Annotated in this window: 50 protein-coding genes (2 of these 50 running past the window's edge); 12 read left to right on the top strand and 38 right to left on the bottom strand. The window is 70.1% G+C overall.

Annotated features, from left to right (window positions below; genetic code table 11):
- Window positions 1–151, top strand: the end of a protein-coding gene (hflX, locus tag ACQY4O_RS05350; protein WP_428375176.1) for a GTPase HflX. The gene continues 1,205 nt to the left of window position 1, outside the view; only the last 151 of its 1,356 coding nucleotides appear in the window; its start codon lies off the left edge, out of view; its stop codon occupies window positions 149–151.
- 90 nt (window positions 152–241) lie between these two features.
- Here the strand turns inward: hflX (ACQY4O_RS05350) and ACQY4O_RS05345 are convergent, their stop codons facing one another.
- The 8 genes from ACQY4O_RS05345 to dusB all read right to left on the bottom strand — a co-directional run bounded on the left by ACQY4O_RS05345 (window position 242) and on the right by dusB (window position 10,894).
- Window positions 242–1,066, bottom strand: a complete 825-nt coding sequence (locus tag ACQY4O_RS05345; protein WP_428375175.1) for an inositol monophosphatase family protein — start codon at window positions 1,064–1,066, stop codon at window positions 242–244.
- A gap of 102 nt (window positions 1,067–1,168) precedes the next feature.
- Window positions 1,169–2,536 (bottom strand): GTPase HflX, encoded by a 1,368-nt coding sequence (gene hflX / locus ACQY4O_RS05340; protein ID WP_428375174.1) that lies wholly within the window; start codon window positions 2,534–2,536, stop codon window positions 1,169–1,171.
- Window positions 2,523–2,822, bottom strand: coding sequence for an RNA chaperone Hfq (gene hfq, locus ACQY4O_RS05335; RefSeq protein ID WP_428375173.1), 300 nt, complete (start codon window positions 2,820–2,822; stop codon window positions 2,523–2,525). The genes hflX (ACQY4O_RS05340) and hfq overlap by 14 nt, the downstream gene beginning before the upstream one ends.
- Window positions 2,823–3,065: 243 nt before the next feature.
- Window positions 3,066–4,490, bottom strand: a complete 1,425-nt coding sequence (locus ACQY4O_RS05330) for a sigma-54-dependent transcriptional regulator (protein ID WP_428375172.1) — start codon at window positions 4,488–4,490, stop codon at window positions 3,066–3,068.
- Window positions 4,480–6,699, bottom strand: a complete 2,220-nt coding sequence (locus ACQY4O_RS05325) for an ATP-binding protein (RefSeq protein ID WP_428378115.1) — start codon at window positions 6,697–6,699, stop codon at window positions 4,480–4,482. Before ACQY4O_RS05325 ends, ACQY4O_RS05330 begins: the two co-directional genes overlap by 11 nt.
- A 342-nt stretch (window positions 6,700–7,041) precedes the next feature.
- Window positions 7,042–8,490 (bottom strand): nitrogen regulation protein NR(I), encoded by a 1,449-nt coding sequence (ntrC, locus tag ACQY4O_RS05320; protein ID WP_428375171.1) that lies wholly within the window; start codon window positions 8,488–8,490, stop codon window positions 7,042–7,044.
- Window positions 8,491–8,600: 110 nt separating this feature from the next.
- Complete coding sequence (locus tag ACQY4O_RS05315) at window positions 8,601–9,683, bottom strand: two-component system sensor histidine kinase NtrB (RefSeq protein ID WP_428378114.1); 1,083 nt, start codon at window positions 9,681–9,683, stop codon at window positions 8,601–8,603.
- 122 nt (window positions 9,684–9,805) lie between these two features.
- The gene (gene dusB / locus ACQY4O_RS05310) at window positions 9,806–10,894 is read right to left on the bottom strand and encodes a tRNA dihydrouridine synthase DusB (RefSeq protein ID WP_428375170.1); all 1,089 of its coding nucleotides are present in this window, start codon (window positions 10,892–10,894) and stop codon (window positions 9,806–9,808) included.
- Between the two features lie 261 nt (window positions 10,895–11,155).
- On the opposite strand from dusB, the gene ispF reads away from it, so the two are divergent.
- A complete protein-coding gene (gene ispF, locus ACQY4O_RS05305; protein WP_428375169.1) occupies window positions 11,156–12,316 on the top strand; it encodes a 2-C-methyl-D-erythritol 2,4-cyclodiphosphate synthase in 1,161 nt (386 codons plus the stop codon).
- Window positions 12,317–12,330: 14 nt separating this feature from the next.
- On the opposite strand, the gene ACQY4O_RS05300 is transcribed toward ispF, so the two are convergent.
- From ACQY4O_RS05300 to ACQY4O_RS05265, 8 genes are all read right to left on the bottom strand, one after another.
- Window positions 12,331–14,535: a DPP IV N-terminal domain-containing protein gene (locus ACQY4O_RS05300; protein WP_428375168.1), complete on the bottom strand. Its 2,205-nt coding sequence runs from the start codon at window positions 14,533–14,535 to the stop codon at window positions 12,331–12,333.
- The gene (locus tag ACQY4O_RS05295; RefSeq protein ID WP_428375167.1) at window positions 14,532–16,142 is read right to left on the bottom strand and encodes an OPT/YSL family transporter; all 1,611 of its coding nucleotides are present in this window, start codon (window positions 16,140–16,142) and stop codon (window positions 14,532–14,534) included. The genes ACQY4O_RS05300 and ACQY4O_RS05295 overlap by 4 nt, the downstream gene beginning before the upstream one ends.
- Window positions 16,139–16,729, bottom strand: coding sequence for a nitroreductase family protein (locus tag ACQY4O_RS05290; protein ID WP_428375166.1), 591 nt, complete (start codon window positions 16,727–16,729; stop codon window positions 16,139–16,141). The genes ACQY4O_RS05295 and ACQY4O_RS05290 overlap by 4 nt, the downstream gene beginning before the upstream one ends.
- Window positions 16,730–16,817: 88 nt before the next feature.
- On the bottom strand, window positions 16,818–16,958 hold the full coding sequence (locus tag ACQY4O_RS05285) for a hypothetical protein (RefSeq protein WP_428375165.1): 141 nt from the start codon (window positions 16,956–16,958) through the stop codon (window positions 16,818–16,820).
- 79 nt (window positions 16,959–17,037) lie between these two features.
- Window positions 17,038–17,322, bottom strand: coding sequence for an acylphosphatase (locus ACQY4O_RS05280; protein WP_428375164.1), 285 nt, complete (start codon window positions 17,320–17,322; stop codon window positions 17,038–17,040).
- A gap of 48 nt (window positions 17,323–17,370) precedes the next feature.
- Entirely contained in the window at window positions 17,371–19,830 is a 2,460-nt protein-coding gene (locus ACQY4O_RS05275; protein WP_428375163.1) for an AsmA family protein, read from the bottom strand.
- A 17-nt stretch (window positions 19,831–19,847) separates the two neighbouring features.
- Window positions 19,848–20,819, bottom strand: coding sequence for an RluA family pseudouridine synthase (locus ACQY4O_RS05270; RefSeq protein WP_428375162.1), 972 nt, complete (start codon window positions 20,817–20,819; stop codon window positions 19,848–19,850).
- Window positions 20,816–22,228 carry a replication-associated recombination protein A gene (locus ACQY4O_RS05265; protein ID WP_428375161.1) on the bottom strand — a complete coding sequence of 471 codons (1,413 nt, stop codon included), beginning with the start codon at window positions 22,226–22,228 and terminating at the stop codon, window positions 20,816–20,818. Before ACQY4O_RS05265 ends, ACQY4O_RS05270 begins: the two co-directional genes overlap by 4 nt.
- A gap of 123 nt (window positions 22,229–22,351) precedes the next feature.
- Between ACQY4O_RS05265 and ACQY4O_RS05260 the strand changes: the two genes are divergently transcribed.
- Window positions 22,352–22,507, top strand: coding sequence for a YqaE/Pmp3 family membrane protein (locus tag ACQY4O_RS05260; RefSeq protein ID WP_428378113.1), 156 nt, complete (start codon window positions 22,352–22,354; stop codon window positions 22,505–22,507).
- A 14-nt stretch (window positions 22,508–22,521) separates the two neighbouring features.
- On the opposite strand, the gene ACQY4O_RS05255 is transcribed toward ACQY4O_RS05260, so the two are convergent.
- The 4 genes from ACQY4O_RS05255 to uxaC form a co-directional block, all read right to left on the bottom strand.
- Window positions 22,522–23,691 (bottom strand): diguanylate cyclase domain-containing protein, encoded by a 1,170-nt coding sequence (locus tag ACQY4O_RS05255; protein WP_428375160.1) that lies wholly within the window; start codon window positions 23,689–23,691, stop codon window positions 22,522–22,524.
- 132 nt (window positions 23,692–23,823) lie between these two features.
- Window positions 23,824–24,846 carry an SPFH domain-containing protein gene (locus tag ACQY4O_RS05250; RefSeq protein WP_428375159.1) on the bottom strand — a complete coding sequence of 341 codons (1,023 nt, stop codon included), beginning with the start codon at window positions 24,844–24,846 and terminating at the stop codon, window positions 23,824–23,826.
- 32 nt (window positions 24,847–24,878) lie between these two features.
- A complete protein-coding gene (locus ACQY4O_RS05245) occupies window positions 24,879–26,159 on the bottom strand; it encodes an MFS transporter (RefSeq protein ID WP_428375158.1) in 1,281 nt (426 codons plus the stop codon).
- Between the two features lie 89 nt (window positions 26,160–26,248).
- The gene (uxaC, locus tag ACQY4O_RS05240) at window positions 26,249–27,646 is read right to left on the bottom strand and encodes a glucuronate isomerase (RefSeq protein ID WP_428375157.1); all 1,398 of its coding nucleotides are present in this window, start codon (window positions 27,644–27,646) and stop codon (window positions 26,249–26,251) included.
- An 84-nt stretch (window positions 27,647–27,730) separates the two neighbouring features.
- Between uxaC and ACQY4O_RS05235 the strand changes: the two genes are divergently transcribed.
- Window positions 27,731–28,396, top strand: a complete 666-nt coding sequence (locus ACQY4O_RS05235; protein WP_428375156.1) for a GntR family transcriptional regulator — start codon at window positions 27,731–27,733, stop codon at window positions 28,394–28,396.
- Between the two features lie 4 nt (window positions 28,397–28,400).
- Here ACQY4O_RS05235 and ACQY4O_RS05230 read toward each other — a convergent pair whose 3' ends face one another.
- Window positions 28,401–28,634, bottom strand: coding sequence for a hypothetical protein (locus ACQY4O_RS05230; protein ID WP_428375155.1), 234 nt, complete (start codon window positions 28,632–28,634; stop codon window positions 28,401–28,403).
- 137 nt (window positions 28,635–28,771) lie between these two features.
- Here ACQY4O_RS05230 and ACQY4O_RS05225 point away from each other — a divergent pair, with 137 nt between their 5' ends.
- Window positions 28,772–30,253, top strand: a complete 1,482-nt coding sequence (locus ACQY4O_RS05225) for a glycosyltransferase family 39 protein (protein WP_428375154.1) — start codon at window positions 28,772–28,774, stop codon at window positions 30,251–30,253.
- 15 nt (window positions 30,254–30,268) lie between these two features.
- Here ACQY4O_RS05225 and ACQY4O_RS05220 read toward each other — a convergent pair whose 3' ends face one another.
- The 11 genes from ACQY4O_RS05220 to ACQY4O_RS05170 all read right to left on the bottom strand — a co-directional run bounded on the left by ACQY4O_RS05220 (window position 30,269) and on the right by ACQY4O_RS05170 (window position 41,154).
- Window positions 30,269–30,850, bottom strand: coding sequence for an NADPH-dependent FMN reductase (locus ACQY4O_RS05220; protein ID WP_428375153.1), 582 nt, complete (start codon window positions 30,848–30,850; stop codon window positions 30,269–30,271).
- A 25-nt stretch (window positions 30,851–30,875) separates the two neighbouring features.
- Window positions 30,876–31,931 carry an aldo/keto reductase gene (locus ACQY4O_RS05215; RefSeq protein ID WP_428375152.1) on the bottom strand — a complete coding sequence of 352 codons (1,056 nt, stop codon included), beginning with the start codon at window positions 31,929–31,931 and terminating at the stop codon, window positions 30,876–30,878.
- Between the two features lie 117 nt (window positions 31,932–32,048).
- Window positions 32,049–33,050, bottom strand: a complete 1,002-nt coding sequence (locus ACQY4O_RS05210; RefSeq protein ID WP_428375151.1) for an SMP-30/gluconolactonase/LRE family protein — start codon at window positions 33,048–33,050, stop codon at window positions 32,049–32,051.
- An 11-nt stretch (window positions 33,051–33,061) separates the two neighbouring features.
- Window positions 33,062–33,835 (bottom strand): SDR family NAD(P)-dependent oxidoreductase, encoded by a 774-nt coding sequence (locus ACQY4O_RS05205; protein WP_428375150.1) that lies wholly within the window; start codon window positions 33,833–33,835, stop codon window positions 33,062–33,064.
- 14 nt (window positions 33,836–33,849) lie between these two features.
- Complete coding sequence (locus ACQY4O_RS05200; RefSeq protein WP_428375149.1) at window positions 33,850–34,416, bottom strand: SIS domain-containing protein; 567 nt, start codon at window positions 34,414–34,416, stop codon at window positions 33,850–33,852.
- Complete coding sequence (locus ACQY4O_RS05195; RefSeq protein ID WP_428375148.1) at window positions 34,416–35,450, bottom strand: ABC transporter permease; 1,035 nt, start codon at window positions 35,448–35,450, stop codon at window positions 34,416–34,418. The genes ACQY4O_RS05200 and ACQY4O_RS05195 overlap by 1 nt, the downstream gene beginning before the upstream one ends.
- Complete coding sequence (locus tag ACQY4O_RS05190; protein ID WP_428375147.1) at window positions 35,447–36,463, bottom strand: ABC transporter permease; 1,017 nt, start codon at window positions 36,461–36,463, stop codon at window positions 35,447–35,449. The genes ACQY4O_RS05195 and ACQY4O_RS05190 overlap by 4 nt, the downstream gene beginning before the upstream one ends.
- Window positions 36,456–37,937 carry a sugar ABC transporter ATP-binding protein gene (locus ACQY4O_RS05185; RefSeq protein WP_428375146.1) on the bottom strand — a complete coding sequence of 494 codons (1,482 nt, stop codon included), beginning with the start codon at window positions 37,935–37,937 and terminating at the stop codon, window positions 36,456–36,458. Before ACQY4O_RS05185 ends, ACQY4O_RS05190 begins: the two co-directional genes overlap by 8 nt.
- Window positions 37,938–37,976: 39 nt before the next feature.
- A complete protein-coding gene (locus ACQY4O_RS05180; protein WP_428375145.1) occupies window positions 37,977–38,975 on the bottom strand; it encodes a substrate-binding domain-containing protein in 999 nt (332 codons plus the stop codon).
- Window positions 38,976–39,080: 105 nt separating this feature from the next.
- Window positions 39,081–40,484 (bottom strand): ATP-binding protein, encoded by a 1,404-nt coding sequence (locus ACQY4O_RS05175; protein ID WP_428375144.1) that lies wholly within the window; start codon window positions 40,482–40,484, stop codon window positions 39,081–39,083.
- Window positions 40,477–41,154, bottom strand: coding sequence for a winged helix-turn-helix domain-containing protein (locus ACQY4O_RS05170; RefSeq protein WP_428375143.1), 678 nt, complete (start codon window positions 41,152–41,154; stop codon window positions 40,477–40,479). The genes ACQY4O_RS05175 and ACQY4O_RS05170 overlap by 8 nt, the downstream gene beginning before the upstream one ends.
- Window positions 41,155–41,282: 128 nt before the next feature.
- Here ACQY4O_RS05170 and ACQY4O_RS05165 point away from each other — a divergent pair, with 128 nt between their 5' ends.
- From ACQY4O_RS05165 to ACQY4O_RS05150, 4 genes are read left to right on the top strand one after another with little or no spacing between them, the layout of a single operon-like run.
- Window positions 41,283–42,317, top strand: coding sequence for a YncE family protein (locus ACQY4O_RS05165; RefSeq protein ID WP_428375142.1), 1,035 nt, complete (start codon window positions 41,283–41,285; stop codon window positions 42,315–42,317).
- Window positions 42,318–42,322: 5 nt separating this feature from the next.
- Entirely contained in the window at window positions 42,323–43,666 is a 1,344-nt protein-coding gene (locus tag ACQY4O_RS05160) for a TolC family protein (RefSeq protein ID WP_428375141.1), read from the top strand.
- Window positions 43,663–44,715, top strand: coding sequence for an efflux RND transporter periplasmic adaptor subunit (locus ACQY4O_RS05155; RefSeq protein WP_428375140.1), 1,053 nt, complete (start codon window positions 43,663–43,665; stop codon window positions 44,713–44,715). Before ACQY4O_RS05160 ends, ACQY4O_RS05155 begins: the two co-directional genes overlap by 4 nt.
- A complete protein-coding gene (locus tag ACQY4O_RS05150) occupies window positions 44,712–47,762 on the top strand; it encodes an efflux RND transporter permease subunit (protein WP_428375139.1) in 3,051 nt (1,016 codons plus the stop codon). Before ACQY4O_RS05155 ends, ACQY4O_RS05150 begins: the two co-directional genes overlap by 4 nt.
- Window positions 47,763–47,792: 30 nt before the next feature.
- On the opposite strand, the gene ACQY4O_RS05145 is transcribed toward ACQY4O_RS05150, so the two are convergent.
- Window positions 47,793–48,944 carry an MFS transporter gene (locus ACQY4O_RS05145; protein ID WP_428375138.1) on the bottom strand — a complete coding sequence of 384 codons (1,152 nt, stop codon included), beginning with the start codon at window positions 48,942–48,944 and terminating at the stop codon, window positions 47,793–47,795.
- 105 nt (window positions 48,945–49,049) lie between these two features.
- Between ACQY4O_RS05145 and ACQY4O_RS05140 the strand changes: the two genes are divergently transcribed.
- Together ACQY4O_RS05140 and ACQY4O_RS05135 are read left to right on the top strand one after the other, a co-directional pair.
- On the top strand, window positions 49,050–50,546 hold the full coding sequence (locus ACQY4O_RS05140) for a hypothetical protein (RefSeq protein ID WP_428375137.1): 1,497 nt from the start codon (window positions 49,050–49,052) through the stop codon (window positions 50,544–50,546).
- An 11-nt stretch (window positions 50,547–50,557) separates the two neighbouring features.
- Window positions 50,558–50,992, top strand: a complete 435-nt coding sequence (locus tag ACQY4O_RS05135; protein ID WP_428375136.1) for a hypothetical protein — start codon at window positions 50,558–50,560, stop codon at window positions 50,990–50,992.
- On the opposite strand, the gene ACQY4O_RS05130 is transcribed toward ACQY4O_RS05135, so the two are convergent.
- From ACQY4O_RS05130 to ACQY4O_RS05115, 4 genes are read right to left on the bottom strand one after another with little or no spacing between them, the layout of a single operon-like run.
- On the bottom strand, window positions 50,970–51,968 hold the full coding sequence (locus tag ACQY4O_RS05130) for an NAD-dependent epimerase/dehydratase family protein (RefSeq protein WP_428375135.1): 999 nt from the start codon (window positions 51,966–51,968) through the stop codon (window positions 50,970–50,972). The genes ACQY4O_RS05135 and ACQY4O_RS05130 overlap by 23 nt on opposite strands.
- Before the next feature lie 32 nt (window positions 51,969–52,000).
- The gene (locus tag ACQY4O_RS05125) at window positions 52,001–53,773 is read right to left on the bottom strand and encodes a fatty acyl-AMP ligase (protein ID WP_428375134.1); all 1,773 of its coding nucleotides are present in this window, start codon (window positions 53,771–53,773) and stop codon (window positions 52,001–52,003) included.
- On the bottom strand, window positions 53,770–54,930 hold the full coding sequence (locus ACQY4O_RS05120) for a dATP pyrophosphohydrolase (RefSeq protein ID WP_428375133.1): 1,161 nt from the start codon (window positions 54,928–54,930) through the stop codon (window positions 53,770–53,772). The genes ACQY4O_RS05125 and ACQY4O_RS05120 overlap by 4 nt, the downstream gene beginning before the upstream one ends.
- Window positions 54,927–55,640 carry a sterol desaturase family protein gene (locus tag ACQY4O_RS05115; RefSeq protein WP_428375132.1) on the bottom strand — a complete coding sequence of 238 codons (714 nt, stop codon included), beginning with the start codon at window positions 55,638–55,640 and terminating at the stop codon, window positions 54,927–54,929. The genes ACQY4O_RS05120 and ACQY4O_RS05115 overlap by 4 nt, the downstream gene beginning before the upstream one ends.
- Window positions 55,641–55,983: 343 nt before the next feature.
- On the opposite strand from ACQY4O_RS05115, the gene ACQY4O_RS05110 reads away from it, so the two are divergent.
- Window positions 55,984–56,352: a DUF2141 domain-containing protein gene (locus tag ACQY4O_RS05110; protein ID WP_428375131.1), complete on the top strand. Its 369-nt coding sequence runs from the start codon at window positions 55,984–55,986 to the stop codon at window positions 56,350–56,352.
- A 31-nt stretch (window positions 56,353–56,383) separates the two neighbouring features.
- Here the strand turns inward: ACQY4O_RS05110 and spt are convergent, their stop codons facing one another.
- Window positions 56,384–56,915, bottom strand: partial view of a serine palmitoyltransferase gene (gene spt / locus ACQY4O_RS05105; protein WP_428375130.1) — the final stretch only. 689 nt of this gene lie beyond the right edge of the window; only the last 532 of its 1,221 coding nucleotides appear in the window; the start codon falls outside the window, past its right edge; the stop codon is at window positions 56,384–56,386.

Here is a 56,915-nt window from a genome sequence, read left to right as displayed (position 1 = left end):
GCCCTATGCCCGGCAGGGGCTCATCGGCGAGGTGTATGACAGTGCGCAGGTTCTGTCCGAGGAGCACGACGAGACCGGCCGGGTGCTGAAGGTACGCGGCCTGCCCGGCGCGATCATGCGTCTGCGTCGAACCCTTGCGGCCCCGGCTTAGCAGGCAGTGGGGGCCGCAGACCCCGATTCTAGTGCAGCAACCCAAACAGACCAAACTAGTCTGTTTGGGTTGCTGCACTATATCAATGTCCTAGGCTGCGAACAGGGTGTCGTGCAGCGCGTGCCAGCTCTCCCGATCGGGGGCATAGAGCAGGCCGCCATCCAGATCGGTCGGACAATACGGCGTGCCGTCGAAATGGGCGCTGTAGCCACCGGCCTCGTGGTGCAGCAGCCAGCCCGCCAGATGGTCCCAGGGCATCAGCCGGTTGAAGATCAGGAAATGACAGTGGCCGGACGCCAGCACGCGATACTCATGCGCGGCGCAGCGATAGTCCCAGCTTGCGGCAACCTTCGCGAGGTTGCGCGCAACCCGGTCGCGTATCGCCACCGGCAGGTAGCGCCAGGACGCGTTGCCCGTCATGCGCGCCGGGTCCACCGCCTCGGCGACCCTGAGGCCGTGGCGCACGCCGTCGGCGTCCTCGCTCCAGGCGCCTTCGCCACGCACGGCGACCGAACTATGGTCGGTGATCGGATCATGGATCACCGACGCCACCACCTCGCCGCGGCTGATCACCGCCGCCATCACCCCGAACAGCGGCACCCCGGCGGCATAGTTCGAGGTTCCGTCGATCGGATCGACAACGATCGCGAGGTCCGCCTGCTCCAGCCGCGCGAGCACGGTCGCGTCCTTGGCACAGGCCTCCTCGCCGATGATGACGGCGCCGGGGAACAGCCGCCCCAGTCCCTCCGCGATCAGCGCCTCGGCCGCTTCGTCGGCCACCGTGACCAGGTCGAGCGGTCCCGACTTGGTGCGAATCGCACCCTCCTCGAGCTTGCGGAAGCGCGGCAGGATCTCGACCCGGGCTGCCGCACGCAGCACCTGCGTCAGTTCCGCCGTCTCCTTGACTGAAAACATACCCACCGCCTGCCTCTCGAGCCAGCCCGTCGCAGCCTTGAACGCACCAGTCCGGGTTCAGGTGCCGCTTCTGCGGGTACCAGTCCCTCAGTTGCCATTGCTTCAGTCGCCACTCGTGCCGCTGCCCGCTGCCGGACGCGCGGCTGCGCCATCGTGCCGCTTCGCCGAGCCGTGCTGGCTTTCGAACCGCGCGACGTCGGCCGGCAGCATGCGCACGTCGATTGCCACACGCTCCTCGCCATCGTCGCGCGAGACCACCTCGCCATGCGCATACAGCCAGGCGAGCGCCGCCCCGTCGCTGACCGGAATGTCATAGGCGGCAAGGCTCATCGCCCCGGTCAGCCGCCGGTCGATCTCCGCCTGCAGCTCGTCGAGCCCGGCCCCGGTGACCGCCGAGATCACCACCTGCCCGTCGCGATGCGGCACGTTCCCGGCACCCCCCAGCAGGTCCGCCTTGTTCAGGACCTCGACCGAGAACTCGCGCCAGTTGGCCGCAAGTGTGGCGTCCTGCGCCAGTCCTTCCAGGACCGCGATCACGTCCTGGCGCTGCGCCGCACTGTCGGGATGCGCGATGTCGCGGACATGCAGGATGATGTCGGCTTCCGAGACCTCCTCCAGGGTGGCGCGGAACGCTGCCACCAGCTCGGTCGGCAACTCGCTGATGAACCCCACCGTGTCCGACAGGATGACCCGGCGCCCGGAGGACAGCCGGAGCCCGCGCATGGTCGGATCGAGCGTCGCGAACAGCTGGTCCTCGGCATGCACCGCAGCCCCGGTGAGCGCGTTGAACAGCGTCGACTTGCCGGCATTGGTGTAGCCGACCAGCGCCACCACCGGAAACGGCACCCGCCGCCGCGCCTCGCGATGCAGCCCACGTGTCCGGCGCACCTGCTCCAGGTCGCGCTTGAGGCGCACGATGCGGTCGGTGATCAGCCTGCGATCGGCCTCGATCTGGGTCTCGCCCGGGCCGCCCAGGAAGCCGAAGCCGCCGCGCTGGCGCTCCAGATGGGTCCAGGACCGCACCAGCCGGCTGCGCTGGTATTCGAGATGCGCCAGCTCGACCTGCAGCGCGCCTTCGCGGGTCGCTGCCCGCTCGCCGAAGATGTCCAGGATCAGGCCGGTCCGATCGATGACCTTGCAGTCCAGCGCCCGCTCCAGGTTGCGCTGCTGGACCGGGCTGAGACGCGCATCGATGATGGCGACACTGACCTGGTCCGCGGCCAGGGCGTCGTGCAGCGCCTTGACCTGGCCGCTGCCGAGCAGCGTGGCCGGCTGGCGGGCACGCAGCGGCAGCACGGCCTGGCGCACCACAACCAGCCCGATCGAAGCCGCCAGCCCGACCGCCTCCTCGAGCCTGGCCTCGGCGGCCCGGATATCGTCGCCCCGGTCAGGCTCGTTCCGCTCCGGCCGCGCCCAGGGCAGGATGACGGCCGCAAGCGTCGGCCGCCCGGCGGTCTCAGAAGGTGTCACCAGCCGGCGCACCCTCCTTGCCAATGGCAAGCGAGGGCTCTCCGGTTTCCGCCTTGCTCTGGTCGAACAGCGCGATCGGCGCCGACGGCATCACCGTGCTGATCGCGTGTTTGTACACCAGCTGCGTATGGCCATCGCGGCGCAGCAGCACGGAGAAGTTGTCGAACCAGGTGATGATGCCCTGCAGCTTGACGCCGTTGACGAGGAAGATGGTCACCGGGGTCTTAGAGCGGCGCACATGGTTCAGGAACACGTCCTGAACATTCTGAGATGGGTCTTTTGCCACGACCGAGCCTTTATCTTCTTGTTGAGGCGGCCGCTGCCGGCCGCCCGTGATGATCCGCAGGACGCGAGCAAGCCGATCCCCGCGCCGCGGCTGCTCAAACTAGAGCAGCATCCGGTCAATTGGAATCGCTTCGCGATCCCGAGTGACCGAGAAAGCTGCCCGATTACGCGCCAACCAGAGCATGATCGAACGGACCATGCTCTCGCGGCCGGCCGATACACGGCAAGCCGCGCGCGGCGGTCGTCACGCCCCGCGATCGTCCGAGTTGACGCCGAGTTGCTTGAGCTTGCGATGCAGCGCGCTGCGTTCCATGCCGACGAAGCCCGCGGTGCGGCTGATATTGCCGCCGAAGCGCAGCAACTGCGCCTGCAGGTATTGCGTCTCGAACAGGTCGCGCGCCTCGCGCAGCGGCAACCCCATCACATCCGCCGCCGGGTCGAACTTGAGCAAGGCGGGCGCGCCCTGGCCGATCGATGGCGGCAGCATCTCGGCGCGGATCGGTTCGTTGCTGCTGCCGGGCGCCATGATCAGCAGCCAGTCCATCGTGTTGCGCAGCTCGCGCGCATTGCCGGGCCAGTCGTAGCTCTGCAACGCCGCCATCGCATCCGCGGACAGCTCGCGCGCCGGCAATCCGGCATTCTCCGCCGAGCGCGACAGGAACATCCGGGCCAGCTCGGGAATGTCGTCGCGGCGCTCGCGCAGGCTCGGGATGCGCAACGGCACCACCGCCAGCCGGTAATACAGGTCCTCGCGAAAGCGACCGGCCGCGATCTCCGCCTGCAGATCGCGGTTGGTGGTCGCCAGCACGCGGACATCCACCTTGACCCGTGTCGAGCCGCCGACCCGCTCGAAGGTCTGGTCCTGCAGCGCGCGCACGATCTTGCCCTGCGTCTCGATCGGCATGTCGGCCACCTCGTCGAGCAGCAGGGTGCCGCCATGCGCGCGCTCCAGCACGCCGGTGCGGCGCCCGAACCCCTGCCCGGCGCCCCCCACCTGACCCGAACCATGGCCCTCGGCATTGCCGTCCAAACCGAACAGCTCCTCCTCGAAGCGCCCGGGTGCGAGAGTGGCGCAGTTCAGCGCGATGAACGGGCCATCGGCCCGGCGCGAGCGCGCATGGATCATCCGCGCCGCCACCTCCTTGCCGGCTCCCGCCGCACCCGCGATCAGCACCCGCGAGCCGGTCGGCGCCACCCGCTCGATCTGCGCCCGGACCGCCGCCATCGCCTGGCTTTCGCCGCGCAGCATGGTGTCGGGCCCGGCGCGCAGGCGCAGCTCGGCATTCTCGCGCGCCAGCCGCGCCGCCTCGAGCGCGCGCCGGACCACGAGCAGCAGCCGGTCGGTCTGGAACGGCTTCTCGATGAAGTCGTAGGCGCCGTGCTGCAGAGCGGCCACCGCGGTCTCGATGGTGCCGTGCCCGGAGATCATCACGGTCGGCACCTCCGGCTCCTCGCCCTGCATCGCCTTGAGGATGCCGAGCCCGTCCAGCCGCGAGCCCTGCAGCCAGACATCGAGGATGACCAGCGACGGCCGCCGCGCGCGGAAGGCCGCGATTGCGCCGTCGGAATCCGAAGCGATCCGCGTCTCGTAGCCCTCGTCGCGCAGCAGACCCTCGATGAGCAGGCGGATGTCCGGCTCGTCATCGACGATCAGGATCTCATTCGCCATCTGGGCCGCCCTCCGGGCGTATTGCAGGCAGGTTCAAGACCGCTATCGCTCCTCTTCCGGCCGGCCGGTCGTCAAGCGTCACCGACCCGCCGTGGTCCTCCATGATCTTCTTGACAATGGCAAGTCCCAGCCCGGTGCCTTTCGGCTTGTGCGTCACATAAGGCTCCATCAGCCGCTGCCGCTCGTGCTGCGGCAGTCCGGCTCCGTCATCGGCGATCGAGATCGAGACGTCCCGGTCACCGGCCCGCAGCGCGATCCAGATCGTGCCTCGCAGCTGGTCCGCCCGGACTCCGTTCAAGACTGATCCATCGAGGCCTGTATCAGCCGAACCGTCGATCGCTGCAACGTCGGCCGCCTGCACCGCGGCAATACCGTCGGCCGCATTCTGCAGCAGGTTGGTCAGGGCCTGGCCGAGCAGCCGCCGGTCGCAGGCCACCACCGGGCCACGATCCGGCAGGTCGGTCTCGAACACGATGTCCGGATGTGCGCTGCGCTGCAGGATCAGCGCCTCGCGCACGATGCGCGACAGGTCCTCCGGCTTGATCAGCGGCTGCGGCATGCGCGCGAAGGCGGAGAACTCGTCCACCATGCGGCCGATATCGCCGACATGGCGCACGATGGTGTCGGCGCACTGGCTGAAGGTCTCCGGGTCCGAGGTGATCTCGCGCAGGAACCGCCGCTTCAGGCGCTCGGCGGAGAGCTGGATCGGCGTCAGCGGGTTCTTGATCTCGTGCGCGATCCGGCGCGCGACATCCGCCCAGGCGGCCTTGCGCTGCGCCGACTGCAGTTCGGTGATGTCGTCGAACGTCACCACGTAGCCCTCGGTCACCGCGCCCTTCATCTCAGGCCCGATCCGCACCAGCAGCGTGCGGCGTCCGCTCTGCACCTCCGCGGTCTGCGGACGCTCGGGGGTCTGCCGGGCCTGCCCCAGCAGCGGCTTGAACTCGGGCACGAGGTCGGCAAGCGGCCGCCCGACCGCCTGCATCAGGTCGAAGCCGAGCAGCGTGCCCGCGGCCCGGTTCGGCAACTCGACCCGCTGCTCCGCATCAAGGCCGATCACGCCGGCCGACACGCCGGACAGCACCGCCTCGGTGAAGCGCCGCCGCTCGTTGATCTGGCTGTACGCCACCATGAGCTCGCCGCGCTGCGAGGCGAGCTGGTCGGTCATCCGGTTGAAGGCGCGCGACAGGCCGGAGACCTCGTCCTCGCGCCCGGCTTCCGGCACCCGTACGCCGAGATCGCCCTCGCGCACCCGCTCTGCCGCCAGGATCAGCAGCCCGACCGGGCGGGCGATCTGGTTGGCCAGCACCAGCCCGATCAGCACCGCGGACGCCAGCACCAGCAACGCCACCAGGGCGAAGATCATCACGAAGGTGATCTGCACCCACGACCGGTTATGGTCGAGGCGGTTATACTCCGCGACCACGCGCTGGGTCTTGCGCATGTGCTCGAGGATCACCGGATCGACCGGGCGGGTGATCGCCAGCATCGTCCGGTAGCGCGCATCGCTCAGGCTGAGATCGACCACCGCGGTGACCGAGCGACCGTCCGCGCTGTCCTGGATGGCGACGTCGCCCGAGCGCGCCAGCAGCACCGCGGCCGGCGGCGGCAGTGCCACACCCAGGCCGAGCACGCTGTTCGAGGCCAGGATCTGGTTGTTCGACGGATCGAAGATCACCGCCTCGGTCAGCCCGCGCAGATACATCTGCTCGGACAGGAACTGCCCCAGATCGTGCGGATCGAGATAGAAGATCGCCCCGTTCTGGGTGACATCGCCGGCCATCTTCAGCGCGTCGATGCGTATGTTGCTGTTGTGCTCGGCGAGATACCCGGTCGAGGCCTGCAGCGCCTCGTCGAGCGCCACCCGCACCCGATCGCTGAACCAGAGCTGGATGCCGAGATGGAAGAAGGCGGCGGCGAACACCGCCACCACCGTCGTCGGCACCACCGCGACCACGCCGAACAGCAGCACCAGGCGCACATGCAGCCGGGATCCGGCAAGCCCGCGCCGGCGCTCGCCCAGCACGCCGGCCAGCCGGGTGAACAGCGCGCCGGCCAGCAGCAGCAGCACCAGCAGGTTGAGGCCGAACAGGCCGATCTCGTATCTCGGGCGCCGCGCGAGCATCATGCCGCCGGACAGCACCGAGAAGGTGGCGATCCCCAGCGCGAGCGCGATGGCAGCCAACATGAAGGTGCCGATGCGGCTCATCAGCAACTCGCGCAACCGTCGCGGCAACCTGGGGAAGCGCCCGATCCCGCGCCTCAGCCCGTCGGGCAGGCTGACCGTCATTGCGTATTGCCCGGCCCGATATGCGGAATTCCCGCAACGCCGCCGGCAGCACCGGCTCCCGCGAAGCCGGCTTTCTCAGACAAGGAAATCAGCAAAACCTGGCCTTCGTTGCGGACCGCCCGTGACGTGGTTGCACGGAGCCATGCCCGATGTCCCCCAACCTCCTAGTGTCCCGAACCAGAAGTTCGTAGGACTTCTGGTTCTCAGTGGACACTAGCCTTGTCAACAAGATAGTGGCCTGCAAGCCGGCCCCAAGAGAGACTACCCGATTCCCCGCACCACGGGGATCTCCAGGTCGCGGATCTTCTTGCGGAGCGTGTTGCGGTTGAGGCCGAGCATCGCCGCCGCTTTTATCTGGTTGCCCTTGGTGGAGGCCAGCGTCATCTGGATCAGCGGCCGCTCGACCTCGGCGATCACCCGGTCATAGATGTCGCGCATCGGCATGCCGTCCCGGCTGGCCGCCAGGAACTGCCTGATGTGGCGCTCCACCGCCTGCGCCAGCGGCTCCTGCTCGACATGCGACGGCGGCGGCGCCTCGCCCGAGCCGGTATTCTCGGCCAGCTCCGTGGAGATCACCTCGGCGCTGATGGTCTCCTGCGGATACAGCGCCGCCAGCCGGCGCATCAGGTTCTCCAGCTCGCGCACGTTGCCGGGCCAGCGATGCGTCTGCAGCCGCTGCATCGCCTCCTCCGACAGCGTCTTCGACGGCAGCCCGCTCTGCTGCACCTTGTCGAGGAAGTGCCGGGCCAGGATCGGGATGTCCTCGATGCGCTCGCGCAGCGGCGGCAGCCGGATCGGCACCACGTTCAGCCGGTAGAACAGGTCCTCGCGGAAGGTGCCCGAGCGGATCGACTGGCGCAGGTCGCGATGCGTGGCGGCGATGATGCGAACGTTCGCCTTCACCGGTGCACGGCCGCCGACGGTGGTGAACTCGCCTTCCTGCAGCACCCGCAGCAGCCGGGTCTGCGCCTCGGGCGGCATGTCGCCGATCTCGTCGAGGAACAAGGTGCCGCCGCTGGCCTGCTCGAAGCGGCCCTGGTTGCGGTTGGTGGCACCGGTGAAGGCGCCACGCTCATGGCCGAACAGCTCGCTCTCGATCAGCTCGCGCGGGATCGCCGCCATGTTGATCGCCACGAACGGTCCGGCGCGCCGGCGCCCGTAATCGTGCAGCGCGCGCGCCACCAGCTCCTTGCCGGTGCCGCTCTCGCCATTGACCATGACGGTGAGGTCGGCGGTCGTCAGCCGGGCGATGATCCGGTAGATATCCTGCATCGCCATCGAGCGCCCGATCAGCGGCAGCCGCTCCTCCGGATCGCCCGGAGCCGCGGGTGCCGCGGCCGGCAGCGGCGTGGCCAGCGCCCGCCCCACCACCGACAGCAGCTCCTTGAGGTCGAACGGCTTGGGCAGGTACTCGAAGGCGCCGCGCTGGGTCGCCTTGACCGCGGTCATCAGGGTCGATTGCGCGCTCATCACCACGACCCGCAGGTCCGGGCGCAGCCGCTTGATGCGCGGGATCAGGTCGAGCCCGTTCTCGTCGGGCATCACCACGTCGGTGATCACCAGGTCCCCCTCGCCCTCCTCGACCCAGCGCCACAGCGTGGCGGCATTCGCCGTCGTGCGGACCTGGTATCCGGATCGTCCGAGAGCCTGGGTCAGCACGGTCCGGATGGATCGGTCGTCGTCGGCGACCAGCACGGTGGGCAGCGTCATTCGCTCTCTCGGTCGCCTTCTGGGTCACGCCTGGCCTGGACGGCCGGACGTCAGCGGCTCCGGCCTGCCTCGACCGGAACGTCAGGAGCCCCGGCCTTTCGGCCGGAACTTCAGGGAGTCTCGGCGTCGTCCGACAGCACCGGCAGGTGCAGCAGGACGTCGGTGCGCCCCGGCCGGCTTTCGATCTGGATCGAGCCACCATGGTCGCCCACGATCTTGGCCGCGAGTGCAAGACCAAGGCCACTCCCGGCAACCTTCGTGGTCAGGAACGGCTCGAACAGATGCGGCCGGATCGCCTCCGGCACGCCGGGGCCGTTGTCGCGCACCATCACCATCAGCGGCAGGTGGACGCGATCCTCCGATCCCGGAACCGCAAGCCGGACGCTGTGCCGGTAGGCGGTGCAGAGCGTGATCTCGCCCGGTGCGCGGCCCGGACCGTTTCCGGCGCCGCCGGAGACCGCCTCCGCCGCGTTCTTCACCAGGTTGAGCAGCACCTGCACAAGCTGGTCGCGGTTGCCGAACACCGGCGGCAGCGAGGGATCGTAGGTCTCGACGAAGCGGATGTGCGCGGCAAAGCCGCTTTGCGCCAGCATGCGAACATGTTCAAGGACGCGATGGATGTTGATCGGGCGCCGCTCGATCGGCTTCTCGTTGAACACCTCCATGCGTTCGACAAGGTCGCGTATGCGGTCCGCCTCGTCGCGTATCAGCACCGCGAGTTCGCGATCCTCCTCTGCGACGGTGGCTTCCAGGAGCTGCGCCGCGCCGCGTATCCCGGAGAGCGGGTTCTTGACCTCGTGCGCCAGGATCGCGGCCATGCCCGAGACGCTGCGGGCGGCATTGCGGAAGGTGAGCTGACGGTCCAGCGCGCGCGCCGCCGACGCATCATGCAGGGTCAGCATCACCGAGCCCGGCTGCTCCGGCAGCAGCGTGCCGTGCACCGTAATCCCGGTCCGGCGCAGCAGCCGCGGTCCCTCCAGCACCAGCTCGTGCTCGACCACCGTCAGGCCACGGCGTCGTACCTGCGCGACCAGCTGGAAGATCGGATTGTCGGCCGGCAGCATCTCGGTCAGCGCGTGCGCGCGCATCTGCAGCAGCGACAGGCCGAGGAAGTTCTCGGCGGCGCTGTTCGCATACTGGATGCGGTCGCGCGCATCGAGCAGCACCACCGGAACCGGCAGGCTCTCCATCATGGCCGCGTGGTCCGCCCGCGCCGGCGCCTCGGCGCCAAGTGCCAGCTCGACCGGTCGCGCTGGCAGCAACTCGGGCGCCAGCAGCTTCAGCCGGCTCGATTTCGGACGCAGCAATGCGACTTTCATGCAGCCTCCCTCATGATTTCGAGGCGACGCTCGCGGCCGACGCCCGACGCGATGCGCTCCTCGTAGAAGCCCCTGATCGTCGCCACCGCCGCCCGGGCATCGTCGAGGCGGTTGAAGCCGGCCCGGAACGCCGCCGATCCCGGCAGCCCGGCCGAGTACCACGACACGTGCTTGCGGGCGAGACGCAGGCCCGCCTCGCGTCCGAAATGCGTGAGCATCGCCTCGTAATGCTCAAGGACGATGCACAGCTCCCGGGCAAGATCGGGGTCCGGGATGCGTTCCCCGCGCATCAGCCAGGCCGCGACCTGGGCCGGGAACCAGGGGCGTCCGTAGCAGGCACGGCCCAGCATCACGCCATCCGCACCGGAGAGCGCCAGTGCCTGCTCCGCCGCCTCGATGCTGACGATGTCGCCGTTCACGATCACCGGCAGGCGCGTTGCCTGCTTCACCTGCCGCACGAACGACCAGTCCGCGCTGCCGGTGTAGAATTGCTGCCGCGTGCGGCCATGCACCGTCACCATGCGAATGCCGCTGGCTTCGGCGATCGCAGCCAGCCGCGGCGCGTTCAGGCTCTGATGGTCCCAGCCCATGCGCATCTTGAGCGTGACCGGCACAGCCACGGCGCGCACGACCGCCGCCAGCAGCGCGCCCGCCAGCACTTCGTCGCGCATCAACGCCGATCCCGCCATCTGCCCGACGGCGACCTTCTTCACCGGACAGCCGAAATTGATATCGATCAGGTCGGCACCACGATCCACCGCAATGCGTGCGGCGTGGGCCATTGCGTCCGGCTCGCAGCCGGCCAGCTGCACCGCATTCGGCGTGCCGGTTCCCGCTGCCGATGCGCCCGATGATCCCCTGGTGCCGACGATCTCCGCCATGCGCAACGTCGCGGCGTTCTCGCGCACCATCGCCCAGGAGGCGATCATCTCGGACACCACCAGGCCGGCGCCGAGCCGGCGCGCAAGCGTGCGGAACGGCAGGTCGGTGACGCCGGACATCGGCGCCAGGATCACCGGCTCGCTGATGACGGCGCTGCCGAGATCGATCGCCCGCAACCTGGACGGCGCGACACCGGGATGCATGCGTGAACCTGTTCCGATCTCGCCCGCCATCTCTTAATCGCGACCCATCTCTTAATCTGGAACTGATTACGATTTGGGCAGAATACGGAAGCGTTGGTCAGAGTGCAATCGCGGCAGGCCCGATTGCCCAGGCTTGTTGCAGTGCGGCGTCGCTTTCTATGGACACTGATCGACCTCCGCCCGCGCACCATCCGCCACCTGCGTCGGTCCAGGCTGATCGTGCCTTGACGGCACCCCGGTGCCCCCGCATTGCTCCCGGCCATGCGTATCGCCGCCCTCCTGATGGCCGCGGGCAACGGCAGCCGCTTCGGCTCCGGGCTCGCCAAGCAGTACCTGCCGCTCGGCAGCCGCCCCGTGATCCGCCACGCCGCGGAGGCGCTGCTGCCGCATGTCGACCTGCTGCAGCCGGTCGGCGATGCCGCCCTCATCGGGCCGGCCCTGGGCTCGCTCCAAAAGATGCGCGCGGCCATCCCCGGGGGGGCGACCCGGCAGCAGAGCGTCCGCCTGGGCCTCGAAGCCCTCGACCTGCTGGCCGAGGGCGAGAAACCGGACCTGGTCCTGGTGCATGACGGCGCCCGTCCCTACGTGCCGGACGCGCTGGTCCGGCGGGTGGTCGAGGCGCTGGCGCTGCACCGGGGTGCCATCCCGGCGGTGCCGGTTGCCGATACGCTCAAGCGTGGCCGGGACGGGCTGATCGACGCGACGGTGCCGCGCGCCGGGCTGTATCGGGCGCAGACCCCGCAGGGCTTCCATTTCGTCACCCTGCGCGACCTGCACCGGTTGCATGGAGGCGGGGCGCATGACGGGTTCGAGGCCACCGACGACGCCGCTCTGTTCGAGCAGGCCGGCATTCCGGTGGCCCTCGTCGCCGGCTCCGACGACAACATCAAGCTGACCTACGAGGAGGATCTGATGCGTCTCGAGCGGCTGATCGGTCCGACCCTGCTGCCGCGCACCGGCACCGGCTTCGACGTGCATGCTTTCGGGGATCCGCGCCCGCTGATGCTGTGCGGCGTTGCGGTGCCGTTCGAGCGCGGGCTCGCCGGCCATTCGGACGCCGATGTCGGCCTGCACGCGCTCTGCGATGCGATCTATGGCGCACTGGCCGAGGGCGATATCGGCCGGCACTTCCCGCCGACCGAGGCCGACTGGAAGGACGCCGACAGCGCCCGCTTCCTGACGCATGCCGGCGAGCGCATCGCCGCTCGCGGCGGCATCCTGGTCAACGCCGACGTCACCCTGATCTGCGAGCGCCCGAAGATCGGCCCGCATGCCAACGCCATGCGCGCCCGCCTCGCCGAATTGCTGGGTGCCGAGATCGGCCGCATCTCGGTCAAGGCCACCACCACCGAACGCCTCGGCTTCACCGGCCGCGGCGAAGGCATCGCCTGCCAGGCGAGCGCTACGGTGCTGGTGCCGTGACGACGTTCGCCGTCTCACCGCACCCGCAATTCCTCCGCCAGGAACGCCGCCCGCGCCTCGTTCACGCGCGCGCGCAGCAGCGGGTCGGGCAGCAGATGCGTGCCGGGCAGCAGCAGCAGCCGGTACGGCTTGCCGGCCGCGACCAGCGCCTGGGTCAGCTTCATGGTGTTCTCGAAATACACATTGTCGTCGGTCAAGCCGTGCATGATCAGCAGCGGCCGTGACAAGGTGGCCGCGTAGGTGAGCACGTTGCTCTTGGCATAGCCCGCAGGATCGTCCTGCGGCGTGCCGAGATAGCGCTCCGTATAGGCCGTGTCATAGTCGGCGAAGTCCACCACGGGCGCTCCCGCGACGCCGGCTGCGAAGATGTCGGGACGCCGTATGGTGGCCATCGCCGTGAAGTAGCCCCCGAACGACCAGCCCTCCACGCCGACGCGGTGCATGTCCATCTCAGGCACGCGCCGACCCAGCGCCTGCAATCCGCCGACCTGGTCCTGCAACGGCAGATCGATCAGGTCGCCTTTGGTCGCATGCTCGAAATCATGGTCCCGCCCCGGCGTGCCGCGTCCGTCCAGGCTGACAACGATGAAGCCGTGGTCGGCAAGACACTGGTTCTCCAGGCTCAGCCGCGGCGCCCGCTGCACCATCTTCACCGTCGGGCCGGCATACACCGAAAGCACCACCGGATACTTCCGGCCGCGCACGAAGCCCGACGGACGCAGCACGTCCGCATCCAGCCCCTGCGCGCCGACCCGCAGATATTGCACGCCCGGCACCCGCGGCAGTGTCGCCGCAGCGCTGGGCAGCCTCGCCACCGCGCTGCCATCCGCGCGGCGCAGGATGGTTGCGGCCTGCCCGTCGGCGCCAGAGACGCTGTCGGTGAACAGGTCGTGCCGCTCGGGCGAGAACGCCGCATGATGCAGGCCCGGCGAGGCGGCCAGCGGCGCCGGCGAACCGCCCGCGAGCGCCACGCGGAACAGCCCCTGCGACAGCCGCTCGGGATCCGCCGTGACCACCAGGCTGCCATGTGCCGCATCGACGTCGTTGAGGGCCAGGAACGCAAACCCGCGCGGGGTCACCGCATGGTCGAGCGTGCCATCCGCACGATGCAGTTCGAGCTGCCACTGCGCGCCGCGCTGCCCCGCCCAGAGAAAGCCGGAGCCGTCCGGCAGCCACGCCGGCAACTCGCGGCCCGGCACACCTTCCATCGGCGCAAGATCGATCCATCCCGGATCGGTCTCGGTCAGCAGCGTCCGCGTGTGCCCGGTCGCGGGGTCCACCGCCAGCACCGCCTCGCGCGTCTGCGCCCGGTTCAGCACCACCAGCGTCGGCGGCGCCTGCTTCGACCAGATCACCCGCGCGACATACGGCCACGCCTCCTGGTCGAGATCGATCCAGGTGACCGTCCCCCCGGCGCGCCCGATCAGCCCGAACCGGGTCCGCGCATTCGCCGTCCCGGCGCGCGGATAGCGGAACTCCACCGGCGGCTCGGACGGGTGCAACGGGTCGGCGATGAAATGCCGTTCGACCGCGGACGTGTCGGCTGCCTCGAAGATCAGCCGCTCGCTGTCCGGCGACCACCAGGCCCCGTCGGCGCGATCCAGCTCCTCGGCCGCCGCGAATTCCGCCACCCCATGCGTCAGCGTCGCCGAGCCACCCTGCGTGACCTGCACGTCCGTCGCCGCCTGGCCGCCCGACAGGGCAACCACGTGCAGGTCGTGCTCCCGCACCACGGCGACGAAACGCCCATCCGGCGACAGACGCGGCGCGATCCAGCCGCCGCCCGTCACCGGCGTCACCACGCCCTGCGGCAGAGCGACGGTGGACAGATGATCCCCCTCGCTGACCAGGACCCGGCTGCCATTCTCGGACACCGCGAAATCGGTGATGCCGGTCACCGTCATGCGCGCCCGCTCGCGGCGCGCCTTTTCCTCGACACTCAGATGCTCGGGTGCCGCACCCGGCGCCGCGAGCTCGCGCTCGGCATGTCGCGCCACATCATAGTCATACAGTCTCTGTCGGGTATCTTCCGGCCCGCTGCGCAGATACAACACATTGCGCCCATCCGGCAGCGGCTGCACATGGGCAGGCAGCCCGAGCGTGTAGTTGCGCGTGCGCGCCAGCGGCTCGAAGCAGTCGGCAGCCCAGGCCGGCGACGCAGCCGCGACCGCCAGTGTCAGCAAGGCGCCCGGCGCCGAGCATGCCGCCAGCCGCCTCAAAGCTTCAGCACCGACCGGCCGAAACTGAACAACGCATCGCCGGCAATCGAACCCGCCGCAAAGATCTGCATGTCGCCCCGTCCCGCCTCACCCTGCCTGCGCATCCACACCGCCCGACCGACCAGCCCTGCCAGCACCGCCCAGCCGGCGAGCGGCGAGACCAGCAGCATCCCGGTGGCGAACATCACGCCCATCTGCCGGCGCGACCCGCCGATCGCCTGCAGCAGCGCGCCCGGTATCGCCCACAGCCCCAGCGCGCGCGCAATGTCGGCGCTGCGTCCGGCCCGGATCGCCGCCACGAACACATGGTCGACCGGAGCCACCTGGTTGTGCGCGAAATAGTGCCCGTAGCTGAACAGCACGACGAGGGCTGCAATCCCGAACGCATACATCGCGGCGAAATATTGCTGCCGGCGGCCGTCGAGCTCGAAGGCCGGATCACGCCCCTCGCCGCGCAGCAGGAAGCCCGCCTTGAGATCGCAGCCCATGTCGGCGAAAGCAGGCCCGGTCGAGGCCGAGAACCCCACCAGCAGCGCCAGCGCCGGCGCCGGAAAGCCGATCAGCACGCCGACGGCCAGCGTCACCACAGCGACCGCGAAGGCGGGAAACCAGCCCGAATGCATCGCCGCCAGCCCGATGATGAGTTCGTGCAGCAGCGCCGCGAAGGCCGCATACACCACGAAGCCGATCAGCGCGCCCACGCTCATGCTGCCGGCGAGGCCGCCCAGGAGCGCGATCATCATCGCGATCAGCACGTAGGCGCCCGCGCCGATGCCGAGGGCCCGCTGCAGCGGCGCCTCCGCGCGACCTTCCTCGGCGGCATCCTTGTCGTGCCGGCCTACGAAAAGCGTCCACAGCACCTGCAGCAGCGCCGTCAGCCCGGCGCCGAGCATCAGGCCCTCCGGCACGTGGGACTTGCCGATGTCCGGCAGGTGCAGCAGCGGTCCGACCAGGTGGAAATAGCCGCGCAGCAGCAGTCCGATCCCGAACATCAGCAGCGCCCAGGCATTGGCGATGAACGCGACCCCGAACGCTGACATCGGAATGCCGGCGAGGCTGCCGGCAATCCCGAGACCCAGCCCGATGCCGAGCACGCGCGCCTTGCGGCCGCCCTCGTCGCCGGCCTGGATGGCGCCGGCCGCGGCAACACCCGGCGGCCACGCGCCCTCGGCCGGGAACACCCTTGAGCCGAACATCCAGTACAGCAACGTGGCATCCAGCAGCATCGCGCAGACGACGCCGCCGAACATCGGCAGCACCAGATCGCTGCGCCCCAGCGCGAACGGCACCCCGATGGGCAGCAGCAGGCTGTTGGCCGCCCCGAACGTGCTGGCCGAGATCGCACTCTGCGCCAGGTTCTGCACGTGGATCGAGCGGTAGAACCTGAAGCCCGGCAGCCCGATCCGGCCCAGCGCCATCCCGGCCAGGGCGCCGATCAGCGCGGTGTTGGTGGTCACGCCGAGGCGGATCAGCACCTGCATGCCGATCACCGAGCCGAGCACGCAGAGCGGCGTGATCAGCAGCAGGTTGCCGATCGAGAAGAAGCGCGGATGCTGCTCGCCCGCTTTATGCGCCGGCGCCCCCGCGCGCCGATCCGGCCGGTTCATTCCGGGCGGAACTTGCCTTCCATGGCGATCACCTTCACCGGCAGCCGTGGACTCGGCGTCTCGCGCGCCTGCAGGGCTTCCGGCAGGATGGATCTGTCCCCCCGGCGTCCGATGGCGATCGCCGCCTCGACCCGCCAGCCCTCGACCAGCCCGAGATCGGCAAACGCCTTGTCGAAGTCCAGCCCGACCATGCCGTGCGTCGCCCAGCCGGACTTCACCGCCTGCACGCCCAGCGCGCCCCAGGCGGCACCGCTATCGAACGAGTGGCTGTGCGACGGCACCTCGCGATCCTTGCCCGGCGGCAGCATCGTCGACTTCGAGATCACGAACACGAGGGCGGCGGCGTTCTTCACCCAGGAGCGGTTGAACTCGATCAGGATGTCGAGGAACGGCTGCCACTGCGGCGTGTCGCGCCGCGCATAGAGGAAGCGCCAGGGCTGCGAGTTGTAGGCCGACGGCGCCCAGCGTGCCGCCTCGAACAGGCTGAACAATTCGGCTTCGGGGATCGCCTCCCCGGTGAAGGCGCGTGGCGACCATCGCTCGAGAAACACGCTGTCGATCGGGTAGTCGGCGACGCGATCCGGCATTGCGGCACTCCTGCAGGTCAGTGCCGCACAGTGGCGAACCGCTGCCGGCAAGGCAACACGGAGCGCCGTTGGCAGGAGGCGACGGCGGTCAGCTCAGGGCGCAGATCGCGACCACCACGGGCACCACGCCGATCACCACCCAGGACAGCATGGCGCAGAGCGTCGCCCAGCGCGCCATCGACTGCCCAACACGGCGGCGGGGCCCCATCTCCTGCGGCAAATCGTCCATTCATGAGCGTCCAGGCTGTTATCGACGGCACAGCTAGCAGATCACATCCCCAGGCAATGTAACCAATCTTCTCGCCTGGTCACCCAGGTCGGGTGCCGAACCCCGAACCCTGTGGCACCGGCTCCGCGGCATGGTCCTCGATGCCATCGACCCGCGCCGGGCCCGGACCGGACAGGCAGGTCCGCCGCAGACCGGCCAATGACGCCGCGGCGCCGCAGACCAGCGCCTCGACCCGGCCATCCTCGAGGTTGCGCACCCAGCCTTCGAGGCCCGCTTCCAGCGCCCTTGCTTGCATCCAGGCGCGGTACCCGACTCCCTGCACCCGCCCCGAGATGAGCCAGCGCCTCGCCACGCGATCAGCCACGATCCGCTCCCGAAGTGCTCTCCCACAAGCGCCTGCGCACCGCGCTGCTCACCGGAACAAACCCAGACCGCGCAGGATGTCGAGCGGCTTGGGGTTCTTGTGCCTGTGCTCCGGCGGCGCTGCCGCCGCGACAGCCGCCGGGCCGGCAACACCCTCCCGCGCCGCGCGCAACGCCGGGTCACAATCGGCGGCGGCGCTCTGCTGCGGGCCGATCACCAGCGTGGTGCGGCCGCCGAGGCCTCTTGTGTCGCCGGAGCCCTGGTTGTCGAACGCCGGGCGCGGTTGCCGCAGGCTGCCACCGATCCGCACCGGCATCGAAGCCCCTGCCCCGCCGAGTGCGACGAACGGCACCAGGCGCAGGTCGAGCGAGCCGTCCTCCAGCCCCACCGCGCCATGCCCGTCCACCGTGGCGCGGCCGGTGCGCAGGCTGATGGTGTCGAAGCGCGCGCGACCATCGGCCACCCCGGCGTGCAGGGCGAGGCAGCGCAATTCGGTGCTGCCGCCTTTCGGCAACGCCATCGACAGCGGCACCGAACGGCCGAGCAGCCGCAGCAGCGCGTCATTGTCCAGGCGGCCGTTCACCATGCTGACGCCGGCATGCCCGGTGGCCGAAGCCGCCAGCGCCTGGCGCGTCTCGCCCTGCGCCTGCAGCGCGCCGACCAGCTCCGCGGCGCCCTGCACCCAGACCGGCTGCCCGAGCCACCCCGCCAGCGCTGCCGCCGGGACGAACAGCGGGTGCATGGTCACCTCCAGATGCGGCGGCGCCGCGGACGCATCCGCCGCGAACCGTGCCGAGACCGGGCCCGCCGGGCCCTCGGCCTGCACCGGATCGACCAGCAGGCGGCCGCCTTGCAGCACTGCATGCGCGGTGAAGCCGTGCAGCGACTGCCCGGCGACCAGCAGATCCACGACCCGGACCGCAAGATCGAGATCGGCCCGGTTCAGCCATCCCCAGGGCACCGGGTGCTGCGGCTGCCCGGCCGGAGCTGGTCCAGCCGCGGCTGCGCGAGCTGGCCCCGGAGGTGCCCGCGCCGGTGCCGGCTTCGGCGCGCCGACGCGAGCCGGCGTGCCGCTCCAGCGCGACAGGCGGTCCGCATCGAGCCGCGTCGAAGTCAGCGTCCCGGTCAGCGCCGGGTGCCCGCCCAGCGTCAGGCCGAGCTCGCCGGCGAGATCGCCCGCGCCGCTGCCCAGGCTGAGCTCCGACAGCCGGAAGACGCGGCCGCCCTGCGACCGCAGCCGGGCCGCCGCCGCAACCGGTCCCAGCTCGGGCGCACCCGGCAGCAGCGCCGGCAGGTCGGCCACCGTCGCGTTCAGCCGGAAGTCACTGTCCCCATCGCCGATCCGCCCGGCGGCGTGCAGCGATGCGCCGTCCGTCTCCAGCAGCAGGTCCACCGGCAGGACCGCCTGCACGAGGCTCGCACCGCGAAGCCCCTGCAACATCTGCAGCGTGCCGGCGGTCCCGCGCAGCCGGACCGGCCTGCCGCGCCAGGTGGTGCTCGCGGCGATCGCGACCGGCGCCGCCGGATCCGTCGCGTCCACGCGCCACGCGGCCAGCGACGGCCCGGGCCATGCCGGTAGCACGCTCGCTCCCGCCTGGGCGTGCAGCGCCGTCAGGCGCGGGCCGCCGGCATCGATGACATGCAGGCTGCCCGCGAGGCCCTGCACCTGCGGCAGCCGGGCATGGCTGAACAACCGGTTCAGGTCGGCGAGCTGCCCGACGGCGTACCGCGCCCCGATGTCGTAGCCGCGCCCGTCACGCGGATCGGCCAGCGCGCCATCGAGGCTGCCCTGCGCCAGGGTGCGGCCATCCGCCTGCTCCACGAGCCGCAACGAGATTGGCCAAGGCGAACTCCGGTCGGCCGCGCTGAACAGCCGCCCGAGCGGCCCGATCTCGCCGGCGACGGTGAAACCGGCGCCCGCATGGCTGCCGGCAATGCTGATCGAGGGCCGCTCGCCTTGCAGCCCGTCGCCCTCGAGCCGGGCCACCTGGACTGCGCCGCCGCGATGCGCCTGCCGGTCGCGCAGCGAGACCGACGCATCGAGCAGCTGCACGCTGTCGAACGCGACGCCCCAGGGTCGCGCATGGCCCGCAGGCGCCCCGCCTGCGCCGGCGGGCCGCCGCCTCGGTTCCATCTGCCAGTTCGCACGACCATCCGCACTGCGCGCAAGATCGAGGCTCGCATGGTCGATACGCAGCCCGTCGAGCCGCACCACATGACGCAGCAACGGCCAGAGTGCGAGACGCGCCTGCACCTCCCCCAGCCGCAGCATCACCGGCTCGGGGTCACCGTCCGGATTGCCCAGCGTGAAACCCTGCGCGTCGATGCGCGGCGACGGCAGCAGACGCACCCGCAGCGCCTGCAGCGTCACCGTCCGGCCGCTCTGCCGCTCGATCGCGCCGATCACGGCGCGACGCAGCCGGTCCTGGTCGAGCGAGCGGTCCACCAGCGCGGCGGCGCCGATCCCCACCACGAGCACGACGATGCCGGCGGCAAGCGCTGCCTTCATCCAGCCTCGCATCCGGGTCAGCTCCGCCGTGCCGCCGGCAGCGCGCCCGCCTCGAAGCCGAGGGCCTTGAACGTCTCGGCGATATGCGCAGGCAATCCGGCGGCGACGCTCAGCCGCCCGCCCGCCGGATGCGGCAGGTCGAGCAGGCGGGCATGCAGATGCAGCCGGTCGGGGAAGCCGTCCAGATGCGCCGCCGGGCCGCCATATTTGGGATCGCCCAGGATCGGCGTGCCGAGCGCCTCGCAATGCACGCGCAACTGGTGCATCCGCCCGGTCAACGGCGACAGCTCCAGCCAGGACAATTTCCGTGCGGCGGCATCGCGCACGACATATTCGGTGCGGGCATTGGCCGCGTCCTCCTCGTCTCGGTCGGCAGCAATTGTCAGCGAGCCGGCTCCGATCCCCAGGCGCGCCAGCGGCAGGTCGATCACGCCCTGAGCAGGCGTCGGTCGACCGACGACCACCGCCCAATAGATCTTGCGCACCTCGCGCGTCCGGAACGACGCCGCTAGCTTGGCGGCAACCCCCGGCGTGCGCGCCAGCAGCAGCAGTCCGGAGGTGTCGCGGTCGATGCGGTGCACCAGGCGCGGCCGGTGCTCGAGATCGCCGCGCAGCGCGTCCAGCATCCCGTCGACATGCCGCGTTATGCCAGGTCCGCCCTGCACCGGCAGCCCGGCCGGCTTGTTGAGCACGATCACCTGCTCGTCGCGATACACCACCATGCCTTCGAGCTCGCGGCGGTCGGTCTCGTTCACCGCGACGATGATCGGCGCCGGCCGGGACGCGTTCGGGATCGGCGGCACCCGCACCAATTGGCCCGGCAGCAGCCTTGCCGCGGTCTCCGCCCGCTTGCCGTCGACCCGCACCTGCCCGGTGCGACACAGCTTCTGCAACGCCCCCTGGGTCAGGTGCGGGAAATGCCGGCGGAACCAGCGATCGAGACGGATCTCCGCCTCGTCGTCGCTCACATTCATGAAAACGACACTCATGACGCGTCGCTGTCCCGCAACCGCGCCCAGTTGTCCAGCCTGCGCCTGACCTCGCCCTCCTGGCCGCGGTCGGTTGGCGCATAAAACCGCTCCCGCGCCATGCCGTCGGGGAAGTAGTTCTGCCCGGAGAAACCCTGCTCGGTATCGTGGTCGTATTCGTAGCCGCTGCCGTAGCCGAGCTGCTGCATCAGCTTGGTCGGAGCATTCAGGATATGCGCCGGCGGCGGCAGGCTGCCGGTCGCACGCGCCGCCCGCAGCGCCGCCCCCCAGCCCTTGTAGATCGCGTTCGATTTCGGCGCGGTGCCGAGATAGACGACGAGCTGCGCCAGGGCCAGCTCGCCTTCCGGGCTGCCGAGCCGCTCATAGGTCTCCCAGGCGGCGATCGCCTGCGGCAGCGCCTGCGGGTCGGCCATGCCGACATCCTCGGCGGCGAAGCGGGTCAGCCGGCGGGCGATGTAGCGGGCATCCTCGCCGCCGGCGATCATGCGCGCGAACCAGTACAGCGCGGCATCCGGATCCGAGCCGCGCAGCGACTTGTGCAGCGCCGAGATCAGGTTGTAGTGCTCCTCGCGGTCCTTGTCGTACAGCGCCGCGCGCCGCGCCAGCAGGTCGGCCAGCGCCGCCGGCCCCAGCGGCTCAAGATCGGGCATCTCGCCGCCCGGCAGGCTGAGCAGCTGCTCCACCATGTTCAGCAGATAACGCCCGTCGCCATCCGCCATCGCACGCAGCGTCTCCCGACCCGCCGGCGTCAGCGGCAGGGCGCGTCCGGCATCCTGCTCGGCACGCTCCAGCAGCGCCTGCAGCGCGTCGTCATCGAGCCGCCGCAGCACCAGCACCTGGCAGCGCGACAGCAGCGCGCCGTTCAGCGCGAAGGAGGGGTTCTCGGTGGTGGCGCCGACCAGCACGATGGTGCCGTCCTCGACGACCGGCAGGAAGGCATCCTGCTGGGCGCGGTTGAAGCGATGGATCTCGTCCACGAACAGCAGCGTGCCGCCCGCCGCTTCACGCCCGGGGCCCGCCTGGCGCCGGCGGCCGGCCGCCTCGAAGGTGCGCTTGAGGTCGGCAACCCCGGAGAACACCGCCGAGAGCTGGGTGAAGCGCAGGCCGGCCGCCTCGGCCAGCAGGCGCGCGATCGTGGTCTTGCCGACGCCGGGGCCGCCCCACAGGATCAGGCTGGCCAGCGAGCCGCGCTGCAGCATGCGACGCAGGGCGCCGTCCGGTCCCAGCAGATGCGGCTGTCCGACCACGTCGTCGAGCCCGCGCGGGCGCAGCCGGTCGGCGAGCGGCCGCATGCCGTCGTCCTGGCCGCCGGCATCGCCACCGGACGGAGCAGCCGGCAACCCTGTGGACCCGAACAGGTCGGCGTCGTGTCCGGCCGCATCCGGCGCGGCATTCAACTTCTGTCTCATCTCGCGGTTATAGCAGCTCTCCGTCCCGGACCGGACCCCAGGCGGGGCACGACATCGCAGCCGAATGCTGTCATTTTGCCGGACCACCCGATCCCGCGTCTCTCGCATGGAGCATCCCCGATGCTGCGCCTGCTGCTTGCCCTGCTACTGCCCTGGCTTGCCTTCTTTACCATCGGCCGGCCGATCGCCGGCCTGATCTGCCTGCTGCTTCAGGTCACCATCATCGGCTGGCTGCCGGCCGCCTTCTGGGCCGTGTATGCCATCGGCAAACACCGCTAGCAGCGCCTGAGGCATCAGGATGCCGCGACAAGGTGCTGCGCCGGGTTGACGAAGCGGCGCTCGATGCCCCTGCCGGCCGCCTTCGCGTCGTAGAGCGCCGCATCCGCCTTGCGGTGCAGGTCGTCCCCGGCCGAGCCGTCTTCCGGTGCACAGGCAAAGCCGACGCTGATCCCGATCCGCAACTGGCCGACCCCTTCCAGGAGATAGGGCTCGTCCGCGACGCACCGTATGACCCTGCTCGCGTATTCCGAGCCTGCCGAAGGCGACATGTCCGGCGCAACGATCACGAATTCATCGCCGCCGAGCCGCGACACGATGTCCCCCGGACGGATGCTCGATCGCATTCTATCCGCGACGGCACGCAGGATCCTGTCGCCGGCCTGATGGCCGAAATTGTCGTTGATCGGCTTGAAGCCGTCCAGATCCAGGTAGAACAGAATGAACTGCCGGGACTTGGCAGCATATTGGCCATCCAGCGCTTCCATCAGGCCGGAGCGGTTCAGCAAGTTCGTCAGGGAGTCGTGCCGAGCCCGATCCTGACTGTCCTGTTCCGCCTGCAGGGTGGCGACCGCCATGTCCTGGAACCTTCTGATGATTGAGGCCACGCCGAAAAGGAAGAGCGGCGTCTGCAGGACCAGGATAAGCAGCCAGCGGTTCCCTGACAGAGCGGCCCCGACGACAAAGGGGAAGTCGCAAAGACCGATAAGTGCCAGCGCATAGCGAGGAGCTGCATAGTTGCGGGCGCAGATGGGACCGACCAGGCCCATCACCGTCGTCGCAGCCAGCAGTTGAAGTGCCAGGCTGCCGGTCTGCATCGCAGCAAAAGCCATTGTGCCCTGCAGGGCACACCACATCAGAGCGGTCAGCAGATAAAGATCGGTTGGCGTCGCCAGGCTGCGGGCTGCGGCCATGACCGCGCGCCGGACGACAGCGAAACGAAGGGCGGCAAGGGTAAGGTCAACAACGACGAATAAGGCAAAGATCTCGCCCCGATGCATGCACAGGGCGGTGATGTTCAGGATCAGTCCGTTGAGGACACCCGCTAAGACCGCCTTCGGAGACGCAAATATTTCTCCAAGCAGTTTCCTGGCGATCGGTGGCGCGACGTTGTGACCAGGATCTGTCAGCCATCGCAGGACCGCCGCGTTCGGCGCGGTAAAGTTGTAGCGCGCTCCGGGCAACATCCACCTCCACGGCATTCTGCTACCGTTTTGGTATCATACCGGATTGATACAACCCTGGGTAGCAGAAACATGCCGCGGCCCGGGCATCGGCTCAGCCTCAAGGGCCAGGTGTGTAACTCATGGCGGCCTCGGTCAGTGCGGCGCCGCCGGCAGGCTGAACAGCGTCATCGGGTTGGCGCCCGCGCCGAAGCTGGTCGCCGGCAGCGCGCCGTTCCAGCGCATCGCCGCCTGGAAGCCGAGCACCGACGGGTTCGCCTGCGTCACGCTGCCGATCAGTTGCAGCACGCGGGCCTGCGCCTGCCCATTCAGCAGCGTCGCCTGGCTGTCGCCCTCGGCACGCAGGATCGACGCCTGCCGCTCGCCGCGGGCGCGGTCGATATTGGCCTGCGCCTCGCCGGTCGCCTGCGCGATCCGCACAGCCGCTTGCGCGTCCGCCTGCACCTTGATCTGCTCGCCCTCGAAATGGAAGCGCGCCACCGTGTTCTGCGCCCGGATCGCGTCGTTCTTGGCCTGCACTGCCTGCTCCACGGACTGCTCGAACGTCGGCGAGTAGCTGATCGAACTGATCTGCAGGTCGGTCACCTCGATGCCGAAGATCGACCGCAGCGCCTGACTGACCTCGCGCCGCACCGCGATCGCGATCTCGGCGCGATCGCTTGAGATGTTGACCGTGTTCTGCGTCGAGAACACCCGCATGACCCGGTCGGCGATGATCGGCTGCATGGTGCTGTTGATGTCGAGGCTGCCGGTGCGCCCGGTCTTATACAGCAACTGCAGCACCGCATCCTCGGGCACCCGGTAGGTGAGCCCGATGCCGATGCCGACCGACTGGTTGTCCACCGTATAGACCGTCATGTTGTCCATGCGCAGGGCGGTCAGGCTGGTCTGGATCTTGTCCACCTCGTCGATCAGCGGCAGCTTGAGATGCAGGCCGGGCTGCACCGGAAGCGGCGTCAGGATGGTGCCGAAGCGGCGCACGCCGGCCATCTCGGTCGGCTCGACCGTGTAGAAGCTGCCAGCCAGCACGATGAGAGCCGCCAGTACCAGGGCGGCCGCCGCGATCACGCGCAGCGGCAGCCGCGGCATCGCGGGTGGCCGCGGCACCAGCCGGGCCGGATCGGGGAACGACCAGGGGTTCGTGGGGGGGCCGGACATCAAGCTACGCCCTTCAACGACAAGCGGACGCCTCAGCCGGATCGCGCGGACGCCGCGAGGCCGAGTGTAGCGCCGGATCGTTCCCCCAGCACCAGCGCCAGCACCGCGAAGGCCACCAGGTCGAACACCGAGAGGCTGGCGAACAGCGGCCCGAAGCCGATGCTGCCGGCCACCTGCCCGATCAGCAGCGAGAAGCAGGTGGCGCCGAAATACCCCGCCATGCCGGCGCCTCCGGTCGCGGTGGCCACGTCGGCGCGCTCGAACTTGTCGGTCACCAGCGCATACATCAGGCTAGACAGGGTCTGGTGCGCGAACGCACCGATCGAGAACAGCAGGATGGCGACGATCGGGTTGGCGAACAGGCTGACCAGGGCAGGCCCGATCATGCAGACCGCGCCGACGCCGACGCCGGCGATGCGCGCGTTCACCAGCGACAGGCCGAAGCGGCGTCCGAGGATCAGCGACAGGTAGCCGCTGAACCCGCAACCGAGATCGGCCGCGAGGAACGGCAGCCAGCCGAACAAGGCGAAATGCTTGATGTCCATGCCGCGCACGGTGACCATGTAGAGCGGGATCCACAGCCCGAAGGTCTGCCAGGCCGGCTCGGTCAGGAAGCGGGCCACCGCCAGCCCCCAGAATGCCGGTCGCCGGACCACCCGGCGCGGCGATGGCGGCGGCAGCACCTCGTCCGCCGCACGGCCGTCGAGGATCAGCTGCCGTTCCGGCTCGCCGAGCCGCCGGTGCCGCTCGGGCGATCGATACAGCAGCAGCCAGATCAGCGAGACCAGGATGCCGAGCGCGCCGGTGCCGATGAAGGCGCCGCGCCAGCCCCAGGTCACCGCGATCCAGATCACCAGCGGGGGCGCCACCATCGCGCCGATCGAACTGCCCGAGTTGAACCAGCCGGTGGCGATCGCGCGTTCGCCTGGCGGAAACCACACCGACGACATCTTGACCGCGGTCGGGATGGCGGCGGCCTCGCTGAACCCGAGCAGGCCGCGGCAGGCGGCGAGAGCCTGCCAGCTCCCGGCAGCCGCATGCAGGATCGCGGCACTGCCCCAGGCGAACGCGAACAGGAAATAGCCCAGGCGGATGCCGATGAGATCGGTGATGAAGCCGGCCACCGGCTGCATCAGGCTGTAGCAGATCTGGAACGTGCTGACGATGTAGGAATACTGCGTCGTCGTCATGTGCAGTTGCGTGTGCAGGATCGGCGCCAGCACACCGAGCGTGTTGCGGTCGAGGTAGTTCACGACCGTGCCGAGCCCGACAAGGCCGAGTATATACCAGCGCAAACCCTTGATGCGTGTCATGGACGTTTCCTTGGGACGTTTCCTTGGGACGTTTCCCTCGCCGCGCGTTGGCGGCCGTTCCGCGCTTGCGCGCGCCGTATGACTTTTTTTCAGAGTCGGTAGGCGGACTTCGCCAGCCGGTAGGCGAGATCGATCGCAACCTCGCGCGCCTCGTCCTCGTCGAGCGTATGTTCGGTCACCAGCCGCGCGAGATAGGCACAGTCCGCCCGGCGTGCGACATCGTGTCGTGACGGGATCGAGCAGAACGCCCGCGTGTCGTCGTTGAAACCGACCGTGTTGGCAAAGCCCGCAGTCTCCGTCGTCAACTCGCGAAACCGGCGCATGCCCTCCGGGCTGTCGAAGAACCACCAGGGCGGCCCCAGCCGCAGCGCCGGATAGTGACCGGCGAGCGGAGCGAGTTCGCGCGAGTAGCTGGTCTCGTCGAGCGTGAAGACGATAACGGTCAGCCGGCTTTCGTTGCCGAACCGGTCCAGCAGCGGCTTGAGTGCTTGCACGTAGTCCGTCCGTGCCGGGATGTCGGCCCCCTTGTCGCGGCCGAACCGCGCGAACACCGACGGATTGTGGTCGCGCACGGCGCCGGGATGGATCTGCATGACAAGCCCGTCCTCCAGGCTCATGCGCGCCATCTCGGTCAGCATCTGCGCCCGGAACAACTCGGCGTCCGCCGCCGCGGCACCGGCCAGCACGCGCCCGAAGAGGGCGGCGGCGGCATCGGCCGGCAGGTCCGCGGTGGCGGCGGTCGGGTGCCCGTGATCAGTCGCGGTCGCACCGAAGCCGCGGAAATACGCCCGCCGCTGCATCAGGGCGGCGAGATAGCCGCGCCAGGTGGTGGTGTCCTCACCGGTCAGCCGGCCGAGCTCGGCGATGTTGCCGGCAAAACCCGGGAATGCCGGATCGACCACGGCATCCGGCCGGAACGTGGTGATCACCCGCCCGGTCCAGCCGCTGTCGCGCAGCGTGCGGTGGTGCTCGAGCGTGTCGATCGCCGCTTGGGTGGTGGCCAGCGCCTCGATGTTGAAGCGCTCGAACAGGGCGCGCGGCCGGTACGCGGGCTCCTGCAGCTTGCTCGCGATCAGGTCGTAGAGGCGGTCGGCATTGCCGGCATCCAGACGCTCCTCGATGCCGAACAACGACGAGAAACCGTGCTCCATCCAGAGCCGGGTCGGCGTGCCGCGGAACAGCGGCCAGTTGCGGGCCAGCAGGCGCCAGATCGCACGCGTATCGGTCTCGGTCTTGCCTCCGTCGGCCCGCGGCACGCCGAGCGCCTCGAGGGGCACGCCCTGGCTGTACAGCATCCGGAACACGTAGTGATCCGGCACCACGAACAAGGTCGCCGGATCGCTGAACGGCGCGTCGCGCGCAAACCAGGCCGGATCGCAGTGGCCGTGCGGGCTGATGATCGGCAGCCCGGCCACTTCTCCGTACAGCCGGCGGGCGACGGCCCGCATGTCCGCCTGGGCCGGAAACAGGAAATCGGGATGCGGCATGCAGCGCTCCTTCGCAGGCGGGTAATCATATACTAGTATATCAATATGCGAGCAATCCCGCCCACCCTCATCCGATCGGCCCCCGTGTCCCGCCGCGGCGAGCGGCTGTCAGCGCTGATCTACCGGGACCTGCGCGAGGAGATCGTCTCCCTGGTTCGTACACCGGGCGAACCGCTCATCGAGATGCAGGTGGCGAAAGCGCACGGGGTCAGCCGTACCCCGGCCCGGGAGGCGATCCAGCGTCTTGCCGACGAAGGCCTGATCGACATCTTTCCGCAGTCCGGGACCTTCATCGCCCGGATCCCCGCAGCCGAGCTGCCGGAGGCCATCGCAATCCGCTGCGCGCTCGAGGAGGCAACGGTGCGGGTCGCCGCCCTGCGCATCTCCGAGGCCGACCTCGCGGCCTTGCGTGCCCAGCTCGCGCTGCAGGCCGCGCGCGAAGCCGCCGGCGACAAGGAGGGCTTCCATCGCGCCGACGAGGCGTTCCACGCCATGCTCGCGGCAATCGCCGGGCAGCCGCGCTTTTGGACGGTTGCCCAGCAGGTCAAGACGCAGGTCGATCGCTTCCGCCGCCTCACCCTGCCGGTCGCCGGCCGGATGGGCTCGGTGGTCGCCGAACACGCCGTCATCGTGGACCGCCTGGCGAGCCGGGATCAGGATGCCGCGGCGGCGGCCATCGGGGCGCATCTCGGCACGCTGCTCGGCATCATCGAGGCAGCACGCCTGGCGCAGCCCGAAATGTTCAGCTGAGCGCTCAATCCACCGTGCCGTAGGACGGTGCGCCGATCGCCGGGCAGCTGCACTGCGCACCGAGCGGCACCTGCTGCGGCAGGCGACAGGTATAGATTCCGGCATGGCAGACATAGCCATAGCCCGGGGCAACTCCCGCCTCGGGGCCGGCCGACGCTGCGCCGACACAGCCCGACAGCAGCAACGCCACGCCGAGCCCGGCCGCGCTTTGCCACATCCGGTTACCTTTGGCCCTCATGACAGGGCGGCGTGGATCATGCATGGTCCGATCCCGATCCCACTCTTGATGAACCGATGGAACACCGATCAGCGCTTGCCGTTCCACGTTCCCGGTCGAAGGCTCCCCCGGAGCGCCTGACAGATTTCTGCCTCGCCATGGCGGTGTTCGTCACCGGCCTGGTCGCCCGGCTCTACGGGCTCGGCGACAAGCCGTACTGGCTCGACGAGGTCACCACGCTGCACCGCGCCGCCCTTCCCGCGAAGGCGATGATCCGCGACTCGCTGTCGTTCCATCATCTGCCGCTGTATTTCCTGATCAGCGGCTGGTTCGTGCCGCACGGCACCGACGAGGCGACCCTGCGGCTGCCGGCGGCGCTGTTCGGGGCGCTGTCCTGCCTGCTGCTGTTCGGCCTCACCCGCGCGCTCGGCGGCCGCCGCGCCGCCGTGGCCGCCGCTCTGCTGCTCGCCCTCTCGCCGTTCCAGGTGCAGTACGGCCAGGAAGCCCGCTCCTACACGCTGGTCATCAGCTTCATCCTGCTCGGCCTATGGGGGCTGGTCGCGGTCCTGCGTGACCCGGCCCGCGCAGCCCGGCCACTGCTGGCCCCGAGTTCCGCCTGGCGGCCCTGGCTGGTCTATGCGCTCGCCACCATCGCCGCCCTCGACACGCTCAGCGTGGCGCTGTTCTGGCTGGCGGCCGGCATCCTCGCCATCGCGCTGGCCGGCTGGCGCGAGCCTGCCGCCCGGCGCGGACTGCTGGTCAACGCCGCCATCACGCATGCGGTGATCCTGGTCTGCTACCTGCCCTGGATCGTGGCGATGCACCGGCTGACCAACGGTGACATGCGCAGCGGCCTGGACTGGGTGCCGCCGCTGAACTGGGAGCGTCTCTGGACCACCGTGCAGGCCGTGTATCTGCTCCGCACCACCAGCCTGATCGCATACCACACCTTCCCCGACGGCCTCGCGTGGCTCGGCGCCGTCGTGGCGCTGCTCGCCGTGTTCGGGCTGTGGAGCGTGCCGCGTCGCGACCCTGCCATGGCCGCCGCCAAGGTCGCCCTGGTGACGCTGCCGGCCGGCCTCCTGGTCGCGTCCGTGGTGTCGTCGGTCTGGATGCCGCGCTACCTGGCCTGGAGCGGACCGATCTTCTTCCTGTTCGCGGGCCTGGGCCTCGGCTGCCTGCCGCGCCGCATGTCGTTCGGCGTGCTCGGCCTCATCGTCGTCGCCGGCATCGCCAACCTGCTGCCGTACTACCGGCTGGAGACCAAGCCGCTCTGGAACGACGCCGCCCTGATGCTGCGCGGCAGCCTGCCGGCGGACGCGCTGCTGCTGACCGACGATCCCGGCGCCATCGACATGATGAATGTCCGCCTGCAGCGCCTGGCCGACCCGTTCCCCGACGAACTCTGGACCGACGACGCCACGCGCGCCCTGCAGACCCTGCATGACGGCCACCCGGTCTTCGCCGTGCATGGCCGCGTCGGGCAGGCCGACCACACGCCGCTCTCCGCCTTCCTCGACATGGTGGCACCGCTCGGCGCGCCGTGCCTGACCCGTACCGTGGGGCTCGACATCATCATCGAGGCCTTCACCCCGGATGGCCGCGCCTGCCCGACCACGCCGGACGCGGATGGCGCCTGACGCTCGCGCGCCGCCTCAGTACGGCAGGCCGTCCGCGCGCTGCCGCCGCAGCGCCTGCGCATACCAGGTGAACTCGTCCAGGAAGCGCACGGCCGCCTTGCCGGTGCGCTCGTCGCGCATCGCGCCATCCTCCGCCAGCGCCTGCCCGATGCGCGGGATCGGCAGCAGGCTCGGAATGCTCGGCATGCCGAGTTCGGCCAGCGTCATGCGCAGCTGCATCGCCGCGCGGACGCCGCCGAACTGCCCGGCCGAGTAGCAGACGATGCCGGACGGCCGCCAGAAATACTCCTCGAGGAAGTAGTCGAGCAGGTTCTTCAGCGCCGGCGGGATGCCGTTATTGTATTCGCCGCTGACGATCATGAAGCCGTCCGCCCGCCGGTAGAGCGCCGCCAGCCGCTCCAGCGGCTCGGGCGCCTCGCCCTTGGAATGCTCCTTGTACATCCGGTCCAGCAGCGGCAGCTGCAGCTCCATCGGATCGACCAGTGGCGCCGCGTGGCCGCGGGCCGTCAGCGCCTGGATGATCATCCGTGCCGCCCGGATGCCCTGCCGGTCCCGGCGCACCGAGCCGAGCAGGACCGGCACGGTCAGCGCCGGCATGGCGGCCCCGGAATGGCGGCCACGGTCACGCTTTCAGGTGCGGCCCGAGCAGGCTCAGATCGGCCGCCGACAGACGATCCGACGCCGTATTGGCCTGGTGCCAGTACGGATACAGCAGCGGCGGCGCGCTGACCGCGTCGAGCCGCGTGCGCTCCTCCGCGCTCAGCTGCAGGTCGGCGGCCTTGAGATTGTCCGCAAGCTGCGCCTCGGTGCGTGCCCCGATGACCACGGAGGCCACCGCCGGACGGCCCAGCAGCCAGGCGAGTGCCACCTGCGCCGCCGAGGCATCGTGCGCGGAGGCGATCTCCACCAGCACCTCGATGATGTCGTACAGCTTGTCGGTGTCGCGCACCGGCGGCTCGCTCCATTGCGCGAGCTGGCGGGTGCCTTCCGGCGTTGCCTGACCGCGACGATGCTTGCCCGAGAGCAGGCCACCCGCCAGCGGGCTCCAGACCAGGATCCCGATCCCCTGGTCGATCGAGGCCGGCACCAGCTCGTACTCCGCTTCGCGCGCCTGCAGCGTGTAGTGGATCTGCTGGCTGACCGGCCGCACCAGCCGGTTACGCTCGGCGACACCGAGCGACTTCATCAGGTGCCAGGCCGAGAAATTGGACACCCCGACATAGCGCACCTTGCCCGCACGCACGAGCTGGTCAAGCGCCAGCATGGTCTCCTCGACCGGGGTGAGGCCGTCTATCTCGTGCAGCTGGTAGAGGTCGATGGTGTCGGTGCGCAGCCGCTTCAGGCTGGCCTCGCAGGCGCTGATCAGATGCTGGCGCGACAGGCCGGCATCGTTGGCGCCCGGGCCCATCCGGAACCGCGCCTTCGACGCCAGCAGCAGCCGCTCCCGCCGGCCCTCGATCGCCTCGCCGAGGATCTCCTCGGACAGGCCGTCGGAATAGATGTCCGCGGTGTCGAACAGGTTGACCCCGGCATCCAGGCACTGGTCGATCTGCCGGCGCGCGGTGGCGAGGTCGGTCGATCCGGTCTTGGCGAACACGCCGCGTCCGCCGAAGGTCATCGTGCCGAGGGTGAGTGACGAGATCTTCAGGCCCGATCGACCGAGCTGGCGATAATCCATGACGCGCTCCCTCTGGCGTGCTCCTGCGCAAAGCCGGAGCCGGCTGCAGTGACCGATCCATGAGAGCGCTCTCCTCGCCCCCTGTCAAAGCCGGGGCGTCTGCGGCGGTCCGGACGCTCAGGAACGCGGCGCTCCTACCGTGTTGAGATAGAGCGCATAGACCGACGTGCTGGCCGCCATGAACAGCCGGTGCCCCTTGCGGCCGCCGAAGCACAGGTTCGCGCAGGTCTCCGGCAGGTGCACCTTGCCGATCAGGGCGCCATCCGGCGCGTAGCACCGGACACCGTCCTCGCCGGGATCGGCCCAGCCCATGCTGCACCAGACATTGCCCTCGATGTCGGTCCGCAAGCCGTCGGTGAACCCCGGTGCAAAATCCTCCGCGAAGATGCGTCCGCGGTGCAGCTGCCCGCGCTCCACGTCGAACACCCGGATATGCGCGGGGCCGCCATGCGTGATGCCGCTATCCACGACATAGAGCCGCGTCTCGTCGGGCGAAAAGGCAAGGCCGTTCGGCCGGACGAAATCGTCGGCGGCAACCGTCGCCTGCCCGGTCGCGGGATCGAGGCGATAGACATGCCGCGGCAGTTCCGCCTCCGCCGTATGGCCCTCGTAGGGGCCATCGATGCCGTAGCCGGGATCGGTGAACCAGACCGCGCCGTCGGACGCCACGACGATGTCGTTCGGCGCGTTCAGGCGTTGGCCCCGGTAGCTGTCCATGAGCACGGTGATGCGGCCATCCGGCTCGGTGCGGGTGACGCGACGCGCGTCATGCTCGCAGGTGACGAGGCGCCCCTGCCGGTCGCGCGTGTTGCCGTTGGCGTGATGGCTGTGCGCGCGGAACACGCTGATATGCCCGTCTTCCTCCAGCCAGCGCATGATCCGGTTGTTCGGGATGTCGCTCCAGAGCAGGTAGCCGCCATCGGCGAAATAGACCGGCCCCTCCGCCCAGCGGAACCCGGTGGCGATGCGCTCGATGGCGGCATTGCCCTGCCGCGCGGTGAAGCGCTTGTCGAGCGCTTCCACCGCCGGGCTCGGATAGCGCGTGCCCGGCAGATCGCCGAGCGGCAGCGGCGCATGCCGACCGAAGGGCTGCTCGCCCGGATGCGAATTCCAGTTCATCGGTCGTTCCCCTACTGGGCCAGATACCCGCCATCGACCGGCAGCACCACGCCGGTGATGAAGGAGGCGGCATCCGAGGCCAGGAACAGGATCGCCTGGGCGACCTCGTCCGGCTGCCCCAGGCGCGCCATCGGATGCATCGCCTTCACGCCGGCGACGTACTCCTCGGACAGCTGCTTCACCGCTTCGGTGGCGATCGTGCCGGGCGCCACGGCGTTCACCCGGATGCCCCGCGTCGCCAGCTCGACCGCGAGATGCTTGGTGATCCCGGAGGCGACGAACTTCGCCGGCCCGTACACCGCCTGGCCTTTCTGCCCGGCCTCGCCGGAAATCGACGACAGGCAGACGATCGCGCCACCGCCGGCGGCCAGCATCGCCTCGGCGGCGAACTTGCAGGTCAGGAACATCCCCCGCCCATCGACCGCCATCACATGGTCGAAATCCTCCGCCGTCGCGGTCAGCAGATCCAGTTCCGGAATGATCCCGGCATTGGCGACCAGCACGTCGATGCGTCCGAAGCCGTCCACCGCGGCCTGGATCATCGCCCGCGCGTCATCCACCTTCGACACGTCGCCCACCGCGACCCTGACCTCGATCCCCGCGGCCGCGATCACCGCGCGCAGGCTCTCGAGGCGCGCCGCGTCGACATCGTTGATGACCAGCCTGGCGCCCTCGGCCGCGAACAGCAGCGCGGTCGCCCGGCCGATGCCGTTGGATGCTCCGGTAACGACGACGGCGCGGCCTTGCATCCGGCCATGGCCGGCGCCGACGGTCTCTGTATTCATGTCCAAATCTCCAGTCATTCGAGGTTCGTATGTCGGGCCCGCATCGCATCCTCGGTCTCGCCCATGCGGTCGGCGAGCTGGCCTACGAGATACTCGGAGAGCATGAACAGCATGCCCTCGAAGGCGCTGCCCATCGTGAACGCGGACGGATCGCTCGAAGCCCGGGCCATGGTGCGCGCCGGCATCAGCAACACGAGGTCGGCAAGGCGCGCCAGCGGTGCCGCGGGCTCCGCCGTCAGCAGCACAACGCGGGCCCCTGCGGCGCGCGCGATTCGCATCAGCGAGGACGTGCTCTCCAGCGCACCGGGCCCCGCCGCCACCATGAGAAGATCGCCCACGGCCAGCGCCGGCGTCGTCATCTCGCCCACCTGGCTGGCCTGCAGGCCGAGATGGAACAGCCGCATGGTCAGCGCCCGCATCATCAGGCCCTCGCGGCCGAGCGCATGCAGGGCGATGCGTCGCGCCGCCAGCAGCTCGTCGATCAGGCCGTGCAGCGCCTCGGCGCTGACCTCGCCGGCGATGGTTCTTAACTCCGCTTGTGCGCTATCGAGCCAGCGGAGGAAACCGGCATCCTGGTCCATCACGAGCGTCCTGCAGTGGAGGATAGCGTGCGCCTGCGGCCCGGATAGCGCTGCCGCAGGACGCCGAGGCCGGAGATCGCCACCAGCGTCACGCCCCAGATCGTCAGCGTCAGGAACTCGCTCAGGCCGAGCAGATTGAAGCCGGTCGAGATCAGTTGCAGAATGGCGAGCGCGATCAGCAGCCCGCTCACCTTGCCGAAGCCGCCCGATGGATCGACGCCGCCGAGCACCGCGGCCAGCACCGTCACCAGCAGGAAGCTCTCGCCGTAGGCGGCGTTGGCCGAGTTGAAGCGCGCCATCATGATCACCCCGGCAAGCCCCGCCAGCAGGCCGGAGAGCACGTAGATGCGCACCAGCACCCAGCGCGTATCGACGCCCGAATAGCGCACCGCGGCGATGTTGGAGCCGATCATCGCGACCAGGTTGCCGAACGGCGAGCGGTTGAGCATGACCGCCACCGGCCAGGCGATCAGCAGCAGGATGAGCAGCGGCACCGGGATGCCGAGCAGGTTGGCATTGCCGAGATAGAGCACCAGCGGCGGGAAGCCCGAGATCACCCCGCCATGTGTCAGGCCGACGCTGAGCCCCTTGATCATCGTCATAGTGCCGAGCGTGGTCAGGATTGGAGAAACATCGAGATACGCGATGATGAGGCCATTGAGCGCCCCGATCAGGGCCGCCACCAGCAGCCCGCAACACAGGGCGCCGATCTGCAGTGCGATCGCAAGCGCGCCGCCGCCCTCCGGAATGTGGGTCAGCAGATACGCCGAGACCAGCGCGCTGAAGTCGGCGACAGCGATAATCGAGAGATCGAGGCCGCCCGACAGCAGCGCCACCATCATCGCCAGCGACAGCAGCCCGAGTTGCGGCACCTGCAGCGCCATCGCCCGCAGCGTGCCGAGCCGGAACAGCGGCGCGCCGACGACGGATCCGAACAGCAGCACCAGCGCCACGAACAGGACCAGCAGGACGCGGTTGGTCGCGCTGATCCGAACCGGGCGCCGGAGGGAAGACCGCCGGGCAGACGCGCTCATGGTGTCGCCGCCACTTGTGTGGCACCCGCGATCACGCGGCGCATCGAGGCGCGCTGGCGCCGCCGCTCCCAGGAGATCGTCGAGACCGCCACCAGGATCACCGCCCCGTCGAAGAACTGCGTCCAGTACGACGACACCCCGAGCAGGATGAGACCGTTCTCCATGCACGCCAGCACCGCCACGCCGAGGATCGCGCCGAGCACGGTGCCCTGGCCGCCGGTCAGGCTGGCACCCCCGAGCACCACCGCGGCCAGCACGTTCAGCTCACGCCCGACCAGCACGTTCGGCGCCACCGATTGCGCCAGCTGCGCCTGTGCCAGGGACGCAAGACCCGCGATGAAGCCCATATAGCCATAGACGATGAGGTTGAGCCGCCAGGCGTTGTAGCCGACCCGCGCCGCCGCCTCGGCGTTGCCGCCCAGCGCATAGATCTGCCGGCCGATGCTGGTGCGGTTGAGCAGCAGCCAGGACAGGCCGAAGCAGACGAACAGGCCGATGATCTGCGCGTTCAGCACATACGGATTCTGGTCGCGGTCGGTGTACACCACCCACGAGAAGGCGTTCAGGAACCAGTCCGGCATGTTGAACAGCTGGTTGCCGTGACTGAGGAACATCAGCATCCCGAAATACACGTTCAGCATGGCGATCGACACGATGATGCTGGAGATCCTCAGCGTGCTGATCAGCATTGCATTCACGATGCCCAGCGCTGTGCCGATGCCTAAGGCCACCGCGAACAGCATCAGCCAGCCGCCATGCAGCTGCATCACCGCGACCAGGGCCACGTACTGCGCCACCGAGGCGATCGCGGTGAACGAGATGTCGATGCCGCCCGACACCAGCACCACCAGCAGCCCTGCCGCCAGCATGCCGGAGAAGGCATAGGAGGTCAGCAGGTCGAGCCCGTTCTGCAGCGTCAGGAAGCGGCGGCTGGACACCGACAGCAGCGCGACCAGCGCCACGGTGGCGATCAGCAGCCGGAATTCATGCGTGCGCCGGAACGACTTAAGCATCGACCGCCTGCCTCAGCTCGGCCTCCGAGCTGTGCGCCGGCAGGAACTCCCCGGTGAGCTGGCCGTCGCGCATGATCAGCACACGGTCGCTATGGTAGAACACCTCCGGCACCTCGTCCGAGATCAGGATCACCGCGAGGCCGTTTTCCGCCAGGGCACGGACAATCGCGTAGATGCCGTCCTTGGCGCCGATATCGACGCCCACCGTCGGGCTGTCGAGGATCAGCAGGCTCGGGGACGTCGCCAGCCACTTCGCCAGCACGACACGCTGCTGGTTGCCGCCCGACAGCGTGCGCACCGCGTTCTCGGTGTCGGACACCTTGATGCCAAGCTCGTCCACCCAGTGCGAGACGGTCTGCTGCCGGCGCTGCTCGGGCACCAGCCCGAACCGTGCGGCCAGATCGCCCAGCACCGCGAGCGTGATGTTCGATGAGATCGGCTGCTGCATCACCAGGCCCAGCGTCAGCCGGTCTTCCGAGACATAGGCGATGCCGTGCGCGATCGCCTCGCGCGTGTCATGCCGGGTCAGGCGGCGTCCGCGCACCGTGATCGTGCCGGCGTCCGGCGCATTCATGCCGAACAGCGACAAGGCCAGCTCGGTACGGCCGGAGCCCAGCCGCCCGATGATGCCGAGCGTCTCGCCCGCGCGCACCGCGAGCGTGATGTCCCGGTAGTCGCCGGCGCGCGACAGGTTGTGCACCGCGAGCACGGTTTCGCCCACCGCCTCCCGCACGGCACGCGCCGTATAGTCGAAGCTCTTGCCGGTCATCAGCTCGCCCAGCCGTCGGCTGGTCATGTCGGACGCGGCAAAGGTGCCCACCTTCTCGCCGTTGCGCAGCACCGTCACCCGGTCCGCGATCTCGAGCACCTCGTCAAGCCGGTGGCTGACGAACATCACCGCGATGCCGCGCTGGCGGAGTTCGTGCGCGAGTGCGAGCAGGCTGTCCACCTCGCGCCGGGTCAGCGACGCGGTCGGCTCGTCCATGATCACCAGCTTCGCGTCGGCCGCCATCGCCCGGCAGATCGCCACCAGTTGCCGCTGCGCGATCGGCAGGTCGGCGACAAAGGCGTCCGGGTCGAGATCGACGCCGATACGAAGGATCGCGGCCTCCGCGGTCCTGCGGATGGCACGCCAGTTCACCAGGTGCACGCCGCGATGCAGCCCGGCGGCGATGTTCTCTGCCACCGTCAGGTTGGTGAACAGCGACAGGTCCTGGTAGATCACCTGGATGCCGCGCCGGATGCTCTCGCCCGGCGTCAGGCGGTGCAGCTCCTCGCCGAGGATGCTGATCCGGCCGCCGGCTTCGGGCGGCTGCACCCCGGAGATGATCTTGATCAGGGTGGACTTGCCGGACCCGTTCTCGCCGGCCAGGCAATGGATCTCCCCCACCTCGACCGACAGATCGACTTGGGCCAGGGCACGCACGCCGCCGAAGCGCTTCGAGATACCCCGGAGCTGCAGGAACCCGCTCATCGGGGTCGCTCCGGCCGCCGGATCGAAACCCCTCTCGCGTCAGAGTCCCTTGGCGATGAGGCCGTCCACCGTCTGCTTGTTGATGGCCAGCGTGCGGTCCACGCTGATCAGGCGGCCGGGGACATCGACATGCGCGCGGCCGAGGCCGGGGATGTCCATGCCGTCCTTGAACTCCGCCTTGCGCAGCGCGAGGCTGGCGACCGCGACCATGGCGTAGCCGGCATCCTTGGGGCTCCACACGAAGCACTCCCGCACCGAGCCATCCAGCAGCAGCGGCTTCACCTGCGACGGGATCGCGGTGCCCAGGATCGAGATCTTGCGCTGCAGGTGGCGCTGCCGGATCACGTTGCCGGCGCCGATCGCGCCGTTCGATCCGAAGCCGATGACGCCGCGCACGTCCGGATAGGCCTGCAGCGTGTTGCGCATCACCTGCTCGGCGGTGTCCACCTCGTCGGAGCCCGGAAAACGCGAGGTCGCCAGCGACATGTTCGGATAGTGCGCCTTCTGGTAGGCGATCGCCGCGTCCGCCCACTTGTTGTGCAGCGGCGTGGTCAGCGTGCCGACCATGATGATGTACTGCCCGTGCTCGCCCATGTTCCTGGCGAGCGCCTGCATCTGCGTCTCGCCGAAGGCGGTGCTGTCGATCATCTCGACGTCCCAGGTCCGGTTATCCTGGTTCGGCCCCTCCTGGGTGATCACGATGATGCCGGCATCCTGCGCGCGCTGCAGCACCGGCCCCATGACCTTCACATCGAGCGGCACCAGCCCGATGACATTGACCCGCTTGGCGATCAGGTCCTCGACCATCGAGACCTGGGCGGCAGGGTCGACATGCGCCGGTCCGGTCATCGTGGCATCGATACCGAATTTGCGGCCGCCCTCGGTGATGCCGGCGCTCAGCAGGTTGAACCACGGAATGCCGATGATCTTGGCGACCGTCACCATCTGTTCGGTGGCGGCGAAAGCACCGGCCGGCCATTCCAGCATTCCGGCCGCGGACGCTGCCGCCATGCCCTTGAGGGCGTCTCGCCGCTTCATCGTCTTCCCCCGTGCAGCCCCACCCTTTTAGCCGGGGGGTTCCTGTTGCGGCGGGATCATCCGGCAATCGCGCGGGGTTGTAAACCTGCCGGTCGCCCGGATCGATCAGGCCGTCCCGGCCTCGTCCGGAAACCTCAGGATGCATCGCAGCCCGGGCTCGTTGTCTGCCAGTGACAGGGTCGCGCCGTGCAGGGCGGCCACGGCCGCGACCAGGCTCAGCCCGAGCCCGCTGCCGGGAGACGTCCGGCTCGCATCGAGCCGCGCGAAGCGGCGCAGCACGAAGTCGCGGCGTTCCACCGGGATGCCCTGACCGTCATCGGCCACGACCAGCACCACGTCAGCGGCCTCGCGCAGGCCCGAGATCGAAACCCGGCTGCCCGTCTGGGTGTGCAGGAGTGCGTTCTCCAGAAGGTTGGCCAGCAACTGGTTGAGCAGCGCCCGGTCGCCACGCACCGCGAGGTCTGCCGGCACATCGGCCGCGAGCCCCTGCCCGCGGCTGTCCGCCAGCGGCCCGTAGGCATCCAGCAGCGTTTGCACCAGCGGGTCGAGGGCGACCTCGACGAAACCTTCCCGGTGCGCGCGCGCCTCGATCTGCGCGATGCGCAGCAGCGACGTGAAGGTGGCCAGGATCACGTCCACCTGCGTGCCGGCGGCATCCAGGGTGTCCTGCAGCGCCGCCATCGACGTCTCCCGGCGCCGTGCCAGTTCGAGCCGTTGCCGCAGACGGGTGAGCGGCGTGCGCAGGTCGTGCGCGATGTCGTTGGAAATCTGCCGCACCCCTTCGACAAGCAGTTCGATGCGCTCGAGCATCGCGTTCAGGCTGCCGCAGAGATGATCGAACTCGTCGCCGGAGCCACCCAGCGGAATGCGTCGTGACAGGTCGCCGGCCATGATGGAGCGGGTCGCGCGGCTGATCGCCTCGATGCGCCGCAACACCAGCATCGCCATGAGCAGTCCCCCGCCCAGCCCGAGGATCGCGATCACGCTCAGGCTCCAGAGGAACGCGTTGAGCAGCGACCGGCGCATGTCGTCGCGTGCCGAGGCGCTGATGCCGACGAACAGGAAGCCGTCGTCGCGCAGGCGCACGCCGTCGCCCTGTATCGGCGGCCCGCGACGCACCGGCGTCGCCTGATGCGACCAGCGCAGCGTGCGCCATCCCGGCAGCGGCCGGATCGGCTGCATGTTGCCCGCCAACGCCCGCCTGTCGCGGTCCTGCAGCAGATAGAAGAAGCCGGGCGAGTGCCGGGTCAGTGCGTCGATCACGCCGCGCAGCCGCGTCGTTTCGTCCGCACGGGGCCCGGCTGCGGCATCCGCGCGGATTTCCGCCAGTTCGTTGGTCACCGTCGCGTCGATCTGGCGGGTGAGGAAGCTGTCAGCGGTGACGGCGATGATCGCGAACAGCACCAGCACCGACAGCGTGAACAAGGCCGCGTAGAAGAGCATCAGCCGGAACGACGAGCTGCGCACCAGGCGTCGCGCGGTGCCGCGGGACGCCGCGGTCTCAGTCACCGGGTGCGGCCATCATGTAGCCGGCGCCGCGCACGGTCCGGACCAGCTCGGGCCGGTCGCGGCCCAGCTTGTCGCGCAACCGGCTGACATGGCTCTCCACGATGTTGGTGTTCGGATCGAAATGGAAGTCCCAGACCTGCTCGAGCAGCATGGTGCGCGTCATCACCTCGCCCTCGTGTCGCATCAGGTGCTCGAGCAGGCGGAACTCGCGCGGCTGCAGGACAATCGTCTCGCCGCCGCGTCGCACCGCCCGGGTCAGCAGGTCGATCTCCAGGTCGGCGACGCGCAGGCTGGTGGCCGCACCCGGCGCCTGCCGCCGACGGCCCAGCGCCGTCACGCGCGCCGCCAGCTCCGCCAGCGCGAACGGCTTTACCACGTAGTCGTCGGCGCCGGCATTGAGACCCGCCACGCGATCGTGGATGCCGTCCAGCGTGGTGAGGAACAGCACCGGGGTGGCGATCCCGGAGGCGCGCAGCAGCCGCACCAGCGACAGCCCGTCGAGCTGCGGCAGCATGCGGTCGACGATGATCACGTCCCAGCTCTCGGCCGCGGCGCGCACCAGCCCGTCGCGGCCATCCACCGACAGGCACAGCTCGTGCGCCGCCTCGCGCAGCCCTTCGCAGATGAAGGCGGCGGTCTCGGCATCGTCCTCGATCAGCAACAGGCGCATCCGCCGCATCCCGCCTGACCGGCGGGCTCCGTCAAGTTGTCGATCCACAATCTCCGCCTCATCGCCCGCGAAGCAGCCTGCGTCCAGCCTGGCTGCCGATGCGACCAGCCTGCTTGCCCATCAGGACCATGCCCATGACCCTTAGCGCCGGAACCCGACTTGCCCGCGTCCTGCTGCTGGCGTTGCTCGCCGGCGGCGCGGCTCCAGGCCCCGGCGGACCCGCTCCAAGCCCTGGCCGCATCGTCGCCGACCTGCGCGGAGCGGACGCACCGGGCCTGTGGGACTACGCCGCCATCGATCCCGATGCGGCGCGACTGCTGGTCGCCCGCATGTCCGGCGTCGAGGCGTTCGACCTTGCCGGCGACCGGCCGGGACGCGAGGTGGCCGCCGGGCGGCACGTCCATGCGGTGGTGCCGCTGCCGCGACACCGCCTGCTGTTCACCAACGGCGACACCGACACCGCCACCATCGTGGAGGCAGGCAGCGGCAGGGTCGTGGCGACATTGCCGACCGGGGCGAAGCCGGACGGCGCGATCTACGATCCGGCTGCCGGGCAGGTGCTGGTCATGGATGGCAAGGACGGGACCGTCACCCGCATCGACGTCGCCGCGGCGACGCCGAAGGTCGCAGGCCGCATCGCCGTCGGCGGCGCACTGGAAGCCCCCGCCCTGGATGCGGGCGGCGGCCGGCTGTTCGTCAATATCGAGGATCGCGCCCAGATCGCCGTCGTCGGGCTCGCCTCCGGCCGCGTCACGGCGCGCTATCGGCTGGCCGGCTGCGACGCCCCGACCGGCCTTGCCTATGACGGTCGCCACCGGCTGCTGGTGGCGGCCTGCGCCAATGGCGTCGCCAGCGTGCTGCGCGAGGACGGGACCGGGGTGGCAACCCTGCCGATCGGCCCGCATCCGGATGCGGTGCTGGCAGATGCGGCCCACGACCGCATGTTCATCCCCAGCGGCGGCAACGGCACCGTCGCCGAAATCGCGCTGTCGCCCGCCCCGCATGTCGCGCGCCTGTTCACCACACGCCACGGCGCCCGCACCGGCGCCTACGATCCGCGATCGCAATGGCTCTATCTGCCCTATGGCGAGGTGACGCGGCCGGGCGGCCAGCCGGCGCTGGTGCCGGCCAGCTTCGGCATCCTCGTGATCGACACCCATTGAACCGCATGGCGGCCCGTGTCGTCACGGCGCTGGCAGTGGCCTCAACGCTGCAGAGCTGCGCGACCTTCACCGCGCTGCCGCTGCAGCGGCAGGCCGGGCTGGCGCCCGACCTGGCCGCGCTGCGGCACGACGCCGCGCTGCCGCCGGCGCTCGGGGTGTCGGACATCGTCCGCCTGGTCTTGCTGAACAACCCGGATCTCACGGCTGTCCGGGTGCAGCACAGCGTCGCCGAGGCGCAGTTGCTGCAGTCGGGCATCCTGCCGAACCCGCAGGCCAGCCTCTCCGCCACCCCGACCCTGGCCGGGCCGGGCACGACCACCGCCTGGAATGCCGGGTTCACCCAGGACCTGCGCTCGCTGATCCTGCGACCGAGCCTGCAGCGCACGGCCCGGGCCAGCCTGCGGCAGATCGACGCGCAGATCCTCTGGCAGGAGTGGCAGGCCGTCGGCCAGGCCCGGCTGCTGGCGGTGCAGCTCATCGAGGAGCAGCGCACGCTGGCCCTGCTCGACGACCTGCGCCGCGTGCTCGCCCGGCATGTCGCCGAACGCCAGCAGGCACTCGCGGCCCGTGACGCCACCTACACGCTGCTGGCGCCGGACCTCGCGGCCCTGGCGGACCTGGAGGCTCGCCTGCGGGATGCGAGGCGGCTCGCCCTGCAGCAGCGCCACACGCTCGCCGCCCTGCTCGGCCTGCAGCCCGAAGCGGCTTTCACGCTCGCCCGGACCGTCGACCTGCCGCCGCTCGATGCCGAGGCGATCCGCGCAGCACTGCCCGGCCTGCCGGAGCGCCGGCCGGACCTACTAGCCCTGCGCTGGGGCTACGAGGCCGCCAACCAGAGGCTGCGCGGCGCCATCCTGTCGCAGTTCCCGAACCTGTCGTTCGGCGCCAGCGGCGGCAGCGACAACTCGAATGTCCGCGGCTTCGGGCCGCAGCTCAACCTCGAATTGCCGCTGTTCGACCGCAACCAGGGCAACATCGCCATCGCGCGCGCGACCCGCCGGCAACTGCATGACGAATACGGCGCGCGCGTCACCGCGACCGAAGGCGACGTGCGCGCCCGGCTCGACGAGATCGCGCTGCTGCGGGCGCAAATCGCGGCGGCCCGGAGGCGGCTGCCGGCGGTCCGGGAGGCCGCCAGGACGGCCCTGCAGCCGGACAGCGCGCAACTGCTCGATCCGCAGGTGCGCATCGACCTGCTCGCCGCCAGCACCACCCGGGAGGCCGAGTTCATCGCCCTGCAGCAGTCGCTGCTCGAGCAGGAGGTCGCCATCGAGACGCTCGCCGGCTTCGGCATGCCGGCCGCGCGGACGGACCTGCCGCGACGCCTGCAGGTGGCATCCGATCGATGACGCGCGGATACATAGCGGCGTTGCTGTCCGGGTTGCTGCTTGGCATCGCGGCGGCCAGCGGACAGCCGGACGCTGCCCTGGCGGCCGGGGTGTCCGTGCCCACCGTCCTGGTCACCACGCAGATGCCGAAGCCCGGCACGCTGCCGGACCGCATCGAGGCCTACGGCACCGCCGTTCCGGCGCGGGACGGCACCGAGGCGCTCAGCCTGCTGCAGGACGGGAGGGTGCGCCGGATCCTGCATGCGCCCGGCGAGGCGGTGCGGCAAGGCGAGCCGGTCCTGGAATGGGACGCCTCGGCGGCCGCCATGCAGGCCTGGGAACAGGCACGCTCCGGCTACGCCCTGGCGCAGCAGCAACGCAGCCACGCCGCCCTCCTGCTCGCGCGTCACCTCGCCACCCGGGACCAGCTCGACCAGGCCGACAAGGCGCTGGCCGATGCAGCAGCAGCGCTCGACGGCCTGCGGCGCGAGGGCGCCGACCAGGCGATGCGCCTCGTGCGGGCGCCGTTCGACGGCATCATCGTGACGCTGGCGGCGAGTGCGGGCGAGCACGTCGCCGCCGCGGCCCCGCTGGCCACCCTCGCCCGCCGCGACCGCATCGTCGTCACCGTCGGCGTCGATCCCGCCCGCATGGCCTCGGTCCATGCCGGACAGCCGGCGACCGTGCAGGCGCTTGCCGGCGGCCCTGAGCTGGCCGCCGCGGTGCGGCGCGTCGATGCGGCGCTCGATCCGCGCAGCCGCCTGGTCGATGTCGACCTCGCCGTGCCGGCGGGTGCGGTCCTGCCCGGCGCCGACTGCGCCGCCGCAATCACGGTCGGCACGCTGCAAGGCTGGCTGCTGCCGCACGCGGCGGTGCTGCAGGATGCCGAGGGCAGCTTCCTGTTCCAGATCCGGGACGGCAAGGCGGTGCGCGTGCCGGTCACCGTGCTGGGCACCGACGCCGACACCGACCTCGTCTCCGGCGCCCTGGAGGCACGCCGTGCCGTCGTTCTCGACGGCGCCGCCCAGCTTTCTGACGGGGCCGCGGTGCGCGAAAGCGGCGCTCCTTGAGGCTTCTCGCCCGCCACGGCCGAACCTTCGTAGTCGTCGCCGTCGCCCTGGCGATCGCCGGCGCGGTCGCCGCGCTGTCGATGCCGGTCGGGCTGTTCCCGCAGGTCGCGTTCCCGCGGGTGGTCGTCGATCTCGAGGCCGGCAGCCGTCCGGCGGACCAGACCGCGCTGCTCGTCACCCGGCCGGTCGAGGAGGCGATCCGCACGGTTCCCGGCGTGCTCGGGCTGCGGTCCGACAGCAGCCTCGGCTCGGCGCAGGTCGCGATCGATTTCGGCTGGGGCCGCGACATGGTGGCGAGCACGCTGCTGGTGGAGGCGGCGATCGCCCAGGTGATGCCGGGCCTGCCACCGGGCACCGGCTTTGCCGTCCGGCGCATGGACCCGACGGTGTTTCCGATCATCTCGTACGCGTTGCTGCCGGCGGCCGTTGCCGGGCCTGCGTCGCAGGCTGCGCGCCCGGTGGCGTTGCGCGACCTCGCCTCGCTGCAGATCGTGCCGCTGCTGTCCTCGATTGCGGGCCTTGCGCGGGTCTCGGTGCAGGGCGGCGACGTCGCCGAACTCGAGGTGCAGGCGGATGTGCACCGGCTCGCCGGCTACGGGCTGACGCTCTCCGATCTGGCGCGCACCGTCGCATCCGGCAGCGTGCTGCAGGCGGTGGGACAGTTGCAGGACCGCGACAAGCTGTTCCTCGCGATCGCCGGCAGCGCACCGTCGGATGCCGCCGGCATCGGCGCACTGGTGGTGTGTTCGGGTCCCGGTGGCGTGGTGCGGGTGCGCGACATCGCCAGCGTGGTCGCGGGCGTGGTGCCGCAATGGGTGCGCGTCACCGAGGATGGCCGTCCCGCCGTGCTGCTGAATGTGTACGAGCAGCCGGACGGCAACGCGGTCGCGGTGGCGGCCGGCGTCCGGCAGCGGCTTGCCGGCCTCAAGCTGCCGCCCGGCGTTCGGCTGGTGAACTGGTACGACCAGAGTCAGCTGGTGACGCGGTCCGCCGGCAGCGTGCGCGATGCGGTGTTGGTCGGGCTGGTGCTTGCCGGCCTGGTGCTGATGCTGTTCCTGCGCAACTGGCGCATGACGCTGATCGCCTGCGCCACCGTGCTGGCGACGCTGGCGGTGACGATCATCCCGCTCATGCTGCTTGGCCTGAGCTTCAACATCATGACGCTCGGCGGCATCGCGGCTGCGGTCGGGCTGCTGATCGACGACGCCATCGTCATGGTCGAGCACATCGCGCGCCGCGCCCGGGTGCGCGACGATGTGCTGCCGGCCGCATCCGAGTTCCTGCGGCCGCTGACCGGCTCGTCGCTGGCAACGCTGATCGTGTTCGTGCCGCTGGGGTTTCTCGGCGGCGTCACCGGTGCCTTCTCGAAGGCCTTGTCGATCACCATGGGCTCGGCCCTGCTGGTCTCCTACGCGATGACCGCGCTGGTCGTGCCGTCGCTGGCGCGCAGGTGGATCGACTTCTCCCGCCGGCAGGAGCCCGGCGCCCGCGGCAACCGGCTGGAGCGATCCCATGCGGCGCTGCTGTCGGCGCTGTTCGTGCGTCCGTGGCTGCTGCTGGCGCCGCTGTTGCCGCTGCTGGTCCTCGGATGGATCGCCTATCAGCGGGTTGCGACCGGCTTCATGCCGAAGGTCGACGAGGGTGGCTTCGTCATGGACTACTACACCGCCCCGGGCACCTCGCTCGACGAGACCGACCGCGAGGCCGCCCAGATCGACGCGATCCTGCGCCGGCTGCCCGAGCTTGAGACCTTCTCGCGCCGGCTCGGCACCGGCCTCGGCGGCGATCTCGGCGAAAGCTATCACGGGGACTATTTCGTCAAGCTGCGCGACGGGCACGCACGCGCCACGCCCTCGGTCATGGCGGATGTCGTAGCGCGTGTCGGACAGGACGTTCCGGGCGTGCTGATCGACACCGCGCAGCCGATGGAGGACCTGATCGGCGACCTCACCGGGGCGCCGCAGCCGGTCGAGATCAAGCTCTACGGGCCGGACACCGCGCATCTGGTGCCGGTCGCACGCCGGGTGGCGGCCGCGATCGGCCGCGTTGCCGGCACGGTCGAGGTGCATGATGGCGTGAGGCTTGCCGGCGACGGGCTGGACCTGCGTCTCGATCCGGTGCGCGCCGCCCTGGAGGGGATGGATCCGGCATCCATCGCGCAGCAGGCCGCCGACGCGCTGGGCGGCACGGTGGCGACCAGCCTGGTGCTGCCGACCAAGGTCCTCGGCGTGCGCGTCAGCCTGCGGGGCGCGCGCAGCTTGCGCGAGGACGGCCTGGCCAGCCTGCCGATCCGGGCGCCGGACGGGCACGTCTTTCCGCTCAGCCGGGTCGCGCGCCTGCGGCTGGCGCTCGGCCAGCCGCAGGTCTCCCGCGACAGCCTGCAGCCGATGATCGCGGTCGCCGCCCGAATCGAGGGCCGCGGCATCTCCAGCGTGATCCGCGACATCCAGGCAGCCCTCGCCGGGCCCGGCCTGCTGCCCGCCGGCACGCGCTACGAACTGGGCGGCCTCTACCGCCAGCAGCAAATCGCCTTTGCCGGCCTGCTGCGGGTGTTCTGCGCCGCGATCGTGGCCGAGCTGCTGCTGCTGATGTTCCTCTATGGCGGGGTGGCCATCCCCCTCGTCGTCATCGCGTGCTCGCTGCTGTCGAGCATCGCGGTGTTCATCGCACTCTGGCTGACCGGCGTGGAACTCAACATCACCGCGCTGATGGGCATGACCATGATCATCGGCATCAGCACCGAGATGGCGATCTTCTATGTCTCGGAATATGCGGCCCTGGCGATAGCGATGCCGCCGGCCGAGGCGTTGCGCGCCGCCAGCCGCAACCGGCTGCGCCCGATCACCATGACGACGCTGGCCGCCATCCTCACCCTGCTGCCGCTGTCGCTCGCCATCGGCGCCGGCTCGGCGATCCAGCAGCCGCTGGCCATCGCCATCATCGCGGGGCTGCTGCTGCAATATCCGCTGGTGCTGCTGGCGATGCCGGTGCTGATCGGGCTGGTTGCACGGCCAGCCCGATCAGCACCGGCAGCCGGCGGCGGATGAGCCCGGCCGGCGCGCAGCACCTGCGCCGGCTCACCGACCAACGGCTGCGGCCGGGCGCTCCACCCGTATGCCGATCGCAACCGGCAAGGCAAGCGCGCACATCGCCGCCATGCTCCAGAACGAGGCGGCGCCGAAACGGCCGTACAGCGACCCGGAGGCCAGCGTCACCACCGTCGACATCGCTCCCATCGCGACCGTCGCATAGAACGCCTGCGCGGTGGCGGCGAGCCGCGCCGGCACGATCCGCCCGATCATGTCCATGCAGGCCAGGTGCAGCAGCGCGAAGGTCAGGCCATGCAGCGGCTCGACCAGCGCCATCGCCGGAAACCAGGCGGTGCGTGCCGCGACACCCCACCGCACGATCCCCGCGGCGGCGGCCAGCGCCATCGCCCGTCCCGGACCCAGGCGCTCCACCATGCGTCGGCCGAGGAACAGGAACACCGCCACCTCGGCCGCCACCGACATCGACCACAGCACGCTGGCCTGCCCGGCGCTCAGGCCGGCGGAGCGCCAGCGTATCACCTCGAAGCCGTCATGCAGCGCATGGCTGCCGCCGATCAGCGACGCGGCCAGCATCAGCCGGCGAAACACCGGCATGGCGAGCAGCGCCATGATCGCGCCCGGCGCGCCTGGCGCCGCCCGGGTGCCGGCGACACGGTTCGGCACCGTCCAGGCAGCGCCAGCCGCCAGCGCCAGCAGCCCGGCATTGAGCCAGATGATCACGCCGAGGCCGGCTTGCGCGACGCACTGCCCGGCCGCCAGGGTGCCGGCGATGAAGGCGGCGGAGCCGGCCGCGCGCACCCAGCCATACTCGAACTCCGGCCGCTGCCGCGACGAGCCGAGGGCGAGCGCATCGGCCAGCGGTGTCAGCGGCGCCAGCGCGGCGGCATGCAGCACGCTCACCAGCAGCAGCAGCGCCAGCCCGCGGGCGGGGCCGTAGCCGAGCGCCAGCACGGCGGCCGCGGCGGTCATCGCGCACAGGATCGCGGCCGGCCGGCCGGTGCGGTCGGCGAGCCGTCCCCCGGCCGGTCCCGCCAGCAGCCGGATCGCGGTGCCCCCCGCCAGCACCACGCCGATCGCCGACGGCGCCAGGCCATCCTGCTGCAGCAGTCCCGGCAGGAACGGGGACGCGACCCCGAAGGCGGCGAACAGCACCGCGTAGAGCACCAGGAAACGCGGCAAGGGCGATCGCGCATGCACCACGCCGCAAGGACGCCTCCGGCGCCGCGGCGTTCCCGGCCGACGCCTCCGATGCTAAGGGACGCGTCCGTTGACGCGGGATCCCGCATGCTGCCTCGCCTCGCGCCATTCGATTTCGCCCTGCTCGTCGGCGCAGCGCTGGCGGCGTTCCTCATGCTGGGCCCGGCGCTGACCATCCCGCTGCATATCCCGATCAACTACAACGAAGGCTGGGACGCCGGCTTTGCGACGCGGGCGGTGCGGCCGGACGCCGGCCCGCTCTATCCGGGGCCCGGCAGTCTCGTGTTCGACAACTACCCGCCGCTCGGCTTCCTCATCGTGGGCGCCGCTGGCCGGTTCGTGCTCGGCGACATGATCGTGGCCGGACGCGTGCTGGCGCTGCTGGCGCTGCTGGCGAGCGCCGCCCTGCTCGGCCTGTGCGTTCGCCAGCTGGGCGGCAGCGTCCGCGCGGCGTGGGCGGCCGCGCTGCTGCTGCCACTGTTCATCGGCATCTACTTCAGCGGCTACGTCGCGATGGACGATCCGCAATGGCTGGCCCACGCCTTCATGCTGGCCGGACTGGCGATGCTGCTTCGGCACCACGCCCTGCGGCGGCTGCGGCAGCGCACGATCCCGTCGCCGCAGATCGTCCTTGCCGCAGCACTCATGGTGGCCGGCGGCTTCGTCAAGCACAATCTCGTCGCCTTGCCGCTGGCGACGACCCTCTGGCTCGCCTGGCTGAACCCGCGCGCGGCGCTGGCATGGATGCTGGCAGCCGCAGCCTGCATCGCGCTCGCACTCGCGGCCATGCAACTCTGCTACGGCCACGCGGCCTTCGTGGACATCTTTCAGCACCGCCGGATCATCCAGCCGCATCTGTGGACCCGCGCGATCGACAGCCTTGCGCCCCTGGCGCCGACGGGGATCGTCATCGCGCTGCGGTTGCGACGGCGATCCGCCGGAGATGGCGCGGTGCTCGCCGCGTTGTTCATCCTCGTGGCATTGGCCACCGGCATCGCCGGCCGGATGGGGGAAGGCATCTATTACAATGCGCATTTCGAGGCGGTGATCGCGCTGTGCCTCGGTCTCGGCCTGGCGCTGGAACCCGCCATCGCCGCAGCGCGGCCGGCTTGGCCACCCGCGCGGACCGTCACGCTGCTGGTGTTCGCAGCCCTGCCGATCCTCGGTGCGCTGCCCTGGCACCTGCCGGTGGTCTGGCGAAACATCGTCGAACGCCGCGCGCGCGAGGCGGCGTGGCAACCGATCATCGCGCGCCTGCGCGCAGCCGACGGGCAGACCGGCTGCCTGATGGCGTCGCTATGCTACTGGGCCGGCAAGCCTATCGACATCGACATGTTCAACCTGACCCAGTACGCCCTCACCGGCGGATCGCTCGCCGGCTTTAAGGCCATGGTGGCGCGCGGCGGCTTCGTTCTGTTCCAGAACGACAGTAGATCGTTCACGCACGCCGATGCGGTGCAGAAACTGGGCTTCGACCCGGTCATGGCGCCCTTCGCCGGTCGCTACAGGATCGTCCTCACCGGCCCGAAGGGCACGGTCCTGCTGGCGCCGACACCGCCCGCCATCCGGCCAGTATCGCAATGATCGGACATGCCATGCGCTTTTGCCAAGCTTCGTCGGCGCCCCGCCCGCTGGCGCTGGCGCTGCTTCTGCTCGCCGCGGCCTGCGACCCCAGGGAGATCACCGTCAATCCCGCGCTGGCGCAGTTCGACGGCCTCTACCGGGGCAGCGAGACCTCCGACCAGGTCGCCAGCGCGTGCGGAACCACCGGGAGCATCATCAAGTTCGAGGTCTCCGACGGCCAGGTCGCGGTGCAGACGCATCGCCATAGCGGACGCCTCCTGGGCACGGTCGGAGCCGACGGCCAGCTGGTCATGCAGAACGCCGACGGCAGCCGGCAGCTTTCGGGAGCCATCCAGGATGGCGTCCTGACCGCCGTCGAGACCTCAAGCTCCACCAGCAACCAGGACCCCTATGCCAGCGCCGCGCCGCCCTGCACCAGCACCATCAGGGCGACACGGATTTCATGAGAGAGGCGTGGCGCGACATGTCGCGCCACCAGGCCACCAGCTCCGCCAGCCCGTCATCGAGCGGGATGCGTGGCGTCCAGAGTGCCGAGGGCAGATGCAGCGCGGGGTCGCTGGACCAGTCGCGGTGCAGGATCTCGCGCGCCTTGCCGGTGCCGAACAGCGGCGGCCTGTGCCGCAGCATCCCCCAGGCCTCGCTGGTCGCCCCGGCCGCCCGGATCAGCAGGTCGGGCGCTGGCACCGGGTGCGGCGAGCGCCCGAGCGCCGACCCGATGCGGCGCAACAGCTCGCTCCAGCGATAGCCGTCGGCGCGCTCGTCGCAGAGCTCGAACATCCCCGCCGCCGGACCGCCGGCTGCCAGCGCCGCGACACAAGCGGCCGCGTCCGCGACGTGGAGCATCGCGATCCGCGGTTCCGGCCTGACCAGGGGGGCGAACCGCCCGCTGGCCAGCCGCAACAGCGCGAGGCCCGCCTGATCCCATGGCCCGTAGATGACGCCGGGCCGCAGCACCAGGCACCCGCCGCTGCCCAGCTCCGCCACAGCCGCCGCTTCGCCCATGCGCTTGCTGGCGGCATAACCAGACAGATGCGGTGCCCGGGCCGCCAGAGACGAGACCAGAATGAACCTTGCCTGCGGCTGGTGGCGCGCCACCGCCTCGGCCAGCATGCGCGTGCCGTCCCGGTTGACCCGCATGAACTGCACCCGGCTGCGCGCCTTGACCAGGCCCGCGGCATGCACGACGACGGCGGCATCCTGCACGAGGCGCGACAGCGCCGCAGCATCGCGCATGTCGCCCCGCACCAGCTCCAGCCGGGTTCCCGCCAGCACCGGATGCGTCGCCGAGCGGTGCACCAGCAGCCGGACCCGCCATCCCGCCTGGTCGAGGGCGAGCGCGACCCGCGATCCCAGGAACCCGGCGCCCCCGGTGACGACCGCAATCCGTCCCGCGCCGCCGGACCCGGCGGCTGCCCTTGTCACGCCCGCGCCGCCGGACCCGGCGGCTGCCCTTGTCACGCCGGAACGGCGACCGCCGGCAACCGGTCGGCGAGGTAGCGCTGGCGCACCGAGGAGCGGCTCAGCTTGCCGGACGAGGTGTATGGCAGGCTGCCGGGTGCCACCAGCACGATCCGGCTGTCGAGGCCGTGGCAGGACCGCACCGCGTCGCTGACCGCGAGGGCGAGCCGCTGGCTGTGCGCCGGCCCCGCGACGCCGCGCGCCTCGACCGCGACTACCAGGATCTCCTGCCCGTCCAGCTCGACCGAGAAGGCAGCGACATCGCCAGTACGGACATCGGGCACCGAATGTTCGATGCTCCATTCCAGGTCCTGCGGCCAGATGTTGCGCCCGTTGATGATGATCAGGTCCTTGGCGCGCCCGGTCAGCACCAGCGTCTCGCCGAGCCGGTAGCCGAGGTCCCCGGTCTCCAGCCAGCCATCCGCCGACAGGATCGCCTGCGTCTCCGCCGGCCTGCGGTCATAGCCTTGCATCATGCTGGCACCACGGGCAAAGATCCGTCCCACCCGGCGATCGCCCAGCACCACGCCGTCGGCCGTGCGTATCTCGATCTCGTGGTCCGGCAGCGCCGTGCCGCACAGCACCAGCGTGCGCGCCCGCGCATCGGGTCCATCCGGCGCACGGGCCACGCCATCCTGCTCCAGGCGGTCCAGGTCGACGGTGTCGGTCTCGATACCACGCCCGACCGGCGCGAAGCTGATCGCAAGCGTCGCCTCCGCCATGCCGTAGCTCGGCAGGAACGCCTCCGCCCGGTAGCCGCAGGAGGCGAAGGTGCGCGCGAACCCGCTCAGCGAGGCCGGACGGATCATGTCGCCGCCGATGCCGGCGATGCGCCAGCTCGCGAGGTCGAGCTCGGACTTGTTGATCGCGCGCTCGCGCCGCGTGCACAGCTCGTAGCCGAAGCTCGGGCTGTAGGAGATCGTGGCCCGGCCGGTGCTGATCAGCGATAGCCAGAGCTGCGGCCGGCGCACGAAATCCTGCGTCGCCAGCAGGTCGACCGTCACCTGCCCGGCCAGCGGGCTCAGCAGGAAGCCGACGAGGCCCATGTCGTGGTACAGCGGCAGCCAGGACACCGCGCGGTCATCGGGGCAGATCCGCAGCCCGTGCCGCAGGATCGCTGAGGCGTTGGCCATCAGCGCCTTGTGCTGCACCACCACCCCGATCGGGAACCGGGTGCTGCCGGACGAGAATTGCAGGTAGGCGGTCTGGTGCGGGCCAATCGTCGGCAGGACGATGTCGCGCGCCGGGTGCTCCGGCAGGTCGGCCAGCGTGCTGCACAGCCGCACGCTGCCCGCGGCCGCGAACCAGTCGCGCAGCGCCTCGGGCACGAACAAGGCGACCGCCCGCGCCTCCTCGACCAGGCGCTGGATGTGGGCGGTGTAGGTCTCGCGGCCGCCGAACACGAACGGCATCGGCAGCGGCGCCGGCACGAGGCCGGCATGCTGGCAGGCAAAGAACACGCGTACGAAATCGGGATGAGTCTCGGCGATGACGGCGACGCGCTCGCCTGGCCGCAGCCCGAGTGCGAGCAGGCGGCGAGCGAGCGCCATCGCCTCGGCGCGTAGGCTGCGGTAGGAGAGCGACGCGGTCAGCTCGCCGCGGATCGAAAAGAAGTTGAGGCCGGTCTCCCCGTCGGCGGCGTAGTCAAGCGCGTCCGTCAGGGTCAGGAAATCGCCCGGGATCTGGTCGAGGCCGCTGCAGGTCGGCGTCGGCCCGGACCGGGCGGCACTCGCCGGCGCCGGATCAGCCCAGGCGCTTGGGGCCTTCATGTCGCCAGCGCCTTTTCGAACACGCGATAGGTCTTGTAGGCGTGCCCGCCGACGGCTTCCGCCAGATGCCGCATCGGCAGGTTGTCCTCCAGGATCCACGACATCTCGACCGCCTCGATGCCGCGCGCCAGCGCCGCGCGCCGCAGCGCCTCGACGATGTGCAGCGGCAGCAGGCTGCCGAGCAGTCCGGCGCCGTATCGCTTGCGTACCCCCATCAGCGGCACCCGGGCCGACGCGACGCCGGAGACTTTCAGCCGCCACAGCAACTTCGCCCAGCCGAACGGCAGCAGCCGGCCGGACAGGTCGCCGATCGCCGCATTGAGATTGGGCAGGCACAGGCCGAACGCCGCCGGCTCGCCCGCGACATCGGCGAACCACACCAGGCGCTCATGCAGCAGCGGCCGCAGCGCGCGCGCGATATGCGTCACCTCGGCCTCGGTGATCGGCACGAAGCCCCAGTTTCCCGACCATCCGTCATTATAGATCTCCACGACCGAGGCGATGTCGCGCTCCAGCGTGGCAATCCGCATATGGCGTAGCGTGACCCCGGACGGCAGCCCGCGCCCGACCATGGCGGCGGCGGCAGGTGGCAGCGCCGCCGCGGTGTCGCAGAGATAGGCCAGCACGTCGCGGACCTTGCGGTAGCCGAGCGCCTCCAGATGCGCCGCGGCATAGGGCGGATCATGCGGCATCATCAGCATCGGCGGGGTGCTGAACCCGTCGACCAGCAGGCCGGTCTCCTCGTTGATGGACAGGCTGAACGGCCCCTGCACCTGCCGCAGGCCACGGCTCGCTAGCCAATGTTCCGCCGTCGCCAGCAGGGCTGCGAACACCGCGCGGTCGTCGATCGCCACCAGGGAGCCGAAACTGCCGATCGGACCGTCCGGGCCGTCCTGCGACAGGTGGTCCCGCTGCGCGCTGATCCGGCCGACATCGCGGCCATGCCGCCGCGCGATCCAGAACGCCGCATCGGCATGGGTGAAGAACGGATTGCCGCGGGCCGTCAACGCAGCCCGGCGCTCCGAGCGCAGCCCCGGCACGTAGGCGGGATCGGACCGGTACAGCCGCTCCGGCAGGCGGATGAATCGCCCGATGCCCGAGCGGCCGATGGCGGGAATGATCTCGACGGGGCCGGCTGCGGCACTCGCAGCCCTCATGCCCGCCTGCCCGGCCTTGGTGGACGATCCAGCGGCAGGCCGCCCGACAGTTCGGCGACCCACGGATAACGCTGCGCCTCGCTGCGATCGTAGCCGAGGTTGAAGACGTGCGGCGACCGCCGACGCTCGCGTGCGGAGCCGTAATAGGTTCCGAACAGGCGGTCGATGGCGAACGAGGTGATCCCGTAATTGCCCTCCTCATCGTGGAAATGATGCGCCAGGTGCAGTTCCTTCATCCTCCGCCACAGCCGGTTCCGGGGCTTGAAGTTCAGGTGTTGTACGCAGTGGCAGAACTCGTAGATGCAGGTGATGACGAAGCCGGCACACACCGCTGCCGCAGCGCCCGGGGGGCCGCCGCCGACCAGCCAGCCCAGCGGAACCAGGATCGCCAGGATGGTCGGCGCGGTGTTCAGCGGCGAGCCGAACAGCACATCCATGCGGTGCGGATCCTGGTGATGGTCGAAATGGATGCGCTTCCACAGCGCGGACGTCATCCGCCACCGATACAGGAACCGGCCATGCAGGATGAAGCGGTGCAGCGCGTACCAGGTCAGCGGATAGGCGAGCATGGTCACCAGCACCGCGGCCAGCGGCCGCCAGGGCGCATGCGCCTCCCGCACCGCATAGACGCCGCCGCCGAGGGCGAGCAGGACATAGAGATGGATCGCGGGATGGCTGGCATAGGCCGCAACCAGGTCGCGCAGGGTCATCCGTCCCAGGTCGAAGCTTCGTCCATGTCTGCGCCAGCGCGTGTACATTCAATCCCCTTGGGCGGTATCGAGTGGCGCTGCCGCGCCGGCCTGTCAAGCGAGCCGGGTCCTGCGCTTTCGAACCACAAGCGGAGCATGATCGAACGGATCATGCTCGGGGCGCTTGCTGCGGGCGCGACTCTGCTGCATGCCGGTGCCTCGCCTCGCCACTCAGGGATGACAGGCTTTGAGGTCGTTGCTGCGGTCATGCCGGACAGCTGGAGTGCTGGTGCTGCTAGTCGGCCTCGGGCCGATCCCAGCCCTCGCGATATCCGCCGGACCATGCCCGGGACCGGTGGCAGGGATGCCGAAATTCTACGTCACCGGCACCGGCGCAAGACGTGTCGCCGGCAACATCACCTTCACCTTGTACGGACCCGACCCGGCCAAATATCTGGTGCGCAACGGTGCGCTTGCCGTGCTGAGGGTGCCGCTCTCGACCACCCAGGCCGAGGCCTGCTTCGCCGTGTCCGCGGCAGGCACGTATGCGGTGGCGATCTACCATGACGAGAACGACAATCATCATTTCGATCGAAACTTCCTCGGCCTGCCGGCCGAAGGCTACGGGTTCTCCAACAACGCGGCGCCGCTGTTCGCACCCCCGCGCTTCGACGCGGTAAAGATCACGGTGCATCCGGGCATCAACCGTATCGCCATCCGGCTGCGCTACTGATCCCGGGGATCAGGCTCCTGGCGGCCCGGACCTACTGAGCCGCGTTTATGTAGTGCTGCATGACACGCGGGAGCACGCCCAGTTCCAGGCCGATCGCCGCCATCGCGCCGATGGCCTGGTCGATCTGGACCTGGGTATGCGCGGCGCTCACGCTGGTCCGGAGCAGCGACTGCCGCTCGGGGGTCGCGGGCGGCAGCGCGAGGTTGACGTAGATGCCGGCCTTCAGCAGCCGGTCCCAGAAGGCGGCTGCCAGCCGGGTATCGTCCAGGCGGATCGAGACAATCGGACTGATGGTCGGTCCCAGCGCAAAGCCGGCGCCCGCGAGACCCTCATAGAGGCGGGTCGCGTTCCGGTTCAGGGTGGCATGCAGCCCAGGCCGCGCCTCCAGCACCTCGAGCGCCTGCATCACGCCGGCGATGACGGAGGGCGGCAGCGAGGCGGTGAACATGTAGGCACGCGAGGCCAGCCTCAGCAGCTCGAAATCCGGCAGGTCGGAGGCACAGAAGCCGCCGATGCCGCCGAGGCTCTTGCTGAAGGTGCCGACGACGAAATCGACATCCGCC

Origin of the sequence: Lichenicoccus sp. (genome assembly GCF_965277665.1) — a bacterium.
GTDB lineage: Bacteria > Pseudomonadota > Alphaproteobacteria > Acetobacterales > Acetobacteraceae > Lichenicoccus.
Note: the sequence above shows the minus strand (reverse complement) of the source record. Positions and strands in the feature narration are given on the sequence as shown.

Bases quoted from the DNA above. Each gene is read 5' to 3' on its own strand.
- ACQY4O_RS05125 (WP_428375134.1), bottom strand. From the start codon at position 53,773: ATGAAGGCCCCAAGCGCCTGGGCTGATCCGGCGCCGGCGAGTGCCGCC.
- ACQY4O_RS05140 (WP_428375137.1), top strand. From the start codon at position 49,050: ATGCTGCCTCGCCTCGCGCCATTCGATTTCGCCCTGCTCGTCGGCGCA.
- ACQY4O_RS05245 (WP_428375158.1), bottom strand. From the start codon at position 26,159: ATGACACGCATCAAGGGTTTGCGCTGGTATATACTCGGCCTTGTCGGG.
- ACQY4O_RS05265 (WP_428375161.1), bottom strand. From the start codon at position 22,228: ATGAGACAGAAGTTGAATGCCGCGCCGGATGCGGCCGGACACGACGCC.
- ACQY4O_RS05275 (WP_428375163.1), bottom strand. From the start codon at position 19,830: ATGAAGGCAGCGCTTGCCGCCGGCATCGTCGTGCTCGTGGTGGGGATC.
- ACQY4O_RS05180 (WP_428375145.1), bottom strand. From the start codon at position 38,975: ATGAAGCGGCGAGACGCCCTCAAGGGCATGGCGGCAGCGTCCGCGGCC.
- ACQY4O_RS05230 (WP_428375155.1), bottom strand. From the start codon at position 28,634: ATGAGGGCCAAAGGTAACCGGATGTGGCAAAGCGCGGCCGGGCTCGGC.
- ACQY4O_RS05110 (WP_428375131.1), top strand. From the start codon at position 55,984: ATGCCGAAATTCTACGTCACCGGCACCGGCGCAAGACGTGTCGCCGGC.
- ACQY4O_RS05330 (WP_428375172.1), bottom strand. From the start codon at position 4,490: ATGGCGAATGAGATCCTGATCGTCGATGACGAGCCGGACATCCGCCTG.
- ACQY4O_RS05115 (WP_428375132.1), bottom strand. From the start codon at position 55,640: ATGACCCTGCGCGACCTGGTTGCGGCCTATGCCAGCCATCCCGCGATC.
- ACQY4O_RS05155 (WP_428375140.1), top strand. From the start codon at position 43,663: ATGACGCGCGGATACATAGCGGCGTTGCTGTCCGGGTTGCTGCTTGGC.
- ACQY4O_RS05295 (WP_428375167.1), bottom strand. From the start codon at position 16,142: ATGAACCGGCCGGATCGGCGCGCGGGGGCGCCGGCGCATAAAGCGGGC.
- ACQY4O_RS05170 (WP_428375143.1), bottom strand. From the start codon at position 41,154: ATGCGCCTGTTGCTGATCGAGGACGATGCCGAGACCGCCGCCTTCATC.
- ACQY4O_RS05120 (WP_428375133.1), bottom strand. From the start codon at position 54,930: ATGAGGGCTGCGAGTGCCGCAGCCGGCCCCGTCGAGATCATTCCCGCC.
- ACQY4O_RS05190 (WP_428375147.1), bottom strand. From the start codon at position 36,463: ATGCTTAAGTCGTTCCGGCGCACGCATGAATTCCGGCTGCTGATCGCC.
- ACQY4O_RS05255 (WP_428375160.1), bottom strand. From the start codon at position 23,691: ATGTTGCCCGGAGCGCGCTACAACTTTACCGCGCCGAACGCGGCGGTC.
- ACQY4O_RS05345 (WP_428375175.1), bottom strand. From the start codon at position 1,066: ATGTTTTCAGTCAAGGAGACGGCGGAACTGACGCAGGTGCTGCGTGCG.
- ACQY4O_RS05185 (WP_428375146.1), bottom strand. From the start codon at position 37,937: ATGAGCGGGTTCCTGCAGCTCCGGGGTATCTCGAAGCGCTTCGGCGGC.
- uxaC (WP_428375157.1), bottom strand. From the start codon at position 27,646: ATGCCGCATCCCGATTTCCTGTTTCCGGCCCAGGCGGACATGCGGGCC.
- ACQY4O_RS05225 (WP_428375154.1), top strand. From the start codon at position 28,772: ATGGCGGTGTTCGTCACCGGCCTGGTCGCCCGGCTCTACGGGCTCGGC.
- ACQY4O_RS05135 (WP_428375136.1), top strand. From the start codon at position 50,558: ATGCGCTTTTGCCAAGCTTCGTCGGCGCCCCGCCCGCTGGCGCTGGCG.
- ACQY4O_RS05290 (WP_428375166.1), bottom strand. From the start codon at position 16,729: ATGCCGGATCGCGTCGCCGACTACCCGATCGACAGCGTGTTTCTCGAG.
- dusB (WP_428375170.1), bottom strand. From the start codon at position 10,894: ATGCATCCCGGTGTCGCGCCGTCCAGGTTGCGGGCGATCGATCTCGGC.
- ispF (WP_428375169.1), top strand. From the start codon at position 11,156: ATGCGTATCGCCGCCCTCCTGATGGCCGCGGGCAACGGCAGCCGCTTC.
- ntrC (WP_428375171.1), bottom strand. From the start codon at position 8,490: ATGACGCTGCCCACCGTGCTGGTCGCCGACGACGACCGATCCATCCGG.
- ACQY4O_RS05165 (WP_428375142.1), top strand. From the start codon at position 41,283: ATGCCCATGACCCTTAGCGCCGGAACCCGACTTGCCCGCGTCCTGCTG.
- ACQY4O_RS05285 (WP_428375165.1), bottom strand. From the start codon at position 16,958: ATGGACGATTTGCCGCAGGAGATGGGGCCCCGCCGCCGTGTTGGGCAG.
- ACQY4O_RS05160 (WP_428375141.1), top strand. From the start codon at position 42,323: ATGGCGGCCCGTGTCGTCACGGCGCTGGCAGTGGCCTCAACGCTGCAG.
- ACQY4O_RS05250 (WP_428375159.1), bottom strand. From the start codon at position 24,846: ATGTCCGGCCCCCCCACGAACCCCTGGTCGTTCCCCGATCCGGCCCGG.
- ACQY4O_RS05220 (WP_428375153.1), bottom strand. From the start codon at position 30,850: ATGCCGGCGCTGACCGTGCCGGTCCTGCTCGGCTCGGTGCGCCGGGAC.
- ACQY4O_RS05205 (WP_428375150.1), bottom strand. From the start codon at position 33,835: ATGAATACAGAGACCGTCGGCGCCGGCCATGGCCGGATGCAAGGCCGC.
- ACQY4O_RS05200 (WP_428375149.1), bottom strand. From the start codon at position 34,416: ATGGACCAGGATGCCGGTTTCCTCCGCTGGCTCGATAGCGCACAAGCG.
- ACQY4O_RS05210 (WP_428375151.1), bottom strand. From the start codon at position 33,050: ATGAACTGGAATTCGCATCCGGGCGAGCAGCCCTTCGGTCGGCATGCG.
- ACQY4O_RS05325 (WP_428378115.1), bottom strand. From the start codon at position 6,699: ATGAGCCGCATCGGCACCTTCATGTTGGCTGCCATCGCGCTCGCGCTG.
- ACQY4O_RS05215 (WP_428375152.1), bottom strand. From the start codon at position 31,931: ATGGATTATCGCCAGCTCGGTCGATCGGGCCTGAAGATCTCGTCACTC.
- ACQY4O_RS05315 (WP_428378114.1), bottom strand. From the start codon at position 9,683: ATGATGGAGAGCCTGCCGGTTCCGGTGGTGCTGCTCGATGCGCGCGAC.
- ACQY4O_RS05195 (WP_428375148.1), bottom strand. From the start codon at position 35,450: ATGAGCGCGTCTGCCCGGCGGTCTTCCCTCCGGCGCCCGGTTCGGATC.
- ACQY4O_RS05270 (WP_428375162.1), bottom strand. From the start codon at position 20,819: ATGAGTGTCGTTTTCATGAATGTGAGCGACGACGAGGCGGAGATCCGT.